Raw genomic sequence first — 55,086 nt, forward strand, 5'->3', positions numbered from 1 at the left:
GAATCGACCGGGAAGGGGGCTCGGCCGATCGTGCCGATCGCATAATTGACCGCCGCGGCCAGATCGCCGCTGGTGTCGAGCAGGGTGCCGTCGAGGTCGAAGCCGACAATGTCGAAGGATAAGCGTGCCATGGCATCGCCATGCCGCGTCGGCGGTGGCAATGGCAAGGCAAACATGGCAGAGAGCCGTGATATTCCAGACCACTTGAACGAAAAGGACGCGCTCGCCGTGACCGCACCTCGCCCCTTAGCTGTCGTCATCCTTGCCGCCGGGCAGGGCACCCGGATGAAGTCCGGCACGCACAAGGTGCTGCACCCGATCGCCGGGCGGCCGATGCTGCTGCATCTGCTTGCCAGCGTCGCGGACCTGCTGCCCGAACGGCAGGTGGTCGTGGTCGGCGCCGGCCGCGAGCAGGTCGAAAAGGCGGTCGAGGGCAGCGGCGTCGCGATCGCCGTGCAGGAACAGCAGCTTGGCACCGGTCATGCCGTGGCGCAGGCGCATGATGCGCTGGCGGGGTTCGCCGGCGACGTGCTGATCCTCTATGGCGACGTGCCGCTGGTCAGCAGCGCGACGATGAAGGCGATGCTCGATCGACTGAGCCGGGGTGACGAGCCGCGCGCGGTGGTGCTGGGCTTCCGCCCGGAGGACGCCGCTGCCTATGGCCGGATCATCGCTGATGGCCAGGGCATCATCGAGAAGATGGTCGAGTTTAAGGATGCGAGCGAGGCCGAGCGCGCCGTCACCCTGTGCAACAGTGGCCTGATGGCGGTGCGGGCGAGCGACCTGTTCGTGCTGCTCGACCAGATCGGCAACAACAATGCGGCCGGCGAATATTATCTGCCCGACATCATCATGCTGCCGGGCGCGAACAGCGCCGTGATCGAGACCGAAGCGTGGGAAGTGGCCGGCGTCAACAGCCGCGCCGAACTGGCTGGCGTCGAAGCCGTGTGGCAGGATCGCCGCCGGGCCGAGGCGATGCGCGAGGGCGTGACCCTGGTCGCGCCGCAGACCGTCTTCTTCTCGCACGACACGGTGCTGGGTCGGGACGTGACGGTCGAACCCAATGTCGTCTTCGGTCCGGGTGTCACCATCGCCGACAATGTCGTCATCCACGCCTTCTCCCATCTGGAAGGCGCGACCATCGCCAGCGGCGCCGACATCGGCCCCTATGCCCGGCTGCGCCCCGGCGCTGACATCGGTCTCAAGGCGAAGGTCGGCAATTTCGTCGAGATCAAGAAGGCGCGCCTCGACGAAGGGGCGAAGGTCAATCACTTGTCCTATATCGGCGACGCCAGCGTCGGCGCGGCGGCCAATATCGGCGCGGGCACGATCACCTGCAATTATGACGGCTTCTTCAAGTATAAGACGCAGATCGGTGCCGGTGCCTTCATCGGCTCCAACAGCGCGCTGGTCGCGCCGGCGACGATCGGCGATGGCGCGATCGTCGCGGCGGGCAGCGTCGTGACCAAGCCGGTTCCGGCCGACGCGCTGTGCCTCGTCCGCCCGCAGCAGGAAAGCAAGCCGGGCTGGGCAGCGGCGTTCCGCACCCGCATGCGCGAGCGGAAGGCGAAGGCTTGAATTTCATCCGGCGCAGGCCGTTTCTTTCCGCCCTGTTGTTCCTGTTGCTGGTCGCGGTAGCAGGGCCGCTCTGGCTGTTGATAAATGCGCGCGCCATGCCGGTCGTGCGACGCGCCGATGTCGTGCTGCCTTTCCCGGCAGGTACGTCGAAGCAGCCGATCAAGGTCGCGCTGCTGACGGACACCCATCTGTCCGGGCCGGACAACAGCCCGGCGCGGATGGCGCGGATCGTGGCCTGGATCAACGGCCTCAAGCCGGACATCATCCTGCTGGGCGGCGACTATATCGGCGACAATAAATGGGGCGCGACCTATGATGCGCGCCACGCGATCGCGCCCTTTGCCGGGCTGCGCGCGCCGATGGGCGTGGTCGCGGTGCTGGGCAATCATGACAGTCGCAGCAGGAAGAACCGGGTGGCGCTGAGCGCCGATGACTGGCAGCGCGCCTTTGCCGATCTGGGCATCACCCTGGTACAGGATGGCGCGGTGCGGCGCGGGCCGCTGGCGATCGGCGGGTTGAAAGACATCTATACCCGCAAACCCGACATACCCGATACGCTGAAGGCGATGGCGGACATTGGTGGCGCACCGGTCATCCTGTCGCACGGGCCGGACGTCTTCCCGTTGCTGCCCGATGCGCCGTCACTGACTTTGGTCGGCCATACCCATTGTGGACAGGTGGCACTGCCCTTTGCCGGGATCGTCTACGTGCCCTCCCGCTATGGCACCCGCTATGCCTGCGGCCGCTATCAGGATGGCAGGAAGGCGATGATCGTGTCCGGAGGCGTGGGCACCAGTGGCCTGCCTTTCCGCATGCTGGCGCAGCCCGACATCTGGCTGGTCACCATCCGGCCACGATGACATTCTTTTCATGGCTCAGCCATGGCGCTGTCGCCCGACCGGCATTAATGGCATGGCGACAAAGCTGTCCTATATGGACGCTATCTGACTAATCTGGTTCGGCGGGGCTTTCCACCATGTGCGGTATCATCGGAATTATTGGTAAGGATCAGGTCGCGGAGCGGCTGGTCGATGGCCTCAAGCGGCTGGAATATCGCGGCTATGACAGTGCCGGCGTCGCCACCGTGCATGATGGTCGGATCGATCGCCGCCGGGCCGAGGGCAAGCTCAACAATCTGGTCAAGGAACTTGGCCAGTCGCCGCTGGCCGGCACCACCGGCATCGCCCATACCCGCTGGGCGACCCATGGCGCGCCGACCACCAGCAACGCGCACCCCCATGCGACCGGCGAAGTGGCGCTGGTCCACAATGGCATTATCGAGAATTTCAAGCCGCTGCGCGACGAACTGATTGCCCGCGGCCGCACCTTCGACAGCCAGACCGACACCGAAGTGGTCGCCCATCTGGTGAGCGAACTGGTGGAGCAGGGCGTGGCGCCGAAGGAGGCCGTGGCCCAGGTGCTGCCGCGCCTGCACGGCGCATTCGCGCTCGCCATCCTGTTCAAGAGCCATCCCGACATGCTGATCGGCGCGCGCCTCGGCTCGCCGCTGGTCGTGGGCTATGGCGATGGCGAGACCTTCCTCGGCTCCGACGCGCTGGCACTGGCGCCGCTGACCCAGCGTATCGCCTATCTGGACGAAGGTGACTGGGTCGTCATCACCAAGGATGGCGCCGAGATTTTCGACAAGGACAACAACCCGGTCGAGCGTCCGGTCACCATTTCCGGCGTGTCCGGCGCGATGATCGACAAGGGCAATCATCGCCATTTCATGCAGAAGGAAATCTATGAGCAGCCGGTCGTCGTGGCCCAGACGCTCAAGGCCTATCTGCAGCGGATGGACGACCGCGTGTCGCTGCCGATCCCGGATTTCGACCTGTCGACCATCCGCCGCGTCACCATCGTCGCCTGCGGCACCAGCTTCTATGCCGGCATGGTCGCGCGCTACTGGTTCGAACAGTTCGCCCGCGTGCCGGTCGATTTGGATTTCGCCTCCGAGTTCCGCTACCGCGAGCCGGTGATGGAGGAGGGCGGCCTGGCCCTGTTCATCAGCCAGTCGGGCGAAACCGCCGACACGCTCGCCGCGCTACGCTATGCCCGTGCCCAGGGGCAGAAGATCGCTGTCGTCGTCAATGTGCCGACCAGCAGCATGGCGCGCGAGGCCGACCTGCTGCTGCCGACCCATGCCGGCCCGGAAATCGGCGTCGCCTCGACCAAGGCGTTCACCTGCCAGCTCGCCGTGCTCGCCGCCTTCGCCGCCAATCTGGCGCGGGCCAAGGGCAAGCTCAGCGCCAAGGATGAGAAGGAAATCGTTCGCCATCTCGCCGAAGCGCCCGCCGCGATCAACGGCGCGCTCGCCTATGACGAGGCGATCGAGGCGATGGCCCATCATATCGTGCCGGCCCGCGATGTCCTGTATCTCGGCCGCGGCACCGACTATCCGCTGGCGCTCGAAGGCGCGCTCAAGCTCAAGGAAATCAGCTATATCCATGCCGAGGGCTATGCCGCCGGCGAGATGAAGCATGGCCCGATCGCGCTGATCGACGAACTGGTGCCGGTGATCTGCATCGCGCCCAGTGGGCCCTTGTTCGAAAAGACCGTCAGCAACATGCAGGAGGTGCAGGCGCGCGGCGGCAAGGTGGTCCTGATCTCCGACTATGACGGGGTGCAGGCGGCAGGCGAGGGGTGCCTCGCCACCATCACCATGCCCAAGGTCCACCCGCTGATCGCACCGATGGTCTATGCCGTGCCGGTGCAACTGCTCGCCTATCATGTCGCCGTGCTGAAGGGCACCGACGTCGATCAGCCGCGCAATCTGGCAAAGAGCGTCACCGTCGAATAATCGGCAGCCACGCAGCGGCGGCCGATCCGAGGGATAGGGTCAGCCACCACCCGGTGAATTATGGCCACCGGCCGGCACCGGGCCGCCGCTTGGCGCGTGGCTGTGGTCGGGATTGCTGTCCCAATCGATATGATAGAGGTCGAAGCGGCGGTCGCGCAGGTTGCGGACCGTGCCTTCGGCGCGCGCCCAGCTGAGGTCGGCCAGATTCACGTCCGCCATGGTCAGCGTCTCGACATTCTCGCTTGCCTCGGCCGCGATGCCGTCGCGGGCGAAGGGCAGGTCGCACGGCGTCAGGATCGCGCTCTGGGCATATTGGATGTCCATATTGTCGACGTTCGGCAGATTGCCGACATTGCCCGACATCACGACATAGCATTGATTCTCGATCGCGCGGGCCTGCGCGCAATAGCGCACGCGCATATAACCCAGGCGCGAGTCGGTGCAGAAGGGGACGAAGATGATGCGCGCGCCCTGATCGACCAGGCGCCGGGCCAGTTCGGGAAATTCGCTGTCATAGCAGATCAGCACGCCGATCGGGCCGCAGTCGGTCTGGATCACGTCGAGCGCGTCGCCGCCCTTGATGTTCCACCAGAAGGCCTCGTTGGGGGTCGGGTGGATCTTCTCCTGGGTGTGGACCGATCCGTCGCGCAGCGCGACATAGGCGATATTCTGGATGTCGCCATCATCGGCGCGGGTCGGGTGCGATCCGCCGATGATGTTGATATTATATTCCAGCGCCATCCGCGTCAGTTCCTTGGTCAGGCGCGGGGTATAGCCGGTCAGCTTGTCGATCGCTTCGATCGGCGACAGTTTCTTGGTTTCGAAGGAGAGCAGGGGCAGGGTGAACAGCTCGGGGAAGACGATGAAGTCCGATCGGTAATCGGCCGCCACATCGACGAAATATTCGATGTTGCGGACGAACTCGTCGAAATCCTTCACCGCGCGCGCCTGAAGCTGACAGGTGGCGAGGCGGACGCTTTCGACGCCGCGCGGCACCCGCATTTCCGGCGCTTCGTCCGGGTCGACATAGGGGTTGCGCCAGACCAGATGCGCGGCATGTCCGTCCGACTGCTTGTCTTCGGGCAGGTAATTTTCGAGCACGCCCAGCGGCTCGAACTGGTTCTTCAACTGGAAGCTGATGACCTGGTCGCGCAGCTTGCCGCTGACCACCTTTTCCAGATAGTCGGCTGCGCTGCCGGCGCGGCGCTTGGCGCGGGCATAGCCGGGCATGCGGCCCGCAATGACGATGCCGTGCAGGTCGAGTTCCTCGGCCAGTTCCTTGCGTTCGTCATAGAGACGCTGGCCGATGCGCAGGCCGCGCAGCTTGGGATCGACCGCCATTTCATAGCCATAAAGCCATTCGCCCGCCGCGCTGTGGCGGGTGCCGAAACCGTTGGCGGTGATCTCCTCCCAGTCATGATGGGAAAAGGCCATCGCCTTGCTGACGCGCATGGTGGCGCAATAGCCCACGACCTTGCTGTCATAGAGGGCGACGAAGCAGCCATTGGGGAAATTGTTGATCTGGCCGCGGATGGTGGCCAGCGAATAATTGGGCATGCCGGGATAGGCGCGGGCGATCAGCCGCTGGATGCCGCGCACATCGCCGGGCACCGCCGCCCGGACTTCCAGGCGCTTCTTGGCTGTCGTGGTCATTCTTTGCTCCCGTCGCATCAATCCGAAAAGGAAAAGGCGGCGCCGGGATGCGGCGCCGCCTCGTTCCGTTTCCGTATTGAAAGCTTCAGGAAGCGATCAGTTCCGGTAAAAAGCCTTTATCAGGCCCACTTGGCCATTTCGGCTTCCAGATTGACGCGGATCGCCTCGAAGAACTGCTCCGTGGTCATCCAGGCCTGATCCGGGCCGATCAGCAGGGCCAGATCCTTGGTCATCGCGCCGCCTTCGACGGTCTTGATGCAGACCTGCTCCAGCGTCTCGGCGAACTTCACGACGTCCGGCGTGTCGTCGAACTTGCCGCGGAACGACAGGCCCTGGGTCCAGGCGAAGATCGAGGCGATCGGGTTGGTCGAGGTCGCCTTGCCCTGCTGGTGCTGGCGATAGTGACGGGTGACGGTGCCGTGCGCGGCTTCGGCTTCCACGGTCTTGCCGTCGGGCGACAGCAGGACGGAGGTCATCAGGCCGAGCGAGCCGAAGCCCTGGGCCACGGTGTCCGACTGGACGTCGCCGTCATAATTCTTGCAGGCCCAGACGAACTTGCCGCTCCACTTCAGCGCCGAAGCGACCATGTCGTCGATCAGGCGGTGTTCGTAGACGATGCCGGCCGCCTTGAACTTGTCGGCGAATTCGGCGTCGAACACTTCCTGGAACAGATCCTTGAAGCGGCCGTCATAGGCCTTGAGGATGGTGTTCTTGGTCGACAGATAGACGGGCCAGCCGCGGTTCAGGCCATAGTTGAAGCTGGCCTTGGCGAAATCGCGGATCGATTCGTCGAGATTGTACATGCCCATGGCAACGCCGGCGCTGGGGAATTCGAACACTTCATATTCGAGTTCCTCGCCATTGGTGCCGACCCACTTCATGGTCAGCGTGCCGGCGCCGGGCACCTTGAAATCGGTGGCCTTATACTGGTCGCCAAAGGCGTGACGGCCGACGACGATCGGGTCGGTCCAGCCCGGAACCAGGCGGGGGACATTCTTGATGACGATCGGTTCGCGGAACACGACGCCGCCCAGGATGTTGCGGATGGTGCCGTTGGGCGACTTCCACATCTTCTTGAGGCCGAATTCCTCGACGCGCGCTTCGTCCGGGGTGATGGTGGCGCACTTCACGCCGACGCCATATTCCTTGATCGCGTTGGCCGCGTCGATCGTGATCTGGTCGCTGGTCTCGTCGCGCTTCTCGACCGACAGGTCATAATATTTCAGGTCGACGTCGAGATAGGGGAGAATGAGGCGCTCACGGATCCATTCCCAGATGATGCGGGTCATTTCGTCGCCGTCGATTTCCACGACGGGGTTTTTCACCTTGATCTTCGCCATAGCGCCTATTCGCCTTCTTCTCTTGGGTGGAATTATGGGGACGCCCTACGGCCTGCGCCGCCAATGTTCAACCGTCCAGCGCCGGATTTCCGGCCGATCATGCGATGCATGCGCAAGACTGTTGTGCGATGCGCGTTCATGCCGGGAGCCAAGGACGGGGATCGTCGTTGTCAGGATCAATGTCTCCCCCTAAAGACATGCCCATGGAAAATGACGAGATCACGATTGCCGCAGGCGGCAATGTCAAATGGCGCTTCCCCTCGGTCCATCCCGAAGGGGTGAAGTTCGGCGCGATCGCGGCTGCGATCACCGGCCTGTTCTTCGTGATGGGCTGGGAAATCATCGGCTGGCTGATGCTGATGGTCACCATCTGGGTGCTGGCCTTCTTCCGCGATCCGATCCGCGCCGTGCCGCAGGATGAAGGCGCGATCATCGCCCCGGCGGATGGCCTGGTGACGCTGATCCAGCGCGTGCCGCCGCCGCGCGAGATGGCCGGGCCCGATGGTCTGGGCGATCAGCCGCTGATCCGCGTGTCGATCTTCATGAGCGTGTTCGACGTCCATATCAACCGCACCCCGATCGGCGGCACGGTGAAGGCCGTCACCTATATTTCCGGCAAGTTCCTCAACGCCGATCTCGACAAGGCGAGCGAGGATAATGAGCGCCAGCATATCCTGGTCGAGCGCCATGACGGCCTGCGCGTCGGCTTCACCCAGATTGCCGGCCTTGTCGCGCGCCGCATCGTACCCTTCGTCAAGCCGGGCGACATGGTCGCCGCCGGCCAGCGCATCGGCCTCATCCGCTTTGGCAGCCGGGTCGATGTCTATCTGCCCGCCGGCACCGCGCCGCGCGTGATCCTGGGCCAGCGCACCGTTGCGGGCGAGACTATCCTGGGCCAGATCGGCGATCGCCGCGTGATCGCGGGCATCCAGCAGTGAGGCAGCGTCGCGCCGTTCCGCGCGGGCTGCGGCGCGGCATCACGCTGCGCATGCTGGCACCCAATGCGGTGACGGCGATGGCGCTGTGCTTCGGCCTTACCGGCGTGCGCTACGGCATTTCGGGCGAGTGGGAGCGGGCGGTATTGTCCATCCTGTTCGCCGGCGTGCTCGACGGACTGGACGGCCGGATCGCCCGGATGCTGCGGGGCGAGAGCCGCTTTGGCGCCGAACTGGATTCGCTGTCCGATTCGATCGCCTTCGGTGTCGCCCCTGCGCTGATCCTCTATCTCTGGTCGCTGCATGCCATGCCGAAATTCGGCTGGATCTTCGCGCTGGCCCATGCGCTGTCCTGCGCACTGCGCCTGGCGCGCTTCAACGCCAATATCGATGTCGAGGAACAGCCGCACAAATCCGCCGGCTTCCTGACCGGCGTGCCGGCGCCGGCCGGCGCTGGCCTCACCTTCGTGCCGCTCTATCTGTGGATGGTGACGGGCGAGGAAATCTTCCGCGCCTGGTATGTGGTCGCGCCCTGGACCGCGTTCGTGGCCTTCCTGATGATCTCCAGCATCGCCACCTATAGCTGGTCGGCGCTGCGGTTGCGCAAACGCATCCGGCTGGAACTCATCGCCTTTGTCGGCCTGTTGGCGGCGGCGCTGGCGACCCAGCCCTGGCTTACCCTGCTGCTGATCTGCGGCGTCTATGTGCTGCTGATCCCGTTCGGCATCCTGTCCTACGCCAAGGTGCGCAAGCAGCCTGTTGGCTGAGCCTTATGCCCTGTTCAGGCAGCGAGGGCGCTGCCGGGCAGGGCGGGGGCGGACAGGGTCGCGGCGCGAGCCGGCTGGCGCACGCGGTTCCGCGTGATGCGGATATGATAGACCGGCGAGGTCTGGGGAATCGGCTCGAACAGCAGGGCTGCCGCCATCTTCTGATGATAGAGCGCAAACATCCAGGCAATGGTGCCGACCGCCAGCAGGAAGGCGGCGGAGAAAATGGTCGCTGCAACAATGGTGAACATGGCCGCTGACTTTCTATCTTGCCATTTGCACGCTTAGGCTCACTATGTCGGTGCAAACGGGCGTTTAGACTGTTTGTTCCATCTGTTCACTTTATGTTCTCATATTGAGAGCGAGTCAACCCCTTGCGCAACGGGGTTTTGGGCGTTAAAGGCGCGCCCATTCCACATGGGAATCGACATATCCGGTGCCGGACGGGTCTTTGAGACCATCCAAGGTTCCTGATTCCCAGAGGTAGCAACCGGAAGGAGAAATGATTATGGCGACCCCCGTCGTCACCATGCAGCAATTGATCGAGGCTGGCGCCCACTTCGGCCACCAGACCCACCGCTGGAACCCGCGGATGAAGCCGTACATCTTCGGCGACCGCAACGGCATCCACATCCTTGACCTGTCGCAGACCGTGCCGCTCTTCGCGCGCGCCCTCGACTTCGTGTCGGCCACCGTCGCCGGCGGCGGCAAGGTTCTGTTCGTCGGCACCAAGCGCCAGGCCCAGGATCCGATCGCCGAAGCCGCCCGCAAGTCGGGTCAGCACTTCGTCAACCACCGCTGGCTGGGCGGCATGCTCACCAACTGGAAGACCATTTCGGGCTCGATCAAGCGCCTGAAGACCCTCGAAGAGAAGCTGTCGGGCGATACCCACGGCTTCACCAAGAAGGAAGTCCTCCAGATGACCCGCGAGCGCGAGAAGCTGGAACTGTCGCTGGGCGGCATTCGCGACATGAACGGCATCCCCGATGTCATGTTCGTGATCGACGCCAACAAGGAAGAGCTGGCGATCAAGGAAGCCAACACCCTGGGTATCCCGGTTGTCGCCATCCTCGACTCGAACGTCTCGCCCGACGGCATCGCCTTCCCGGTTCCGGCGAACGATGACGCCAGCCGCGCCATCCGCCTCTACTGCGACGCCGTCGCCGCTGCCGCCACCAAGGGCAACCGTGGTGCGCAGCAGGCTTCGGGCATCGACCTGGGCGCTCTGGACGAGCCCGAGGCCGAAGAGGTCGTCGCGCAGGCCTGATCCGCGGTCTTCGAACTGCAAGAATGACAGGCTAGGGCGCGGTCCATTACGGAACGCGCCCTAGTGCTTATCTGATTAAACCCCTTTTGATTTAGGAGCCTCAACATGGCCGAGATTACCGCTGCCGCCGTCAAGGAACTGCGCGACCGTTCGGGCGCGGGCATGATGGATTGCAAGAAGGCCCTCACCGAAGCCAATGGCGACATCGAAGCGGCGACCGACTGGCTGCGCGCCAAGGGTCTGGCTGCTGCCCAGAAGAAGTCGAGCCGCACCGCTGCTGAAGGCCTGGTCGGCGTTGCCGTTGCCGGCACCAAGGGCGTTGCCGTCGAAGTGAACAGCGAAACCGACTTCGTTGCCAAGAACGACCAGTTCCAGGACTTCGTTCGCACCGTGTCGACCGTTGCGCTGGAATCGGGCGCGGCTGACGCCGAAGCCCTGTCGGCCCAGCCGCACCCCGCCGGCGGCACCATCGCCGAAAAGCTGGTCGCCAACATCGCGACCATCGGCGAAAACCAGAATCTGCGTCGCGTCGCCCATGTCGAAGTGACCGAAGGCGTCGTCGTGCCCTACGTCCACAACGCCGCTGCGCCGGGCCTCGGCAAGATCGGCGTGCTCGTCGCGCTCGAAGGCGATGCCCCCGCGGACGTTCTGGAGCCGCTGGGCAAGCAGCTGGCCATGCACATCGCCGCTGCCTTCCCGCTGGCCCTGTCGGCTGACGACATCGATCCGGCCCTGCTGGAGCGTGAGCGCGCGATCGCCGCTGAAAAGGCTGCCGAATCGGGCAAGCCCGCGGAAATCGTCGCCAAGATGGTCGACGGTGCGGTCGCCAAGTTCGCCAAGGAGCAGGCCCTGCTCTCGCAGCTGTTCGTGATGGACAACAAGACCCCGATCGCCGACGTCGTCGCCAAGGCGGCCAAGGATGCCGGCAAGTCGATCTCGCTCAAGTCCTATGTCCGCTTCCAGCTGGGTGAAGGCATCGAGAAGGAAGTCAGCGACTTCGCCGCCGAAGTGGCTGCTGCCGCCGGCGCCTGATCGCCGATCGAGCGACAAGCAAAGGGAAGGGGCGTCCTGCGGGGCGCCCTTTTTCTATGAGAGCATGGTGCGTTCGGCGGTCGGCGCCGGTCGGGCCGGGCGCCATTGGTGCCGCTTTCTCCATGAAGAGGCTGGAGCGCACGACAAACGCCCCTTGGCATCGCGCTTTACCGCCTCTAATGTCCCGGCCGCTTCCCCTGCCAACCATCAAGGATTCTTGCCCCACATGACCCGGCCAGCCTTCAAACGCATCCTGCTGAAATTGTCGGGCGAGGTGCTGATGGGGTCCGGCCAGTTCGGCATCGATCCCGAGACCGTCGATCGCGTCGCTGGCGAAATCGCCGCCGCGAAGGATGCGGGCTTCGAACTGTGCGTGGTCGTGGGTGGCGGCAACATCTTCCGCGGCCTTGCCGGCGCGGCCAAGGGCTTCGACCGCACCAGCGCCGACTATATGGGCATGCTGGCGACCGTGATGAACGCGCTGGCGGTGCAGAATGCGCTGGAAAAGATCGGCTGCGACACCCGCGTTCAGTCGGCCATTCCGATGGCGTCGGTGTGCGAACCCTATATCCGTCGCAAGGCCGTGCGCCACATGGAGAAGGGCCGGATCGTGATCTTCGCGGCGGGCACCGGCAATCCCTTCTTTACCACCGATACCACGGCGGCCCTGCGCGCAGCGGAAATGAACTGCGACGCGCTGTTCAAGGGCACCAGTGTCGATGGCATCTATGATGCCGATCCCAAGAAGGTGGCGGACGCCACCCGCTATGAGGCGATCAGCTTCGACCAGGTGCTGACCGACAATCTCAAGGTCATGGACGCCAGCGCGATCGCGCTGTGCCGTGAAAATCATATTCCCATCGTCGTCTTCAACATCCGCGAGGAAGGCAACCTGGCCAAGGTGCTGGCGGGTGAAGGCACCGCGACGATCGTGCAAAATCAGGAGCGCTAATAATGGCCCAGTATAACAAGTCCGACCTCGAACGCCGCATGGCCGGCGCAATCGAAGCGCTGAAGGGCGATCTCACCGGTCTGCGCACCGGCCGCGCCAATGTGCAGCTGCTCGATCCCGTCATGGTCACCGTCTATGGCGCCAACATGCCGCTGAACCAGGTCGCCACCGTGTCGGCGCCCGAGCCGCGCATGCTGTCGGTCCAGGTGTGGGACAAGGCCAATGTCGGCCCCTGCGACAAGGCGATCCGCTCGGCGGGCCTGGGCCTCAACCCGATCGTCGACGGCCAGACGCTGCGCCTGCCGATCCCGGACCTCACCGAGGAACGCCGCAAGGAACTGGCCAAGCTCGCCAGCAAATATGCCGAAGGCGCGCGCGTCGCCGTCCGCAACGTCCGTCGCGACGGCATGGACAGCCTGAAGACCGACGAGAAGAAGGGCGAGATCAGCGAAGACGAGCGCAAGCGCCTGGAAACCGAAGTCCAGAAGCTGACCGACGCCACCATCGTGGATATCGACGCGGCCGCTTCGGCCAAGGAAAAGGAAATCCTCGGCCAGTAAGCCGGGGCTTTTCTTTCGCGGCCAAAGCACGCATTCCTATCTGATGGCCACACAAGCCAAGCCCGATCTTACCAGCGCTGCGCCTGCCCATGGTGCGCGCCATGTCGCCATCATCATGGACGGCAATGGCCGCTGGGCGAAGAAGCGGCTGTTGCCGCGCATCGCCGGCCATCGCGCCGGGGTGGAGGCGGTGCGCCGCGTCGCCCGCGCGGCGCAGGATATGGGCCTTGAATGCCTGACGCTTTACGCTTTCTCTTCGGAGAACTGGAAGCGTCCGGCGACCGAAGTGTCCGACCTGATGGGGCTGCTGCGCCATTTCATCCAGTCGGATATCGACGAGTTCCATGCCAATGGCGTGCGGCTGCGGGTGATCGGCAACTACAAGGCGCTCGAGCCTGGCCTGGTCGAACTGATCGAAAGCGCGATGGCGCGCACCGCCGCCAACACTGGCCCGGTGATCGCGATCGCGCTCAACTATGGCGCGCAGGACGAGATGGTGCGCGCGGCGCAGCGTCTGGCGCAGCGGGTGGCGAGCGGTGAATTGTCGGCCGAGAATATCGGTATCGAGGCGATCGATGCCGAACTCTACACCGCGGACCTGCCGCCGCTCGACCTGCTGATCCGTACCTCGGGCGAACAGCGGCTCAGCAATTTCATGCTGTGGCAGGCGGCTTATGCCGAACTCTATTTTACCGATATGCTCTGGCCCGATTTCGATGGCCGGGCATTGGCGCAGGCGCTCGACGCCTTCCGCATGAGGGACCGCCGTTTCGGCGGACTGTGAGTAACATGTCGAGTGAATTGCGGACCCGCACGATCGTTGGCCTTGGCCTGATCGCCATGGCTGTGGGCGCGCTGGTCTTTGGCGGCTTCGTCTTCTGGATGCTGCTGTCGATCGCCGGTGTGCTGATGATGGGCGAATGGGGCATGCTGACCGGCGCCTCGTCCGATCAGCGCAAGATGGCGATGTATGCCGTTTCGGTGCCGCTGGCGATCCTCTGCCCGGTGGCGGCGGGCGTGTCCTGGCTCGGTTTCGGCCTGATGATGGCGTCCTTCTTCTTCGTGCTGATCACCAGCCGCGCGATCAAGCTGGCGCTCGGCATTCTCTATATCTGCCTGCCGGTGATGGCGCTGCTGTTCCTGCGCGGGCAGGCGCCCGACAGCCATGGCCTGCTGCTGGCCTTCTGGGCGCTCGGCCTGGTCTGGGCCACCGATATCGGCGCCTATTTTGCTGGCCGCTCGATCGGCGGGCCCAAGCTGGCGCCGCGGGTCAGCCCGTCCAAGACCTGGTCGGGGCTGGGTGGTGGCGTGCTGGCGGCCCTGCTCACCGGCTTCCTTCTCTATCGTTTTGCCGCCCTGCCGATCCAGCTGGCGGCGGCGAGCGGCCTGCTCGCCGTGGCGGCGCAGCTTGGCGATCTGCTCGAAAGCGCGATGAAGCGCCGCGCCGGCGTCAAGGACAGCAGCAATCTCCTGCCCGGCCATGGCGGGGTGATGGACCGGCTCGACGGCGTGGTGGCAGCCGCGCCGCTCGCCGCCTTGCTCTATCTGGTCCTGGCGGGCGCCTGATGCGCAGCGTTTCCGTCTTCGGCGCCACCGGATCAGTCGGCATGTCGACGCTGGACCTGATCCAGCGCGAACCCGATGCCTATGAAGTCATCGCCCTGACCGCCAATCGCGATGTCGCCGGCCTCGCCGCCGCCGCGCGCGCGGTCGGTGCGAAGATCGCCGTGGTCGCGGACGAAGCCCAATATGGCGCGCTCAAGGACGCGCTCGCCGGATCGGGTGTCGAGGCGGCGGCGGGCGAGGGCGCGCTGGTCGATGCCGCAGCGGCGGGTGCCGACTGGACCATGGCCGCGATCGTCGGCTGCGCGGGCCTCAAGCCCACCATCGCCGCACTGCAGGCCGGCGGCACGGTGGCGCTTGCCAACAAGGAGTCGCTGGTGTCGGCCGGCGCGCTGATGATGCAGGCGGCGACCGCATCGGGCGCGACGCTGCTGCCGGTGGACAGCGAGCATAATGCGATCTTCCAGTGCCTGGCCGGCAGCAGCCTGGACGATGTCGCCCGCATCATCCTGACGGCGAGCGGCGGACCGTTCCGCACGCTCGGCTATGAGGATATGCGCGCCATCACCCCGGCGCAGGCGGTGGCCCATCCCAACTGGTCGATGGGCGCGAAGATCAGCGTCGATAGCGCGACGATGATGAACAAGGGGCTGGAACTGATCGAGGCGGCCCATCTCTTTCCGGTCGGGCTCGACCGGATCGAGATATTGGTCCACCCGCAATCGGTCATCCATTCGATGATCGAATATCGCGACCGGTCCACTTTGGCACAGCTCGGCTCGCCCGACATGCGCATCCCGATCGCCCATGCGCTGGCCTGGCCGGCGCGGATCGCCACGCCCTGCCAGCCGCTCGATCTGGCCCGGATCGGCCGTCTGGACTTCGAAGCGCCCGACGACCGGCGTTTCCCCGCGCTGCGCCTGGCGCGCGCGGCGGCGCAGGCCGGCGACGCATCGGCCGCCATCCTCAACGCCGCCAACGAGGTCGCCGTGGCGGCCTTTCTGGCCGGCCGCATCGGCTTCCTTGATATCGCCATGATTGTGGAGGATGTTCTCAATCGCTATAGCGCGCCGATGCCTGCCTGCATGGACGACGTCCTGCACGCCGACGCAACGGCACGGGTTATGGCGGGTGATGTGATGGAAAGATTGACGGTTTGATCCACAATCCCGGTTTCCTGTTGACCATCTTGGCTTTCGTGGCGGTCATCGGGCCGCTCGTCTTCGTGCATGAACTGGGTCATTATCTGGTCGGACGCTGGTGCGGGGTGAAGGCGGAGGCCTTTTCGATCGGCTTCGGCCCGGAAATCGCCGCCTGGGTGGACAAGCGCGGCACCCGCTGGCGCCTCGCGGCGCTGCCGCTGGGCGGCTATGTCCGCTTCAAGGGGGACATGAACGCGGCCAGCCAGACCGATCCCAAATGGCTGGAAATGTCGGTGCAGGATCGTGCCGAAAGCTTCCCGGCCAAGCCGCTGTGGCAACGCGCGGCGATCGTCGCCGCCGGCCCGGCGATCAATTTCCTCTTCGCCATCCTGATCCTTGCTGCCTTCGCCTTCCTGCATGGCGAAAGCCGGACGCCGGCGGTCGCCGGCATGGTCCAGCCCGGCAGCGCCGCTGCCATGGCCGGTATCCAGCCCGGCGATCGCATCGTCTCGCTCAATGGCCGGGCGATGAGCACCTTCGACGATATCCGCCTTTATGCCCAGATCCGTCCCGGTGAGCCGGTGACGATCCTGCTCGACCGCAAGGGGCAGGTGATCGAGAAGCAGGGCCATGTCGGCGCGGTCAGCGAAGATGACGGTTTCGGCAACAAGTTCCGCATCGGACGTCTGGGCATCGCGCCGGGCGAACCGGTGATCGAACCGGTCAGCCTGCTGCGCGCGCCCGTGGTGGCGATCGAGCGCACCGGCCAGATCATCCGCACCATGGTGGAGACGCTGGGGCAGGTGATCGGCGGCGATCGATCGGTCAAGGAACTGGGCGGCCCGCTCAAGATCGCGCAGGTATCGGGGCAGGCGGCGACGCTGGGGCTGGAGAGCTTCATCTTCTTCATCGCCCTCATCTCGATTAACTTGGGGTTCATCAACCTCTTGCCAATTCCCATGCTGGATGGCGGTCATCTGCTTTTCTATGGGGTGGAGGCAGTGCAGCGGCGGCCGGTGAGCCCGCAGGTGCAGGATTGGGCCTATCGGTCGGGTCTGGCGCTGCTGATGACGGTCATGTTGCTGGTGACCTTCAACGATTTGTCGTCTTTCGGATTGTGGGAGCGGCTGTCCGGCTTGATCGGCTGAGCCGCATCGGGCAGGGAAGGCGCGGTTCGGCGCCGTCTATTTCTGGCGAAACAGTTTTTTACTTTTTTGAGGTGAGCGGGTGACAGCGATGAACAGCAGCAAGGGCCAGCGTCCGATCATCGCGGCCCTGTTGGCCACGACGATGATTGCGGGCCTGTCGGCCGTGCCGGCGATGGCCCAGAATGCGGCCCCGGCAGCACCGGCGGCTGCGCCGATCGCGGCGTCCACGGCCAATACGCCCGAAGGCACGATCCGCAGCATCACCGTGACCGGCACCCAGCGTCTGGAGCAGGACACGGTCATGTCCTACACCAAGCTGCGCGTGGGCCAGGCCTTCAGCCAGGAATCGCTCGATCAGGCGCTGCGCGACCTGTATGAGACCGAACTCTTCGCCGACGTCCAGATCCGCAATGATGGCGGTGCGCTGACCGTCGAGGTGAAGGAAAACCCCGTCATCAACCGTATCGTCCTTGAAGGTAATAAGCGCCTGAAGGACGACAAGATCCGTCCCGAAATAAAACTGGCGCCGCGCCAGATCTATACCCGCTCCAAGGTCCGCGCCGACGTCGCCCGCATCGTCGAGCTGTATCGCCGCCAGGGCCGCTTCGCCGCGACGATCGAGCCCAAGATGGTCCAGCTGGACCAGAACCGCGTCGACATCGTGTTCGAAATCTCGGAAGGGCCCAAGTCCAAGGTCCGCCAGATCAACATCATCGGCAACGAGAAGTTCAAGGACGGCGAACTGCGCGGCCAGATGGTGACCAAGCAGTCGCGCTGGTTCCGCATCTTCTCCTCGGGCACCAGCTATGACCCGGATCGCCTGGCCTATGACCAGCAGAAGCTGCGCCAATTCTACCTGACCGAAGGCTATGCCGATTTCCGCGTGATCTCGGCCGTCGCGGAACTGACGCCTGACAAGCAGGACTTCATCATCACTTATGTGGTCGAGGAAGGGGATCGCTACAAGTTCGGCGACGTGAAGGTCGAATCCGATATTCGCGACCTGTCGGGCGATGCGCTGACCCGCCGTCTGCCGATGAAGAAGGGCGACTGGTACAACGCCAAGCAGGTCGAGGACACGGTCGACACGCTGAGCGAAACCGCCGGCCTGTTCGGCTATGCTTTTGCCCAGGTCGAACCCGACTTCAACCGGTCGAAGGACGACCTGACGATGGGGATCAACTTCCGCATCGCCAACGCCCCGCGCGTCTATGTCGAGCGCGTCGACATCAACGGAAACACGCTGACCCAGGACAAGGTCGTTCGCCGCGAGTTCCGCCTGGCCGAAGGCGACGCCTTCAACAGCTTCCTCGTCAAGCGCTCGAAGGACCGCATCAACTCGCTCGGCTTCTTCCAGGAGAAGCTTGACATCGAGCAGAAGCCCGGTTCCGCGCCCGACCGCATCGTGCTGGAAACCAACGTTCAGGAAAAGTCGACCGGCGAACTCTCGCTCTCGGCCGGCTATTCCTCGCTCGAACGCTTCATCATCTCGGCGTCGATCACCCAGCGCAACTTCCGCGGCAAGGGCCAGGAACTGCGCACCTCGGTCAATTATTCGGCTTATTCCAAGTCGGTCGAAGTGGGCTTCACCGAGCCCTATTTCATGGACAAGAATATCGCGCTGGGCGGCGACATCTATCGCCGCGACCTCAACAGCTTCCGTTATCTCAGCAATAACGACCGCGACACCACCTATGAACAGACCACGACCGGCTTCCAGCTGCGCGCCGGCGTGCCGATCACCGAATATGTGTCGCTGGCGCTGCGCTACACGCTGAACTTCGACGACGTGACGCTGGACAAGGACACCTATTATACCGACGGTGCCTGCGACCCGCTGATTGCAGGCCGTTATCTCTGCGACGCGATCGGCAAGCGGACCACATCTTCCGTCGGCTATTCGCTGATCTATGATACCCGCGACAACCGCATCCGTCCGACCCGTGGGCAGACCGTCACGCTCAGCCAGGACTTTGCCGGCCTGGGCGGCGACGTCCGCTACATCCGCACCCGCGCCAATGCCGCCAAATATTGGGGCCTGGGCGCCGGCTTCATCTTCTCGCTGTCGGCGGAAGGCGGCTATATCCACAGTCTCCAGGGCACCCGCTATGACGCCAGCGGTGCCGAAGTCGATCCGATCCGCCTGACCGACCGATTCTTCCTGGGTGAGCCCCAGATTCGCGGCTTCGACATCCGCGGCGTCGGCCCGCGCATCAAGCGCTACTATCTGACGTCGTCCACTGACGATGATGGCAACACCACTTATGTTCGCCAGTCGGGCAACAACAATGTGTCGGATGACGCCCTGGGTGGCCGCGTCTATTATATGGCGCGCGCCGAAATGGAGATCCCGCTGGGTTCCGGTGCCCGTGAGATGGGCCTCCGCCCGTCGATTTTCGCTGATGTCGGCGCCGTTGCTGGCCTCAAGAATCCGGGGCTGGTGAATGGCAATGGCAGCTTCGCCGGCTATTGCTCGGACTCGACGGGAACTCTGTCCACGGTCAGGGCAACCGGTTCGGCCACCAGTCCGGTCTGCCCGGTGGGCTATGACACCAAGAGTGGCATGTTCGAAGAAGAATATCTGGGCAACACGCTGAAACCGCGTCTGTCCGTGGGCTTCGGTGTCAACTGGAACTCGCCCTTCGGGCCGTTCCGCATCGACATCGCCAAGGCCCTGCTCAAGGAACCAGGGGACGACAACAAACTCATCACCTTCAACGTAGGGACTCAATTCTGATGAAGACGTTTATCAAGGCTCTGGCGCTCGGTATCGCGCCTGTCACCGCCATCGCTCTGACCGCTGCGCCCGCCGCTGCCCAGTCGAAGCAGGGCATCGCCGTCGTCGATCTGCAGCGCGCGGTTGCCACTAGCGCGGCCTATTCGACCGCCCGCACCCAGATCCAGACCACCTACAAGGCGCAGATCGACAGCTTCACCGCGCGCAAGACCGCGATCGACACCGATCTCAAGACCAAGGGCGACGCCCTGCAGGCCGCGCTGAAGGCGGCCGGCGGCAAGCCGACCCCGGCGATCGAAACCCAGTATCAGCAGTTCCAGCAGTCGCAGCAGACCGCGCAGGCCGAACTGCAGCGCCTGGGCCAGCCGATCGCGCTCGCCAACGCCTATGTCGAGGAACAGATCACCGCCAAGCTGTCGGACGCGCTGAAGGCCGCCATGACCAAGGCGAAGGTCGACCTGGTCCTGTCGCCCGACGCGACCGTGTCCTATCAGCCGACCGTCGACATCACGGCCGCGGTCGTGACCGAACTCAACACGCTGGTGCCCAGCGTCGGCATCACCCCGCCCGCCGGCTGGCAGCCGGGCGGTCGTCAGGGCCAGGCTGCGGCTCCGGCCGCTGCCGCTCCGGCCCCCGCCAACCCGGCGCAGGCGCCCAAGTCGCGCTGATAAGATGACCGGAGAGGTTGATAACAAGGAAGCCCGTGGCCCGATGGATATCCGTCGGGTCATGGCTGCCCTGCCGCATCGCTACCCGATGCTGCTGGTTGACCGCGTGGCGTCGCTGGTGCCGAGCCAGTCGATCCACGCGATCAAGGCGGTGTCGATGAACGAGCCCTTCTTCCAGGGGCATTTCCCCGGCCGGCCGATCATGCCGGGCGTGCTGATCGTCGAGGCCATGGCCCAGGCGGCCGGCGTGCTGGTGGTCGATTCGCTGGGGCTCGCGGATTCGGGCAAGCTCGTCTATTTCATGAGCATCGACGGCGCGAAGTTCCGCACTCCGGTGGAGCCGGGCTGCCTGCTCGACCTGCATGTCGAAGTGACGCAGATGCGCGGCGCGGTCTGCAAGTTCGCCGGCCGTGCGCTGATCGAGGGCAAGCTGGCGGCGGAAGCCAATTTCGTCGCGATGATCGCCGATCCGCCCAAGGACTGAGCGAAGGCACATCCTTTTCCTTGCTTTGGCGCGCCGAAAACGCTAACGGCGCGCCTTCGCATTTTATCGCATCCATAGCCGGTCGGAACCGGCACACACACGGAGCAAGACGCCATGAAGGCCGATACCCACCCCGATTACCACTTCATCACCGTCCAGATGACCGACGGCACCACCTTCCAGACCCGCTCGACCTGGGGCAAGGAAGGCGACACGATGGCGCTCGACATCGATCCCAAGTCGCACCCGGCCTGGACCGGTGGCAACCGCCAGCTGGACACCGGCGGCCAGGTTGCGCGCTTCAACAAGCGCTTTGGCGGCCTGACGCTGAAGAAGTAATCGGCCTTTCACAGGCACGATATCGAAAGGGCGCCCCACCGGGCGCCCTTTTTTTATTCCTCCCCGCTGACGGGGAGGGGGGCATGCGCAGCATGGTGGAGGGGGCTGGGCCGATAGGCAAAAAAAGGGCCTCCAGCTAAAAGCTGGAGGCCGAGGTTCAGGGGAGGATCAGCGGCGACAGAGGGGGATCTGCAAGGGGATGCCGCTGACAAGGACTGGTCTAGCCCGCAAATGCTGCGGGCGAATGTCCCGATTATTACCGAGGCCGATCGGTGCTGAAATGTCGGGACAAGGCTATATTTCTCCCCTCCCTGGGAGGGAGGGGCGGTAATTGCCTGCTGTGTAATAGGCCCTGGTCAGGCGCCGGCGCGATCCGCGTCGAGGAACGCCGCCACATCGTCCAGCACCACATCCTTCGACAGGAAGGTCTGGCCGATGCCGCGCGCCAGCAGGAAGGGCAGGGTGCCCGCCGCCATCTTCTTGTCGTGCAGCATATGTGCCACCAGCGCCGCGCCGTCGGCCGTCACATGGGCGCTGGCCAGGTCATGGGGCAGGCCGATCGCCTTCAGATGCGCGGTGACCCGTTCCGCGTCCGATGCGCTGCACAGGCCAAGCCGCGCCGAATAGCGGAAGGCGAGCGCCATGCCGGCGGCCACGCCCTCGCCATGGAGCAGCGTGTCGGAAAAGCCGGTATCGGCCTCCAGCGCATGGCCGAAAGTGTGGCCAAGGTTCAGCAGTGCCCGGCGGCCGGTCGTCTCGCGCTCATCATCGGCAACGATCGCCGCCTTGGCGCGCACGCTCCGCTCGATCGCATAGGTGCGGGCTTCCGCGTCGCCGGCCAGCAGCCGGTCGGCATTGGCCTCGCACCAGGCAAAGAAGTCGGGATCGTCGATCAGGCCATATTTGACCACCTCGGCATAGCCGGCGCGGGTTTCGCGCAGCGGCAGGCTGTCGAGCACCGACGGGTCGATCAGCACCAGGCTGGGCTGGTAGAAGCTGCCGATCAGATTCTTGCCGGCGCGCGCGTTGATCGCGGTCTTGCCGCCGACCGAGCTGTCGACCTGTGCCAGCAGGGTGGTGGGCAACTGCACGAAATGGCAGCCGCGCTTCAGGATGGACGACGCAAAGCCGACCAGGTCGCCGATCACGCCGCCGCCCAGCGCGATGACATGGTCGCCGCGCTCGATCTCCAGCGCCAGCAGCGCGTCGAGCAGTTCCTCCAGATGGCGCCAGCTCTTGGTCTGTTCGCCCGCCGGCAGGATGATCGGTTCGATGACGATATTGGCCCGGCGCAGGCTGGCGTCGAGCCGGGGCAGTTGCGCCGCCGCGACATGGGTGTCGGTGACGACGACCAGCCGCCCGCCACGGGCGTAGCGCGCCAGATGGTCGGCCGCACGGTCGAGCGCGCCCTGTTCGATGACGATGTCATAGCTGCGCGCGCCCAGCGCGACGGGGACTAGTGCCATGCGGATAGCTGCTCCAGGATGCGGTCGACGGCGACCTCGTGCGGCGCGGCGATGCTCTTCACATGGATTGGCGCCAGCGCGTAGATGGGGTTGCGGACCGCCGCCAGCTCGGTCAGCACGATGCGCGGGTCGCGATCCTTCAGCAGCGGGCGCCCTTCGCGGCGGGACACGCGATCGACCAGCACCTCGATATCGGCATCCAGCCAGATGGTGGTGGCATGGTCCAGGATCAGCGCGCGGGTCTCGTCCTGCATGAAGGCGCCGCCCCCGGTCGCGATCACCTTGGGCACGCCGTCCATCAGCCGGGCGATCACCCGGCGCTCGCCATCGCGGAAATGGGCCTCGCCATAGCGGGCGAAAATCTCGCTCACGCTCATGCCGGCGGCCCGCTCAATCTCTTCATCGGCATCGACGAAGCTCAGGCCCAGGCGCGCGGCAAGGCGCCGGCCGACGGTGGATTTGCCCACGCCCATCATGCCGATCAGCACGATCGGGCCGCGCTTGGCTTTGCTCTCCGGGAATTTGCTGTTTCGCTGCATGGCGAGGGGGGCTATACAGCCAGCCGTCGCTGAGGCAAACGCAACTTTCCCCTGTCGTCCGGCAAACATCGCCGGGCCAGCCGCAGAAGAGACCATGAAGAATAATCGTTCCCTGAGCAGTTTCGAAGGCGGTTCGCGCCGTCGCACCCGTCTGCCGATCCTTCCGATCGCGGCGGTGTTGGTTCTTGTCCTGCTGATCGGCGTGCTCTGGTCGCGCGGTGGCGAACAGCCGCAACAGCCCGTCGAGAAGGTCATCCCGGCCGAGAAACTGGGTCAGTAAGCCGCATGAGCCGCCTGCGGGGGAATGCGAAATGGGCGCTGGGCAGCTTTGCGCTCGCCCTGGCGCTGCCGGTCGTCGCGCAGCAGGCGCCCGAATCGCTGCTGCCGCCCGGCTTTGGTGATCCGGCCCCGGCGCCGACCCCCACGCCCGCGCAGCCGGCCCGTCCGGCATCGCCCGCACCGGTCGTCCCGACCGTGCCGGTCACGCCGTCGCCGTCGGGCGAAATCGTCCAGCCGCTCGACCTGTCGGTCGCCAATGCGGTGGAGAATGCCGCCGAGGCGATGAGCGCGGACGAACTGGCCGCCGAAAAGGCCAAATATGACCTGCCGCAGAGCGCGCGCCGCTCACTCGACCGCATCGGCCCGCTGACGCCGGCCACGCGCGGCATGGAACCCGACGCCTTCGGCGCGGAATATGGCCCCTATCTCGCCACGCTAATGAAGCAGACCCATGCGCCGATCCTGTCGCGCTGGGCCTCCATCCTGCTGCGGCGCGCGCTGCTCAGCGCGACCGACACGCCGCGCGGCATCAATGGCGCCGACTGGGCGGCCGAGCGCGCCTGGCTGCTGCTGCGCATGGGCGAGGCGGACAGCGCCCGCCTGCTGGTGCAGAGCGTCGACCCCGACAAATATACGCCGCGCCTCTACGCGATCGCGATGCAGACCTATCTGGCGACCGCCGATCCGGCGGGCCTGTGCCCGCTGTCGGCGGGCGCGCTGCGCACCAGCAAGGAACCGGGCTGGGACATGACGCGGGCGATCTGCCCGGCGCTGTCGGGCGATCAGGGTTCCGCCAGCGCCGCACTCAACCAGGCCCAGCGCAAGGGCGTGGTGCGCGGCATCGATTATCGCCTGGCCGAAAAGATGGTCGGCGCCGGCTTCAACGCGCGCCGTTCGGTCAAGATCGAATGGGACGGCGTCGATGGCCTTACCGCATGGCGCTATGGCCTGGCGACGGCGCTCCACGCGCCGATCCCCGACGACATGTTCGGCAGCGTCGGCCCGCATGTCCGCGCCTGGGAAGCCCGCGCGCCGGCCCTGACCGCCGTGCGCCGCCTGCCGGGCAGCGAAGTCGCCGCACGATTGGGCGTCTTTTCCAGCGAGGCGCTGGTCAATTTCTATGCCGAGCTGGGTAGCGAAGGCGATCTTGCGTCCGATCTGGCCGATCGCGTCGATGCGCTGCGCAATGCCTATTCCGGCCCCACCTCTGGTGCCCGCATCCAGGCGATGCAGACGTTGTGGCGCGACAATGGCGCGCCCGATTATGTCGGCCTGATCGCCACGGCCCGCGCCGCCGCTGCGCTGCCGGTGTCGCAGGCCGATGCGCGCGATGCCGCCAATCTGGTCGCGGCGATGCTGACCGCCGGCTATGATCGCAATGCGGCCCGCTGGGCGCAGGCGATCGGCCAGATCGATGGCGATGGCGCACAGGATTTCTGGGCCTTGCTCGCGGTTGGCGCGCCCAGCACGGTCGTCGACAGCGGCAGCAGCCGCATCTCCAGCTATGTCGGCGATGCCGGCCCCGAAAAGGGACGGATGCTGATCGCCGCACTGGCGGGCCTGTCGCGCCTGTCGGCCAATGATGCGGCCGCGCTGGCGCAGGATAATGGCTTCACCCTGGCCGCCAACAGCCGCTGGGCGCGGGCGATCGACGCCGCGTCGCAGCGGGGCGAGAAGGCGACCGTGGCGTTGCTCGCTGCCGTTGGCATGCAGGGGCGCGACTGGCATCGCCTGCCGGCCGGCCATCTCTATCATGTGGTGGCGGCGCTGCATCGCGTCGGGCTGGACCCGGAGGCGCGGATGATCGCGGCCGAGGCCCTGACCCGCCTGTCCTGACCCGGTCCGGGGCGATGAATGACGACGCCGTCCTGATCGACCGCTTCCTCGAAATGATGGCGGCGGAACGCGGCGCGTCGCGCAACACGCTGCTCGCCTATCGCACCGACCTTCAGGGCGCCGGGGAGATTGTCGGCGGGCTTGCCGCCGCCAGCCAGGACATGCTCGGCCGTCTTGCTGGCGAATGGGCGCCGCTCGCCGCCTCCACCGTGGCGCGCAAGGCGTCCGCGCTGCGCGCCTTCTACGCTTTTCTGGAGGAAGAGGGGCTGCGCGCCGACAATCCCGGCGCGGCATTGCCCCGGCCGGTCACGCGCCGGCCGCTGCCCAAGATCTTGTCGTCGCAGGAGGTCGATTCGCTCTTTGCCCTGATCGCGCAGCGGGTGGAGACGGACCATCCCGCGCCGCTCGATCTGCGGCTCTCGGCGCTGATCGAACTTCTCTATGGCTCGGGCCTGCGCGCGACCGAACTGGTCTCGCTGCCGCGCAAGGCGCTGGCGGTCGATCGCCCCTTCCTCATCATCAAGGGCAAGGGCGCGCGAGAACGGCTTGTGCCGATCTCCGACCGCGCCCGTGCCGCCGTCGCGACCTGGCTCACCCATGTGCCGGCGGACAGCCCATGGCTTTTCCCCTCGGGCAAGAGTCATGTCAGCCGCATCCGCCTCTATCAGCTGGTCAAGCAACTGGCTGCGGCGGCCGGCATCGCGCCCGAACGGGTCAGCCCCCATGTGCTGCGCCACGCCTTTGCCACCCATTTGCTGGAGGGCGGGGCGGACCTGCGCGCGCTGCAATCCATGCTGGGCCATGCCGATATCGGCACGACGCAAATCTACACCCATGTCGACAGCCGCCGGCTGGTCGAACTGGTCAACAGCCGGCACCCGCTGGCCGGCATGCAAGCCAGGATCGCGCATCCCCGCGTTGACGGCGACGCGTCCGCGCCTTAACGCCATCCGCCATGGTAAGCTTTCTCGAATTTGAAAAGCCGGTCGCAGAGCTGGAAGCCCGCATCATCGAACTGCGCCAGACGGCCTCCGTCGGCGACATCGACATTAGTGGCGAGATCAACACGCTGGAACAGCGTGCCGACAAGATGCTGTCGGACATCTATGCCAAGCTGACGCCCTGGCAGAAGACGCAGGTGGCCCGCCACCCCGAACGCCCGCACTTCAAGGATTATGTCGCGGGCATGTTCGACAATTTCATGCCGCTGGCCGGCGACCGCGCCTTTGCCGACGATCAGGCGATCATCGGCGGCTTCGCGACGCTGGGCGAACGCAAGGTCATGGTCATCGGCCATGAAAAGGGCGACGACACTGCCAGCCGCGTCCGTCACAATTTCGGCATGGCCAAGCCCGAAGGCTATCGCAAGGCGATCCGCCTGATGGAACTGGCCGACCGGTTCGGCCTGCCGGTCGTCACGCTGGTCGATACCTCGGGCGCCTTCCCTGGCGTCCAGGCCGAAGAACGTGGCCAGGCCGAAGCCATTGCCCGTTCGACCGAAGCCTGTCTGGCGCTCGGCGTCCCCATGGTCGCGGCCGTGGTGGGTGAGGGCGGCTCGGGCGGCGCGGTGGCGCTGGCTGCGGCCAATCGCGTGCTGATGTTCGAACATGCCGTCTATTCGGTGATCTCGCCCGAAGGCTGCGCCTCGATCCTGTGGCGCACCGCCGAAAAGGCCAGCGACGCGGCGACCGCGATGCAGGTCACGGCGCAGCATTTGAAGGGCCTGGGCGTGATCGACCGTATCGTCGTAGAGCCCGTGGGCGGCGCCCATCGCGAGCCGGTGCAGGCGATCGCCAATCTGGGTGCAGCCATTGGCGAGGAACTGGACGCGCTGTCCGGCCTCGAACCGCAGGCGCTGCGCACCGATCGCGCCGACAAGTTCCTGGCCATCGGTATCTGACATCAATTTCCCGGAACAGCATCCTGTCCTCGCTCGTTACGGCACGGTAACAGGGGCAGGGTGTCAAGGATGGGAATGGAATGAATCGGACATGGTTGTCGGCCGGCCTTGGCGTCGGCCTGATCGTCGCGGGCGTGGCGCCGGCGGTGCTGGGGCAGCAGCGGGCGATTCGCACCGTCTCCTCGATCAGCGCGCAGGACAAGGCATCGGGTGCCAAGCAGCATCCCGAACTGCTCAAGGAATTTGGCGGCGCCTATGTCGGGCCGCAGGCGCGCTATGTGGAAACGGTCGGACGCCGCATCGCGGTCCAGTCGGGCCTCTCCAATGCGCAGGGCGATTTCACCGTCACCCTGCTCAACTCCCCGGTCAACAACGCCTTCGCCATCCCCGGCGGCTATGTCTATGTCACGCGTCAGTTGATGGCGCTGATGAATGACGAGGCGCAGCTGGCCGGCGTGCTGGGCCATGAAGTCGGCCATGTCGCCGCCCAGCATGGTCAGCGGCGCCAGCAGGCGGCGCAGCGCAACGCGATCGGCGGCGCGCTGCTGCAGGTGCTGACCGGCGCCTTGCTGGGCGATTCGGCGCTGGGCGGCGTGCTGCAGCAGGGGATCGGCACCGGCAGCCAGCTTCTGACCCTCAAATTCTCGCGCAGCCAGGAATATGAGGCGGACGATCTGGGCATCCGCTACCTCGCCTCGGCCGGCTATGATCCCCGTGCGCTGTCGGACATGCTCGCCTCGCTCGCGGCGCAGACCAGTCTGGACCAGCGTGTGTCGGGCGACGCGCGCTCCATGCCCGAATGGGCCAGCACCCATCCCGATCCGGGCGAACGCGTCGATCGGGCGGCGCAGATGGCCTCGCGCACCGGCGCGACCAGCACGCTGCGCAACCGCGATGCCTTCCTGACGGCGCTCAATGGCGTCCTCTATGGCGATGATCCCAAGCAGGGCGTGATCGACGGCAGCCGCTTCCGCCATCCCGACCTGCGCCTGTCCTTCACCGCGCCCTCGGGCTTCGGCATGGAAAATGGCGCGGACGCGGTCAGCATCACCGGTTCGGGCGGTCAGGCGCAGTTCGGCGGCATGGCCTATAATGGCAATTTGTCGACCTATATCGATTCGGTGCTCAAGCGACTCGCGGGTAATGCTGGCGCGCCGCCGGCGGGTGAGGTGCAGCGCACAACGATCAACGGCCTGCCGGCCGCCTGGCGCACGGTGCGCGCCAGCACCAAGTCGGGTCAGATCGACGCCACCGTCTTCGCTTATGATTTCGGCGGCGGAAAGGCCTATCATTTCCTGCTGCTGACCCCGGCGGGCAAGGACATTGGCCCGTTCGACTCGATGGTCCGTTCGGTCCAGCGCCTGTCGGCGCAGGAGGCGGCGGCGATCAAGCCGCGCCGGGTCAATCTGGTGACCGTCAAGGCGGGCGACACCGTCCAGTCGCTCGGCCGCCGCATGGCCTATAGCGATTATCCGCTGGAGCGCTTCCTGGTACTGAACGCGCTCAACGAACGCTCCGTGCTGAAGCCGGGCGATCGGGTGAAGATCGTCACCTGGTAAGATTCGGCAGACTCCAGGCAAAGAAAAAGGGCGGCGGAATTGCTTCCGCCGCCCTTTTCTAACATCGGTTTCGAGCTTACTTCAGGTTGCCCGAAACGTTGTTGAAGGTGCTGCCCAGCTTCGAGCCCAGGCTGGTCATGGCGCCGATGGCGGCCACGGCGATCAGAGCGGCGATCAGGCCGTATTCGATGGCGGTCGCGCCCTTTTCGTTCTTCAGCATCTTGCGAATGAACTGCATGTGATGTCTCCTTGACAAACGTTACGTTAAACTACCCGGCCGCCCCGCTATGAATTAGGTCAGCGAAGACCTCTCTAGATTGGCTCGGTTGAGAAAAGTTTAATGCGAAACCGGGGGTGTCAGAATTTCGTGGTTAATATTTGGTCACTTCGCCGGCGACATTGTTCCACATGCCGGTCGTGCGCGTCGCGACGTTGTTCAGCGCCGCGATCATGGCCAGCACGACCATCGCGATGATCAGGCCATATTCGACCGCGGTTGCCCCCCGCTCACATCGCGAAAGCGCGGATTTCGTGACGAATTCGATGATCGCGCGCATATGACCCCGCTTGGCTACAGACACTCCACGATCAGTGTGTAAAGCAGCCACGGTTAACAAAGCCCTTGCAAGGGAGCGTTATGCAGAGTTTTACCCCGTTTCTGGTCGTCGCCGTCGCCCTGATCGATGCCGATGGCCGCGTTTTGGTGCAGCAACGGCCGCCCGGAAAGCCGATGGCGGACCTGTGGGAATTTCCCGGTGGCAAGGTGGAGCCGGGTGAAACGCCCGAGGCGGCACTGGTGCGCGAACTGGAGGAGGAACTGGGGATCCGCACCCATGAAAGCTGCCTGGCTCCCGCAACCTTCGCCAGCGCGCCGCTGGAGAACAAGCATCTGCTGCTGTTGCTCTATGTCTGCCGCAAATGGGAAGGGATGCCCGAAGCGCGCCATGCCACCGCGCTGCAATGGGTGCGGCCCGCGCAAATGTATGCGCTCGACATGCCACCAGCCGACCTGCCGCTGATCGGCATTCTCGACGCACTTATCTGACGGGAAATCCAGCTCTGCACCGATGGTGCAAGGTTAGGCCATAAAGGGCAGGGGAAGGGCGGTCCGCGCCTTCCCCTGCAGCCTGTAAACGGGGCCAACCGCCGGACAGCCGGCCCCGCGCGTCAGTCTCAGTCTTCCTTGGCCTTGCTCTGCAGCTGGACATAATTCTGGATGCCCATGCGTTCGATCATCTCGAACTGGGTTTCCAGCGTGTCGACATGCTCTTCCTCGCTTTCGAGGATATACTGGAACAGATCGCGGCTGACGAAGTCCTTGATCGACTCGCAATAGGCGATGGCGTCGCGCAGCACCGGCAGCGCCTCATATTCCAGCTCCAGATCCGCCTTGAGGATTTCCTCGACGGTTTCGCCGATCTTCAGGCGGCCGAGCAGCTGGAAATTGGGCAGGCCGTCGAGGAACAGGATGCGCTCCGCCACCTTGTCGGCGTGCTTCATCTCGTCGATCGATTCCTCATATTCGAACTTGGCGAGCTTCTCGATGCCCCAGTGATTGAGGATGCGATAGTGGAGGAAATATTGGTTGATCGCGGTCAACTCGTTCTTGAGGACCTCGTTCAGATAATCGATAACCTTCTGGTCGCCCTTCATGGCGCTATGCTCCGGCTGTTATTGGGAATGCCGGACATATAAAGGTTTCGCATCCGGTTGTTAAGCCGGAAAGGCGCAGAAAACCGCCATTTTTCAGGCAGCTATTGCGTGGTGTTCGCGATTGTCAGGGGCCTTTTACTGCGCCTGCTTCGCAATCTATTCAGGCCGTCGCGCGCTCCGCCGCGATGATCGTGCGGGCATAGCCGACGCACTGGCCGCACTTGGGGCGGCGGCCGAAACGGGCATAGGCACTACAGGGGGTATCGGCACCATCGCGCGCCGCTTCCCGCAGATCCTTTTCGCGAATGGCATTGCAAACACAGACGACCATTGGATTCTCCTGACCCGTGAAATAGGTCAGATGCTAATGGATCGCAATAGAAGATCATGCGCTCCTGCGAATCTTTTGCAGTTTTCCCTGTTGCAGGCTGCGCCACACCCATTCGGCCGGCCCCATCGCGAATCGGTCGAGCCAGGGCTTGGACCACAGCAGCATCACCGCCCAGGCGGCGATAAGGAAGAGCGGAAAGGCCGCTGGGCGCACCTGTCCGAACAGCCCCAGCCCCCAGCCATAGAAGATCGCCGTCATGATGAGGCTGGTGCCCAGATAATTGCTGAGCGCCATGCGCCCGGTCGCGGCGATCCGACCGACCAGCCAGTGATCGCGATGCCGCGCCAGCAGCCACAGGATCAGCGCCGCCCAGCCGACCGCCAGCGGGATGCGGAAGGGGAAGGACCAGAGCAGCGCGGTGGAAAAGGCGGTCAGCGGCGCAAAGCCGCTCGCCACCACCCAGATGGTCAGACCGATCATCGGCACCAGTCCGATCAGGAAGCAATGGCGCGCGGTCTGCCTATATTGCTCGGCGGGCCAGCGGCCGATCAGGAAGCCGCCCTTCAGCATCGCCATGCCCAGCAGCATGAAGCCCAGCGTGTCGAGCCCTGTGAAGAGAAAGGTCCACAGCCAGTCGCCGACAAAGCCGGTCAGATGATGGCGCACGATCCCGCCGAAGCTGCCGGTGTAGATGGCGATATCCTGCTGGATGATCGGGCTGTTGGGGTCGGACAGGCCAGCGAGGAAGCTGTCCAGTCCCTCGCGCGTCGCGGCGGCCGCACCGGCGGCGGCGGCGGCATGGGCCAAGCCATAGAGGCTGGCGATGAAGGCGCCACAGATCAGGAAATGAATGAGGAAGGCGAGGAAGGCCCATTTGACCAGCGCCAGCGGCTCCTTCTGGGCAAAGAGCAGGGCGATGGTGCCGACCACCGCATAGGTCACCAATATGTCGCCCCACCACAGCAATATGTGATGCAGCAGGCCGATCGCCAGCAGCCAGAAGCCGCGCACCAGTTGTGTCCGCGTGCCATCGCGCCCGGCCATTTCCTCCCGGTCGATCAGCAGCAGCATCGACGCCCCGAACAGCAGCGAGAACAGCCCCCGCATCTTGCCGTCGACCAGGATCAGGCTGCTCGCCCAGAAGGCGATGTCGCCAGCCGACATCGGCCCGGCCGCGACCGGATTGAAATAGGCATTCTGCGGCAGGGCGAAGGCGGTGATGTTCATCCACAATATGCCCATCACCGCGCAGCCGCGCAGCACGTCCATGGCGGGGATACGGGGTGATGCGGCGGTCATGCGGGCAATCCTTGAAGATGCTGGCCATCGGGGCATTGGTCTGCCATGCGGCTGGTGGATTGATTTTGACATTTGCGCGCCCTTGGCTTGTCGGCGGGATGCAAATGTCAAAATCGAAAAATCCACCAGAATCGAAATTTCTAGTGGTCCAATAGATTCTGACATTTGGTCACAATCTAGTGGGCAGCGCAGCCAAATGTCAGAATCGGACCACTACCCATGAATGATGGCCGCAAGCAACGGATAAGCGACTCCTTCGGCGCGGCGGCAGACCGTTATGACGACCATGCCGGGCCGCAGCGAACGGCCGCAGCTTTGGTCGCAGACATTGCCCAGCGGCAGAGTCCGGACGGCGTCGCGCGCATCCTGGAAATCGGTTGCGGCACCGGCCTGCTCACGCGCGACATCCAAGTCCGCTGGCCCGGCGCGGAACTGGTCGCCACGGACATCTCGCCAAAGATGCTGGACCGGGCGGCATCGGCCGGGCTGGTCGCCGGCACCTTCCTCGCAATGGATGGGGAGGCACCCTTGTTCGAAGGCGAATGGTTCGACCTCATCCTCTCCAGCCTTGCCTTCCAATGGTTTGACGACCTGCCCGCCGCGATCGCGCGGCTGGTGGCGCTGCTGCGCCCCGGTGGCAGCCTCATTTTCTCGACCATGGGGCAGGGCAGCTTTGCCAATTGGCGCGCTGCCCATGCCACCTGCCATCTGACGCCCGGCGTCCCCGCCTATCCCTCGCTCGACGCGCTGCGCGCGATGCTGGCGGCCTATGGCGACGCCTTCGCCTTTGACGAGACCGTCCTGCTGGACGGGCAGGGCGCCCGTGCGCTGATCGGCCATCTCAAAGGCATCGGCGCGGTGGTGCCGGACGAGGGGCGCCGGCCGCTCTCCCCCGCCGCGCTGCGCCGGGTCATGGCCGCCTATGACGAGGCGGGCGGCCGCGACGTCTATCAGTTGCTGATCGGCCGGGTGACGCGCGCGGCCCAGGCATAGGGGCCGACCACCGTGCCGACGAAGCCGCCAGCCTCATGGGTGCTGAGGAAGCGGATATCGACATCGCGCGCCAGCACTGTCTCCCGCCCGTCGACGCCATAGGCGAAGCGCGCCGTGCCGCCATTAAGGGCGACGATCAGGCGGACGGGCTTGGCCGGATCGATCGGCGCGGCAGCGACCAGCCTGTCACGATCGCTGTCCTCGCGCAGCATCAGGGCGATCTGCGGTTTCCCGTCCTTCTGCGTCACGCCGAAGAATAAAAAGGAGCGATCGGACTGCACGGCCGCCAGCCCCGCCAGATCCCCCTCCGTCTCCGGCCGATAGGTCAGGTCCGTGCTGATGGTCGCGACATGATGCTGCTGGCGCCGCCCGACAAAGGCCGGGGCGCCGCTGAGGTCACCCAGCGCGGTCGTGCCGTCCAGCACCAGCGCGCCCGCCTCCAGTCGGTAAAGCGGTGCCTTGGGCGTCCGCAGGCCGATCCAGTCCATGCTAAGGCGCGGTCCGTCGAACCCGTCGCGATAGGCAAAATCGCCGCTGGTCGGCGGCGCATCGGTATCGCGCACGGGCAGGGCCGGGCGCTTCGCCGCATAGGGAATGGCTTTGCCGGCCTCCAATATATGCGGCCAGCCATCGCGCCATGCGACCGGCAGCAGGAAGGTTTCGCGCCCGATATTGTAGAGGTCCGGGCCATAGGGGCGGGTGGCGAGGAAGGTCGCCCACCAGTCGCCCGCCTGCGTCTGCACCAGCTTGGCATGGCCGGCCGACGTCACCGGATGGGGACGGGCCGGGTCCAGGCTGCGCTGGCTCAGGATCGGATTGCCGGCATAGGGGGTGAAGGGGCCGCGCAGGTCGCGGGCGCGGAACACCACTTCGCTATGCTGGTCGCCGGTGCCGCCCTCGGCCGCGATCAGATAATAATATCCCTCGCGCTTCAGCAGATGCGGTCCCTCGATCCAGGAGGGCTTCTGGCTGATGTCGACGCCGCCATTGACGATCTGCGTCGCCGTGCCGCTCATCTTGAGCGCGTGCCAGTCAAATTCCTGCACCCAGATCGCCCGATGTCCCTCATAGCGGGGCGGTTCGGCCGGCGCGCGATTATTGACGATGAAGGCGCGCTCGCCTTCCCAGTAGATCGACGGATCAATCCCCTCGAACGGCAGCCAGTGCGGTTTCGACCACGACCCGGCCGCATCCTTCGCCGTCATCACGAAATTGCCGCCGCAATCGACGCAGGTGCCGACCAGGTAGAAGAGCCCGTCATGGAAGGAGATGTCGGGCGCGAACATGCCGCGCGAACTGCGCAGGCCGCTGAAATCAAACTGGTCGGGCCGGTCGATCGCGTTGCCGATCTGGCGCCAATGCACCATGTCGCTCGACCGGAAGACCGGTAGCCCCGGATAATGGGCGAAGGAGGAGTTGACGAGATAATAGGTATCGCCGACCCGCGTGATCGATGGGTCGGGATAATAGTCCGACAGGATCGGGTTGCGATAGTCGTCCGGGCCGGGCGTCACCTGTTCCTGGGCGCGACCGTCATAGCGGAAATCGCTGAAGCGGGCGGGGCCTGCCAGGGCCGGGCCGGCAATGGCGGCCAGCAACAGCAAGGCGGCACGACGGGTCTTGCGCATATCCTCTCCTCCCATTTTTGCCGAGCATAGGAGAGAGTTTTTGATAGCGCTATCAAAAATCCGAAGGCGCGTTAGCGCGCGGACTTGCGGATCATCAGCTTCAGTCCCGACCAGACCGTATCGACCGCGCAAACCTTGACATCGACCAGGTCGGTCGCGGGCAGGATGACCGCGCGAATGGCATCCTCGGTAATGTCGGTCGGCACCTTCGACGCCTTCTTGGGCCAGCTTACCCACAGGAAGCCGGCCGGCGCGAGAAGAGGCCTCAGATATGTCAATTTCGCTGTCATCGTCGCGCGATCGGTGACGAAGATATGGGCCGCATCGATCGGCGCTTCCGGCGCGGCAAGCCGGATCACGCCGCTCGCGCCAATCTCCGCCGCGACGCTGTCGGGCATGCCGTCCCACCAGGCGCGTAGGCCAGGTTTCAGGCTCAGCTTCTTGGCCAGCGGTGTGCCCGAATAGCCGGCGCTCATCGTCGGCGCCCTGCCGCGATGAAGGCGATCGGCAGGCCGACCAGGATGCAGTGGGAGAAGAGCTGGTTGCCGATGTTCCAGGCGATCCGGCCGATTGGCAGTGCGGCATAGGCGGCGGGCAGCCACATGGCGGGCCAGCGCCACGGCCGCACGATCCAGTACATGATCGCCCAGAGCAGCAGGCCATAGAGCAGGCCGGCGACGACGGGATGGCGGCGCAGGGCAGGGCGCCGCTGCGCGATCAGCATATAGGCGGCCGCCATGCAGGCCATGATCGCGAAATGGACGGCCAGGCCGGCAATCGCCCATAGCCAGGCGGGGTCTCCCCGCGCGCGATCGCCCAGCGGGCCGCTCGCGACAAATTGCAGCACCGCATGCGGCGCCGTGCCTGCCATGCCGGCAAAGACAAAGGCGGAAAATATGTCGAGTGTGCCGGCGACCAAGGTTGCCCGGATGATCCTCTTGCGCATGGTGCGCTCCCCATTTTCTCGGGGCGGATCATGACAGATTGGGATGAATTTGTCCCGCCGGATGCGCTGCACCCGGCGGGACGGAAAGATTAGAGTTCGCTGTCCATCAGCGCGGGGAAGAAGCCCTCATGCGCGGTGCGCAGCGCGTCGATCGACACGCCCGCCACGCTGTCGCCGCCAACGGTGCCGATCTTGACCGCGCCTGCGATCTCGACGCCGGCCGGTGCCGTGACGACATAGCGGCTCTGGTCTTCACCGAACGCCGAAGCGGTGGTCAGGGCGATGTCCAGCGTCGCGCCGATCTTGCCGGCCAGCGCCATTTCCGCGATCGTGACGATCAGGCCGCCATCGGAAATGTCATGCACGGCATTGACCGTGCCCGCGACGACCAGTGCGCGGACAGCGTCGCCATTGGCGCGCTCGACCGCCAGGTCGACCTTGGGCGCGTCACCCGCTTCGCGGCCGGCAATCTCGCGCAGCCAGATCGACTGGCCCAGATGCGTGCCTTCGCCGCCGACCAGCCAGATCGCGTCGCCTTCATTCTTGAACGCCACGGTCGCCATCACGTCGATATCGGCCAGCAGGCCGATGCCGCCGATCGCCGGGGTCGGCAGGATCGCCGAGCCACCGCCGGTCGCCTTGGATTCATTGTAGAGGCTGACATTGCCCGACACGATCGGGAAGTCGAACGCGCGGCAGGCGTCGCCCATGCCCTCCAGACAGCCGGTCAGCTGCGCCATGATCTCGGGGCGCTGCGGATTGGCGAAGTTGAGGCAGTTGGTAACGGCCAGCGGGGTCGATCCGACCGCGCTCAGGTTGCGATAGCATTCCGCGATCGCCTGCTTGCCGCCTTCATAGGGGTCGGCATAGCAATAGCGCGGGGTGCAGTCGGTGCTGATGGCAATGCCCTTGCGGCTGCCATGGACGCGGACCACGGCGGCGTCGCCGCCGGGGCGCTGCACCGTGTCGGCGCCGACCATATGGTCATATTGTTCCCAGATCCAGCGACGGCTGGCGATATCGGGGCTGCCCATCAGCATGACGAGGTCCGCGCCGATGTCGGCGCTCTCGGCGATCTCGCCCAGCGGCTCGACCTTCGACCAGATCTTATATTCGTCCTTCGGCATCGAGGGACGGTCGTAGAGCGGCGCATCGTCGGCCAGCGGCGCGAGCGGAATGTCGCACACGATCTCGCCCTTATGCTCCAGCACCATGCGGCCGGTGTCGGTGACATGGCCGATGACGGCGAAGTCGAGTTCCCACTTCTTGAAGATCGCCTCGGCAAAGGCTTCGCGGCCGGGCTTGAGCACCATGAGCATGCGCTCCTGGCTTTCCGACAGCATCATCTCATAGGTGGTCATGCCGGTTTCGCGCTGCGGCACGTCATCCATCTTGAGGTGCAGGCCGACGCCGCCCTTCGACGCCATTTCGACCGAGGAAGAGGTGAGGCCGGCGGCGCCCATGTCCTGGATCGCGACGATCGCGTCCGATGCCATCAGTTCCAGGCACGCCTCGATCAGCAGCTTTTCGGTGAAGGGGTCGCCGACCTGGACGGTGGGGCGCTTCTCTTCGCTATCCTCGCCGAAATCGGCCGAGGCCATGGTCGCGCCATGGATGCCGTCGCGGCCGGTCTTGGAACCGACATAGACGATCGGGTTGCCCACGCCGCTGGCGGCCGAATAAAAGATCTTGTCGGTGTCGGCGATGCCCACGGTCATCGCATTGACCAGGATATTGCCGTCATAGGCCGGGTGGAAATTCACCTCGCCGCCGACGGTCGGCACGCCGACGCAATTGCCATAGCCGCCAATGCCATGGACCACGCCGCTGATGAGATGCTTCATCTTGGGGTGGTCGGGGCGGCCGAAGCGCAGCGCGTTCATGTTGGCCACCGGGCGGGCGCCCATGGTGAACACGTCGCGCAGGATGCCGCCGACGCCGGTCGCGGCGCCCTGATAGGGTTCGATGTAGCTGGGGTGGTTATGGCTTTCCATCTTGAAGATGGCGGCCTGGCCGTCACCGATATCGACCACGCCGGCATTTTCGCCGGGGCCACAGATCACCTGCGGACCCTTGGTGGGCAGCTTCATCAGGTGGATCTTGGAGGATTTGTACGAGCAGTGCTCCGACCACATGACCGAAAAGATCCCGAGTTCCGTCAGGTTCGGCTCGCGGCCGATCGCCTTCAGGACGCGATCATATTCTTCGGGGGACAGACCGTGCTCGGCAATGATCTGCGGGGTGATCTGGGGGGCGCTGCTGGACATGAGCGCGCCTTTAGACGCGTGGCGCGGGATTCACAATGGGGAGGCGGCGGCCAAGTCATGGCCACCGCCCTTAAGTCGCTTAGCAGCTGCTGTTGCGGTCGATCGCGCGGCCGGCCAGGGCGCCGGCGCCGGCGCCGACGACGGTGCCGGTGGTGCGATCGCCGCGGGTGTCGACCGCGCGGCCCAGCAGGGCACCGGCAACGCCGCCCAGCAGCAGGCCGGTGGTGCCGCCCGACTTGCGGCAGCGATAGTCACCGCGATAGCCGCGACGGTCGGAATAGCGACCATGGTCATAATGGCGGTCGCCACGGTGCCAGCCACGATCATGGCCGCGGGCGAAGGAGGTCGCCGGAACGGCGGTGGCGACGGTTGCGGTCGCCAGGGCCATGGCGATCAGGCTTTTCTTGAAGTTCATGGGTCATCTCCTCGACCTGTTTATTTCTGGTACGAGGCTGTTCTGCCACCGGCTGGCTGGCAACATCCTGAACCGGCACGTTATCTGTCGTTCAGGAAAGGCACCGGGCATGAAAAAAGGGCCGGTTCCTAGGGAAGAACCGGCCCCTGTCAGAAAAAAGACTCAGGCGATGCTGCGATCAGACGTGGCAGGCCTGCGCCGACTTGCCGGGGACGGTGATCGTCACGTCGTTGCCCGACCCCTTGACCTCATAACCACCCTCGGCGGTGAAGGGCTGGCCGGCTTCGGCCGCCTTCAGCATGGTGGGCGCGCCATTCTTTTCGGTGCGCAGGATCGCGCTCTTGTCGTCGCTCATATAGTCGACGAAGAACAGGCTGTTGTCCTTGCAGCGGAACTGCTTGTTGGCCTTGACCGACGGCGGCAGCTCGACCGGCGCGGCGTTGGCAAGCTGGGCAGCCATCGGATCGGCGGGGCCGCCGACGACTTCGGGTTCGTCACTCTTGTTGCAGGCCGACAGCATGGTCAGGCCGGCAACGGCGATGAGGGGGAGATAATATTTCATAGCGATCCTTTTATGTGCGCTTGCAACATTGTGCGTCAACGCAAAACTGCCCGAATTCCGCCACGCCTGTGCAGCGACGTCATGACGTTTGCGTGACAGCGGCGGGATTGGCCCACTATTGAGCGGCCTTAGGTCTGCTGCCATGTCATCCGCGCTTGACCCCGTGGACAGGGGCGGTCAATGCAGGCGCATGGCTGAGGAAAATACCCCGCAAAAGGATCTGTCCCAATTGTCGTTCGAGGATGCGCTGCGCGCACTCGAATCGATCGTCCGCCGGCTGGAAAGCGGCGATGTCCCGCTCGATGAGTCGATCTCGCTCTATGCCCAGGGCGAAGAACTGCGCAAGCGCTGCACCGAGCGGCTGCAGGCGGCAGAGGCGCGCATCAGCAAGCTGACCGTCGATGCCGGCGGCGCCATCACCGGCGCCCAGCCGTTCGGCGCGGATTGACCCACTGCATGGAACGGAGCGCGGCAGGTGCGCTGGTCGCCGCCCGTGCGGCAACGGTCGCGGCCGATATCGACCGGGCGTTCGAGGCGCTGCTGGCGATCCCCGACGATCCGCGCCATCGCCTCTATGAAGCGATGCGCCATGCCGCGATCGGGGGTGGCAAGCGGCTGCGGCCGCTGCTGGTGCAGGCGACCTGCGACCTGTTCAACATTTCCCGCGAATCCGCGCTGCGCGTTGGCCTCGCGATCGAATGCATCCATGTCTATTCGCTGGTGCATGACGATCTGCCGGCGATGGACGATGACGATATGCGGCGCGGCAAGCCGACCGTCCACAAGTCGTTCGATGAAGCAACCGCGATCCTGGCCGGCGATTGCCTCCATGATCTCGCCTTCGAAATCCTCGCCGACGAACAGACCCATCCCGATGCCTTCGTCCGCATCGACCTCGTAAAGGCACTCGCCGTCGCCAGCGGCCCGGCCGGCATGGCGGGCGGGCAGATGATGGACCTGGAGGCGGAAAAGACCCGCTTCGATCTCGCCACCGTCACCCGGCTGCAAAATCTCAAGACCGGCGCGCTGATCGGCTTCTGCGTCGATGCCGCCGCCATCATGGCGCGCATCCCGGTCGAAGCGCGCACCGGCCTGCACGGCTATGCCCGCGACATCGGCCTTGCCTTCCAGATTGCCGACGACCTGCTCGATGTGGAGGGCGACGCGGCCCTCGCCGGCAAGGCGCTGGGCAAGGATGCCGCCGCCGGCAAGGAAACCTTCGTCTCGCTCCTGGGGGTAGACCGGGCGCGGGAACAGGGGCGCCTGCTCGTTGAACAGGCCAAGGCGCACCTGCACGGTCATGGCGCGGAGGCGGACCTGCTGCGCGCCATTGCCGACTATATTGTGGAGAGGGACCGCTAGATCATGAGCAAGTCGCGTATCGGTGTCTATCCCGGCACCTTCGATCCCATCACTCTTGGCCATATGGACATCATCCGCCGCGGCGCGAAGCTGGTCGACAAGCTGGTGATCGGCGTCACCACAAACATCAGCAAGTCGCCGATGTTTTCCGACGAGGAGCGGCTGGACATGGTTCGCCGCGAATGTGCGGACATCGACACCGAAATCGTCGTCACCGGCTTCAACTCGCTGTTGATGGACTTTGCCGAATCGCAGGGCGCCAGCGTCATTATCCGGGGCCTGCGCGCCGTCGCCGACTTCGAATATGAATATCAGATGGCGGGCATGAACCAGCAGATCAACAGCCGGGTCGAAACCGTCTTCCTGATGGCCGACGTCTCGTTGCAGCCGATCGCGTCGCGCCTGGTCAAGGAAATAGCCCTCTATGGCGGGCCGATCCACAAGTTCGTCAGCCCCGCCGTGCGCGAGGAGGTGGAGGCGCGGGTTGCCGCGCTCGGCCTCAAGGGGCAGGGTTAGGAACGGGTTGCCTTCATTGTTGCCGTCTCGTTTCAGCCCGCGTTCAGTTGCCAATCCCGATCAGGGCGCTATCAGGACGGCTTGACCTTCCCGGGCAAGATCTAAGGAAAGCTTATTCGCATGCGTTTCACTTCCGCGCTCAAGACCGTGGCGATCGGTTTCGCCCTCACCGCGTCCAGCGTGGCCTTCGCCCAGGGTGGCGGCGGTGGCGGCGGCGGTGCCGAGGAAATGAAGAAGGCGGAGACCGCTGCGAAGGCGGAGCAGAATGCCAAGTCGCTGGGCGCGCAGCTGACGCCGCAGCTGCCGCCGGCGACCATCCCGGCCGACCCGCAGAATATCTGGGATCTTGATCTGTCGAGCGGCGGCCGCGTGCGCATTCAGCTGCGCCCCGACATCGCCCCCAACCATGTCGAGCGGATCAAGGAACTGACCCGCCAGGGCTTCTACAATGGCCTGAAGTTCCATCGCGTCATCCCCGGCTTCATGGCCCAGGGCGGCGATCCCAAGGGCGACGGCACCGGCGGTTCGACGCTGCCTGACCTCAAGGCCGAGTTCAACCCGATGCCGCATCTGCGCGGTACCCTGTCCATGGCCCGCGCCCAGAGCGAGGACAGCGCCAACAGCCAGTTCTTCATCGTGCTGCTGCCGCGCATGCAGCTCGACAAGAAATATACCGTTTTCGGCCGCGTGATCGAAGGCATGCAATATGTCGACGCGATCCATGAGGGCGAACCGCCGGCCGACCCGACCGTGATCCTGCAGGCCTCGATCGAGAGCGACGGCAAGCCGCCGGTGCTGGCACCGCCGCCCCCGCCGCCGGCGCCCGAACCCGCAGCGCTGCCGTCGAAGAAGCCGGCTGCCCCTGCCAAGAAGCCGGCCCCCAAGAAGAAGTGAGTTTGCGCCCGGAAGGGCCATCGCCATGCGTGTAGACCTGTTCGATTTCGATCTGCCGGCGGAGAATATCGCGCTCCGTCCGGCCAACCCGCGCGATTCGGCGCGCCTTCTGCTTGTGCCCGGCGACGGCGCGATGGAGGATCGCATCGTGTGCGACCTGCCATCGCTGCTGCGCGCGGGCGATGTGCTGGTCTTCAACGACACTCGCGTCATTCCCGCCCAGTTGGAAGGGATGCGGGGCGAGGCACGGATCGGCGCGACCCTGCACAAGCGGCTGGGCTTGCGCCAGTGGCAGGCCTTTCTGCGCAATGCTAAGCGGGTGCGGGATGGCGACCGGATCGATTTCGGCGCCGGCGTCACTGCGATCGCCGGCCCGCGCGACGACGATGGCGGCGTCACCCTCGATTTCGAGGGCGAGGAACCGGTCGAGATCCTGCTGGAGCGGGCCGGGCGCATGCCGCTACCGCCCTATATCGCCAGCAAGCGCGCCACCGACGAGCGTGACCGCAGCGATTACCAGACCATGTTCGCGCGCGAGGATGGCGCGGTCGCCGCCCCCACCGCCGCGCTGCACTTCACGCCCGACCTCACCGCCGCACTGGCGCAGGCCGGCGTGCTGACCGAAACGCTGACCCTGCATGTCGGCGCGGGCACCTTCCTGCCGGTCAAGGCGGACGATACCGACGACCATCGCATGCATGCCGAATGGGGCCGGATCGATCAGGACACGGCCGATCGCCTGAACGCCGCGCGCGCGGCCGGCGGCCGGATCATCGCGGTCGGCACTACCTCGCTGCGCCTGCTCGAAAGCGCGACCGGTGAGGATGGCGTGATCCGCCCCTTCGCCGACGAAACCCGCATCTTCATCACGCCCGGCTATCGCTTCCGCGCGATCGACGGGCTGATGACCAATTTTCACCTGCCCAAATCGACCCTGTTCATGCTGGTAAGCGCCTTGATGGGCACGGAAAAAATGCAATCCGTGTACAGCCACGCAATCGAGGAAGGCTACCGCTTCTACAGCTATGGGGATTCCTCGCTGCTGCTGCCGCAGGGCTGAACCTGGCGGCTAGAACGCCTCCGCAATCCCGACATAGACGGCATGATCGTCCTTTCCCGCCGCAAGGTCGACGCGCAACTGCACGTCATTGCTGCGGAAAGGACGATAGCGCAGGCCTATGCCGCCGGCCGGCAGCAGCTTGCCCTTGTCGATGATCGTGCCGGCCGATGGCGCGATGCCGCCCAGCCCGACAAAGGCGGTTGCGCCCCAGCGGCCGCTGACATGCTGGCGCCATTCGGCCTGCGTCGCCCAACTGGCCTTGTCGCGATAGCGACCGGTGACATAGCCGCGCAGATCGTTGTTCGCGCCGAACAGGCACAGATCATAATAAGGGGCGTTGCCCCCGGCGGCACATAGCGCGCCCCGCAGTGCGATCACCGTGCCGGCGCCGATCGGCAGATAGCTGTTGGCGGCCATCTGCAACTTGTCATGGCTATAGCTGTCGCCCAGGGCGCGCAGGCCGAACAGCCAGTTGGCGCTCAACATCACGCCGCGATGCGGTTGGGTCGCGCTGTCGCGCGTATCATAGGCAAAGCTGGGGCCGATCGCGGACAGATTGCTGTTCATGGCGTCGGGCGGCGGCGCCGGCAAGGATTCGACCTCCGCCTCTTTCAGCCGCGCGTCGGTGGTGCGCAGGCGGTAGCGGATGCCGGCATAGCCGCGCGGGAAGACGCGCATCAACGCCTGGAGGTCGATGTTGAACTGCTTGCTGTCGATCTCGCGATGGATGCCGTCATCGCCCGCAGCCGCGCCGATCCCATAATAGTCGTTGCGATCGTCGATATAGGAGAGGCTGGCGCTGAAGCGCAGCCGATCCTTGTCGAACGACATGGAATGAAAGGCGCCGACGCCCCTGGTCCCGCGCGAGGTATAGATGATGCCGCCAGCGCTGATCCACTGCTGGGGCGCGGCATTGGGATTGTAGAAGGCGATGGCACCGGCGGCGAGGCCGGTGCCGGTTGCCGGATTGGACAGCGGCACGGGCGCGAAGAGGATCTGGGGCTTGCGGGTGGGGGAGGCTGCAGCCCTGTCTTCGGCGGGCAGGGCGCGTGACAGGCTGTTCGCGTCGGTCTCGCTCTGGGCCGTCGCCATGCCCGATGACAGGCAGGGGAAGGATGCGAGCGCCAGCCACCCGAGACGATGGCGCCGGATCATGCGTGGGCCAGCAAAAAGGGCGGGGCGGATGGCCATATTCTCTCCATCCCCCATCGGTGACGGGCGAACCATCGGGACAAACACTGAAGCGTGGCGGGCGCCCCTGCGCGGCTCGATGGCGCAGCCGTCCAATTGCGCCATGATGTTCGGGGGACTATGCCCGGTCGGGCTGCGGAGCAGGGCATGCGCAAGCGGCTGAAATGGCGACGCCCCTGCGCATGGGGTGCCTTGCTCTCGCGTCGGGCTATCGTCATGGAAGCCCGGCGCCGACCGGTCACCACTAGGGATAATCCCTGAGCCATGCCGGTGTTTCGCCCGATGGCTCCCGGCCCCCGAAACGGGACATGCTGCCCCCGATAGACTGAGGGGGTCATATGGCCAATCTGGCGGAATTTCTGGACAAGCTGCCCATCCTGCTGGTCGGGCTGCTGATGCTGGCAACCATGATGCTGACGGCGGCGGCCGGCTATGTCCTGCGGCGGCGCGTGCGGTTGCTGCTGACGCACAAGGGCGCCAAGGAAGAAGGCGGGGCGGAGGGCTATATCGTCTCCGCCGTGATCGGCCTGGTTGCGCTGCTGCTGGGCTTCACCTTCGCGCTGGCGGTCGGCCGGTTCGAAACGCGCCGGGCGCTGGTGCTGCAGGAAGCCAATGCCATCGGCACCAGCTATCTGCGCGTCCAGGGCCTGCCCGAACCGCATCGCACGCGCCTGTCGCAAATATTGGTCAACTACACCAATAACCGCGTCGAACTGGGCACGGCCAGCCCGGACAAGATGGCGCCGCTGGTCGTCGCCAGCGATAGGTTGCTGGTCGAGCTATGGGCCGGCACGCTGGCGGCGACCGACACGATCGGCAATTCCGCGCTGGCCTCCTCTCTCCATTCGACCGTCAACGAGGTGATCGACATGGACAGCGCGCGCAAGGCGGCGCGCAAGGTCCGGGTGCCGGGCGAGGTGTTCCTGGCGCTGTGGCTCTATATCGCGGTGACCGCGGGGATGCTGGGCTATGCTCGGTCGGAAACACAGGGGCGGATGCTGGCGGGTATATTGTTCCTGCTCTTCACCATGTCCTACATGTTGATTATCGATATTGACCGGCCGGCGGGCGGCAATATCGTCGAAAGCCAGGGACCGATGATCGAACTGCGCGAGACGCTGAAGCAGCAGCCGCCCGGCACCTTCGACATCTGGCGCAAGCCGGTCGCGGCGCCGGCGATCTAGAGTCTGTTTGAGAATGCGCCATCCGGCCCATTCCGGCACCAGCCCGCTCCCCCACCCGATCACCTAACGGCAGTATTCTATGGGTGGCCGGGTGGGGGAGCGGGCTGGTGCCGTATCGGAAATCGCTCTTTCGCGATTTCTCAACCACTCTCTTAGAATTTGCCGAACGCCACCGCCAATGCGCGCAGCATCGGCGGTGGCGTCTCGCGCAGGGGAATGGCGCGCGGACCATGAAGCAGGCCGATCATTCGCCGTTCGCCAAAGTCGCGCAGCGCCGCGCGCGCCATGCCGGGCCATTCATAACGCAGCGGCATCACCGTGACGCCCAGGCCGGCCGCCACCATCTGCATCACCCGCTCGTCATTGGTCGATCGATAGGCAAAATGCGGGCGGATGCCGCGATCGACGAAATAGCGGCTGGTCGCCGACAGCGCCTCGCAATGGCGGCGCACGATCATCGTCTCGCCCGCCAATTCCTCCGCCGCGATCGTCTCGCGCTCGGCGAGGCGATGGTCGACGGGCAGGGCCAGGCCATAGGCTTCCTCTGCCAATATCTGCGCTGCATAGCGGTCCTCCGCGCCCGGCCGCACCAGGGTCAGCGCTACGTCGATCCGCTCGGCATCCAGTCGCCCGAGCAGTTCGCGCTCCGATCCTGGAATAAACTCCACCCGCCCGCGGGCCTCGGCCGGGCAGGCGGCGACCGCGGCCGCCACCGGCGCGCCGGCGATGCTGGTCAGCAGGCCGATGCGCAGCGTCTGGATTTCGGTCGTCTGCGCGCCCGCCTGTTCGGCCAGGTTGAACTCGCGCTCGATCCGCCGCGCGTGGCTCAGCAGGCGACTGCCGGCCTCGGTCAGTTCGACCCGCTGGTTGCTGCGCAGGAACAAGGGCGCGCCGACCGCCTGTTCCAGCTTGGCGATGCCGACCGACAGGGTCGGCTGCGACACCAGGCAATGCGCCGCCGCACGGGAGAAATTGCCCTGGTCCACGACCGCCAGGAAATAGCGCAGCAGATAACGTTCGATCATAGATGGAAACTATACACTCCTGCCCGTGGTTTCAATTTTTCCCTTGCTGCGTTCAGGACTAGGGTGCGGCGCAGGAGAGATGCCAATGACCGACTTCGATTTCGCCCTGGGCGAACATGCGGACATGATCCGCGAAAGCACCGCCCGTTTTGCCGCCGATCATATCGCCCCTCTGGCGGCGGAGATCGACGCCAGGGACTGGTTCCCCCGCGACCTGTGGCCCGCCATGGGCGCACTTGGCCTGCACGGCATCACCGTGGACGAGGCGGATGGCGGCCTGGGCCTGGGCTATCTGGAGCATGTGGTGGCGCAGGAGGAAGTGGCGCGGGCCTCCGCCTCCATAGGTCTCAGCTATGGCGCGCACTCCAATCTCTGCGTCAACCAGATCCGCCGCTGGGGCAATGAGGCGCAGAAGGCGCGCTATCTGCCCAAGCTGATTTCCGGTGAACATGTCGGCAGCCTCGCCATGTCGGAGGCCGGCGCCGGTTCCGATGTCGTGTCGATGAAGCTGAAGGCCGAGAAGAAGGGCGATCGCTACGTCCTCAACGGCACCAAATTCTGGATCACCAACGCGACCGAGGCGGACACTTTGGTCGTCTATGCCAAGACCGGTGAGGGCTCCAAGGGCATCACCACCTTCCTGATCGAGAAGGGCTTTGCCGGCTTCTCGATCGGCCAGAAGATCGACAAGGTCGGCATGCGCGGCAGTCCGACCGCCGAACTGGTGTTCGACGATTGCGAAGTGCCCGAGGAGAACATCATGGGGCCGCTGAATGGCGGCGCGGGCGTGCTGATGTCGGGCCTCGACTATGAGCGCACCGTGCTCGCCGGCATCCAGCTCGGCATCATGCAGGCCTGCCTCGACACGGTGCTGCCCTATGTTCGCGAGCGCAGGCAATTCGGCAAGCCGATCGGCGCGTTCCAGCTGATGCAGGCCAAGGTCGCCGACATGTATGTCGCGCTCAACAGCGCGCGCGCCTATGTCTATGCCGTGGCGCGCGCCTGCGACGCGGGCAAGACCACGCGCTTCGACGCGGCCGGCGCCATCCTGCTCGCCAGCGAAAATGCGATGAAGGTCGCGCTGGAGGCGGTGCAGGCGCTGGGCGGCGCGGGCTATACCAGGGACTGGCCGGTCGAGCGCTATATGCGCGACGCCAAGCTGCTCGACATTGGGGCCGGCACCAACGAGATCCGCCGGATGCTGATCGGTCGCGAACTGATCGGCGCGTGAGGAGTCTGTTTGCAAATGCGCGAAAGAGCGCATTTGGCCGCACCGGCCCGCACCCCCACCCGGCCACCCAATCAGGATACTGTCGTGGGCGGCCGGGTGGGCGTGCAGGCTGGCACTATTCTTCCTTGATTCAGCTCCGCCCGACGAACAGGAAGCCGACCGCCGCCATGATGCAGGCAAAGGCCGCTGCGTGGCGCCAGTGGAGCGGTTCGCCCAGCACCGTCACCATGAAGATGCCGAAGATCACGAGGGCGATGGCTTCCTGCGCGATCTTGAGTTGTCCGGCGGACCAGCCATGGGCAAAGCCGATGCGGTTGGCGGGCACCGCCAGGCAATATTCGACGAAGGCGATCGCCCAGCTGATCAGGATGACCAGCATCAGCGGTTTGTTCATGCCGCCCTTGAGGTGCCAGTACCAGGCGGTGGTCATGAACAGGTTGGAGAGGATGAGGAGGATGATGGTGGGCATATCTGCTCTGTGGCACGCGGACGCCGGGAAGGCGAGGGCATGAGCGCACCCGTATTGGACAGCAAGCTGTCGCCCGATGGCGAAGGCTTCCGCGCCAATGCCGCGCATAATCGCGCGCTGGCGGAAGAATTGCGTACCAAGGTTGCCGACGCGGCGCTGGGCGGATCGCCGGCCGCACGCGACAAGCACACCGGGCGCGGCAAGCTGCTGCCGCGTGATCGCGTCGAACGGCTGCTCGATCCCGGCTCGCCCTTTCTGGAGATCGGCCAGCTCGCCGCCAATGGCCAATATGGCGACGAGGTGCCGGGCGCCGGCATGATCGCCGGTATCGGCCGGGTGTCCGGGCGACAGGTGATGATCGCCTGCAACGACGCCACGGTGAAGGGCGGCACTTACTATCCGGTCACGGTGAAGAAGCATCTGCGCGCGCAGGAAATCGCGCTCGAAAACCGGCTGCCCTGCATCTATCTGGTCGACAGCGGCGGCGCGAACCTGCCCAACCAGGCGGAGGTCTTTCCCGACCGCGACCATTTCGGCCGCATCTTCTACAATCAGGCGAACCTGTCGGCGCGCGGCATCCCGCAGATCGCCTGCGTCATGGGTAGCTGCACTGCCGGTGGCGCCTATGTCCCGGCGATGTCGGACGAGACGGTGATCGTCCGCAACCAGGGCACCATCTTCCTCGCCGGCCCGCCGCTGGTGCAGGCGGCGACCGGCGAGGTCATCAGTGCCGAGGATCTGGGCGGCGGCGACCTGCATGGCCGCAAGTCGGGCGTGGTCGATCATGTCGCGGACAATGACGAGCATGCGCTGTCGATCGTGCGCGACATCGTCTCGACCCTGCAGCCCGATCGCCAGAGCGACCTCAACCTGCGCGACCCGCGTCCGCCCAAGTTCGATCCGGCCGATCTCTATGGCATCATCCCCCAGGATGTGCGGGCGCCCTATGATGTGCGCGAAGTGATTGCGCGGATCGTCGACGGCAGCGAATTTCACGAGTTCAAGCCGCTCTACGGCACCACGCTCGTCTGCGGCTTCGCCCATATCTGGGGCATGCCGGTGGCGATCCTTGCGAACAACGGCGTGCTGTTCAGCGAAAGCGCGCAGAAGGGCGCTCATTTCATCGAACTGGCCTGCCAGCGGCGCGTGCCCCTGCTCTTCCTCCAGAATATTTCCGGCTTCATGGTCGGCGGCAAATATGAGGCGGAGGGGATCGCCAAGCATGGCGCCAAGCTGGTGACGGCGGTGGCCACGGCCCAGGTGCCCAAGGTGACGGTGCTGATCGGCGGCAGCTTCGGCGCGGGCAATTACGGCATGTGCGGCCGCGCCTATCAGCCGCGCTTCCTCTTCACCTGGCCCAATAGCCGCATCAGCGTGATGGGCGGCGAGCAGGCGGCGAGCGTGCTGGCGACCGTCCACCGCGACGCCGCCAAATGGACGCCGGAAGAGGCGGAGGCCTTCAAGGCGCCGGTGCGCCAGAAATATGAGGATGAAGGCAATCCCTATTTCGCGACCTCGCGCTTGTGGGACGATGGCGTGATCGATCCGGCCCAGACTCGGGATGTGCTCGGGCTGGCCTTTGCCGCCGCGCTCAATGCACCGGTGGACGATCGTGCGCAATTTGGCGTGTTCCGGATGTGATCGGGATGGAGGCGATGTCGCCCCTCTCATTCCTCCCCGAGCTTGTCTCGGGGAGGGCGCGCGTCTTTAGGCCCTATCGTCATGCTGAACTTGTTTCAGCATCCATCGGGGGGCAAGGCTGGAAGCCCGATGGAGGGTGCAAGGTCGGCCCAATGCGGATTGTCGCTCTCGATCAGGTTGATCTTCCATTGCCGGTGCCAGCGCTTGAGTTGCTTCTCGCGCAGAATGGCGGCCTCCATGCTGCCGAACATCTCGAACCGGACGAGGCGATGGACGGCGTGGCGCCTGGTGAAACCGGCAATGCTATCGGTGCGATGCTGGTAAAGTCTGCCGACAAGGTCGGACGTTACGCCGATGTAGAGCGTGCCATAGGGCTTGCTGCTCAAAATATAGACGCAAGGCTGTCTTTCCATCGCAATGCCCAGCCTGCGGCGAAATGGATGCTGAAACAAGTTCAGCATGACGAATTGGGAGACTGTGGTGCTTGAATCCCTCCTCATCGCCAATCGTGGCGAGATTGCCTGTCGCATCATCCGCACCGCGCGGCGGCTGGGTATCCGCACGATCGCCATCTATTCCGATGCCGACGCCGATGCGCTGCATGTGCGCGAGGCGGACGAGGCGGTGCATATCGGCCCGTCGCCGGTGCGCGAATCCTACCTGGTCGGTGACCGGATCATCGCGACAGCGAAAGCGACAGGGGCGCAGGCGATCCACCCAGGTTATGGTTTCCTGTCGGAAAATGCCGAATTTGCCCAGGCGGTGATCGATGCAGGCCTGATCTGGGTCGGCCCCAACCCGTCCTCCATCACCGCCATGGGCCTCAAGGACGCGGCCAAGACACTGATGCAGGATGCGGGCGTGCCGACTACGCCGGGCTATCTGGGCGAGGACCAGTCGCCCGAACGGCTGGCGGCCGAGGCGGCCGCGATCGGCTATCCGGTCCTCATCAAGGCGGTCGCCGGCGGCGGCGGCAAGGGCATGCGCAAGGTCGATGCCGCGGTCGACTTCGCCGACGCCTTGCTGTCCTGCCGGCGCGAGGCGGCGTCCAGCTTCGGCAATGACCAGGTGTTGCTGGAAAAATGGATCACCAATCCGCGCCATATCGAGGTGCAGGTGTTCGGCGACAAGCATGGCCATGTGGTCCATCTGTTCGAGCGCGACTGTTCGCTCCAGCGCCGCCACCAGAAGGTGATCGAGGAAGCGCCGGCGCCGGGCATGGATGAAGCGACCCGCGCGGCCGTGTGCCAGGCGGCGGTCAATGCGGCGAAGGCGGTCGACTATGTCGGCGCCGGCACGATCGAGTTCATCGCCGACGGATCGGACGGGCTACGCGCCGATCGCATCTGGTTCATGGAAATGAACACCCGGCTTCAGGTCGAACATCCCGTAACCGAGGAGATTACCGGCCAGGATCTGGTCGAATGGCAGTTGCGGGTCGCGTCGGGCGAGCCGCTGCCGCGCACGCAGGATCAGCTGTCGATCAATGGCTGGGCGATGGAAGCGCGCCTCTATGCCGAGGATCCGGCCAAGGGCTTCCTGCCCTCGATCGGTACGCTCGACACGTTCGAACTGGGCGGCGGTGCGCGCATCGATACCGGCGTCGAGGAAGGGGCGGCCATTTCGCCCTATTATGATCCGATGATCGCCAAGGTCATCGCCCATGGCGACACGCGCGACGCGGCGCGGCTGCGGCTGGCGGCGGCGCTCGACGATACGGTGATCTGGCCGCTGCGCACCAATGCGGGCTTTCTGGTCAAGGCGCTGGAGAATGCGGATTTCGCGGCGACCCGGCTCGACACCGGCCTGATCGCGCGGGAGGGCGATGCGCTGTTGCCGCCGGCCGATCCGTCCGACGCCGCAATGGCCGATGCGGCAGCGGCGCTGACGCCGGGCGGGGCGCTGGCCGGCTTCCGTCTCAATGCGCCGGTCCGGGCGGAAGCGAATTTCCTGCTGAACGGTCATCCCCATGCCGTGCGCTATGATCCGCGTCTGGGCGACGCCCGGCCGCTGGAGGATGTGCTGATTGCCGAGGGCGGGCAGGTCTGGGAAATGACGCCCTGGCGTGTTGCCGGTGGCGCGGGCGGTGCGGCGTCGGACGGCGCGATCCTGTCGCCCATGCCCGGCCGCATCATTGCGGTGGCGGTGACGGCCGGGCAGGCAGTGACCAAGGGGCAGAAGCTGCTGACGCTGGAAGCGATGAAGATGGAGCATAGCCTGGTCGCGCCGTTCGACGGCGTGGTAGCCGAGCTGAACGCGGCCGAGGGCGGGCAGGTGAGCGAGGGCGTATTGCTGGCCCGGATCGATCATAGCGAAGGTTGAGCCGATCCGGCTGCATGGAATGATAATTGCACTATCGTGCATATTTATATAGAGGGCGATACATGGCGGGCAGGCATTTTGATGAATGGCAGGTGGGCGACCGGATCGCGCATGAATTGCGCCGCACGGTGACCGAGACCGACAATCTGCTGTTCACCACCATGACCCATAATCCCCAGCCGCTGCATCTGGATGCCGAGGCGGCGAAGGCCTCGGAATTCGGCCAGATCCTGGTCAACGGCACCTTCAGCTTCGCGCTGATGATCGGCCTGTCGGTGGGCGATACCACCATGGGCACGCTGGTCGCGAACCTGGGCTATGACAGGCTGGTCATGCCCAAGCCGGTGTTCATCGGCGATACGCTGCGCTGCGAGACCGAGGTCACGGACCTCAAGGAAAGCCGCTCGCGCCCCGAAGCGGGCATCGTCACCTTCACCCATCGCCTGCTCAACCAGCGGGACGAGATTGTCTGCCAGTGCCTGCGCATGGCGTTGCTCAAGAAGAGGTCTGCATGAAACTCCGCTCGCTGCTCTTTGTCCCGGGCGATCGTCCCGAACGGTTCGACAAGGCGGCGGCGAGCGGTGCGGACGCGATCATCCTCGACCTGGAGGATTCGGTCGCCCCCGAGCGCAAGGGCTATGCCCGTGATGCGATCGCCGGCTGGCTGGCGGGCACCCGCGATTGCACCGCCTTCGTCCGGGTCAATCCGCTGGAGGGCGGCCAGACCGCCGACGATCTGGCCATCATCCTGCCGGCCGCGCCCGACGGCATCATGCTGCCCAAGGCGGAAGGGGCGGCCAGCATATTGGCGCTGGAGGAACTGGCCGGGGCAGGGCGTCTGCCGCCGATCCTGCCCATCGCCACGGAAACGCCCGCCGCCCTGTTCGAGCTTGGCAGCTATCGCAGCGTTCGTGATCGGCTTGCCGGCCTGACCTGGGGCGCGGAGGATCTGCCCGCCTCGGTCGGCGCCACCAGCGCGCGCGAGGAAGATGGCCGCTATACCGCGCCGATCGAGATGGCGCGCAGCCTGACCCTGTTCGCGGCCCACGCTAGCGGCGTCGCGGCGATCGACACGGTCTTCCCCCGGATCGACGCGATGGACGATCTGGCCGCCTATGTCGGCCGGGCGCGGCGTGACGGCTTTACCGGCATGATGGCGATCCACCCCGCTCAGGTGGCGGTGATCAATGCCGGTTTCACCCCAACCCAGGCGGAGGTCGATCATGCCCGCGCGGTGGTCGATGCCTTTGCCGCCAATCCGGGCGCCGGGGTGCTGAAGCTGGACGGCAAGATGATCGATCGCCCGCATCTGATGCAGGCGCAGCGGGTGCTGGCCGCGCTCTGAAAAAAAAGCCCGGCATCGTGGCCGGGCCTTTCCATGTAGTTGCCTTTGTTCGGACTTTTTCTCGAAATGCGCGAAAGAGCGCATTTCGGACGCGGCACCGGCCCACACCCCCACCCGACCTCCCACAGAGTGTATCCTGAATGGGAGGTCGGGTGGGGGTGTGGGCCGGTGCGGATGCGCCAAAGGCGCATGTCAAAACAGACTCTTAGCGGTAACGGCTCTTTTCATAATTGGTCGACGATCCGGCGCCATAGGTGCCGCGGGTGTCATCGCGATCGCCGAACAGCGCCTGCTGTTCCCGCTCGATGCGCCAGGCGTGCTGGGCCTCATCCGCGCTCTTCTCCAGCGTCACCTTGGTTGCGTCCACCGACTTGATCCAGGAGGAGGGGATGGAGTGGTGGACACCGCCCGCATCGCTGTCGCTCTTGGTCAGGATGATGCGGTCGCCGCGCAGCTTGTCGACGGTGCCGACATGCTCGCCATCGCTGCCGACCACTTCCATATGCTCGCGCACCTGCGTCACCGCCTGGCGCTGTTCGCCGCGACGGGTGCGCCATGTGCCGAACTCGCTGTTGAAGCGATCGCGATGTTCGCGCTGATATTCGGCATAGTCGCGGTCCAGCTCGTCGATCCGCTGCTGGCGCCAGCTATGATAGTTGCTGTCATGATGCGCGCCATAGTCCTGCTGCGGGCCGAAGGCGCGGTTGCGATAGCCATGGTCCTCGCTGCCATAGCCGCTGCGTTCGCCGGTATAAGGGGCAAAGCCACGGCCGGGCAGATAGTCGCTGCGCGCGGCCGAGGCATAGCCAAGCCGGCTCGACTGGTCGCGCGGGTCGCCATAGGGGCGGTTATAATATTCGTCATATTCGCGGCGGCGTTCCGCCTCGTCATCGCCAAACCAGCTGCGAATCTCGTCGCCCGCCCGGTCGAAGAAGCCGCGTTCGTCGGGATCGTAGCCCTGGGGGTAGGGGCGGGCACCCGGCCCGCTGAATTGGCCGCGCATGCCGTATCGATAGGCGCGCTCGTCGCGCGATGCCCTGTACCGATCATTATAACGGTCGTTGCCGCGATCCCAGTCGGTCGAATAGCGATCATCGCCGCCATAGCGGCGTCCGCCTTGATAACCCATGGTCCGTCTCCTTGTGCTTGTCGGAGGATCGCGCCCTCCGGTGGTGCGTGCGTGTTGCACCGACAGGCCATCAATGGGTGGCGCGGCCCATCGTTCCGGGCGTTACGGGCGGGTAACGTCGCGCCTTTCAACCGCCCTGTCGAAGGCGGAAAGGGCCGATTTCCGGGGCTCTTGATCGAGATCAGGAAAGGCGGCGATTTTTTGCGCAAAAGACCGTTGCAAGGCGAAAATCCCTCGCCTATAGGCAGCCCACCTTTGGGGCCTTAGCTCAGCTGGGAGAGCGCGTCGTTCGCAATGACGAGGTCAGGGGTTCGATCCCCCTAGGCTCCACCATTTCCCTTCGAAATGAACGAACTGTTCCGTGTGGCATTGGCTGTGCGGACCGGACGCCACCGGTCGGCGCACCCCATGATCATCGGACAGCATGGCAAGATCGCGATCTCGCACGGGCGGATCAGGGCAGTCTTTCCCCCATTGACGCTTCGAGTACCGCATACCATTCGCCGCGGGTCCATTCGACCTTGAAGGCATCGATGCTGCGGGCAATGCGGGCAGCGGACTGGCTGCCGACAATGGGAATCGGGCGCGCGGGATGCGCCATGATCCAGGACAGGGCGGCGGCGGTGATATCGACGCCATAGCGTTCGCCCTGATCTGCAAGCGTCACAGCGGCCGGGTGCAGCGCCTTGGCGAGGCGACCGCCACCCAGCGGCGACCAGGCCAGAACCGCCATGTCGCGCGCCATCGCCTGATCGAGCGTGCCGTCATGGAGCGGCGCCGTGCGCAGCGCGGAAAATTCAGGCTGGGTGCTGACGATCGGCAGGTCGAGAAAGCTCTGGAGCGCATCGAGTTCGTGAATCGCATAGTTGGACACGCCGATCGCGCGCACCTTGCCGGCTTCGACCATGCGGGTCAGGCTGGCGGCGACTTCCTGCGGATGGGTCAGGAAATCGCGGCGATGGATCTGGTAGAGATCGACCCGGTCGATGCCCATTCGCGTCAAGGACGCATCGATGGCCTCGGCCAGATAGTCTGCGCCGCTATTATAGGGGATGCCCGGCCGGATGCCGCCCTTGGTG

57 protein-coding genes, 1 tRNA gene and 1 pseudogene (1 of these 59 only partly in view) are annotated in these 55,086 nt (G+C 65.2%); 36 read left to right on the forward strand and 23 right to left on the reverse strand.

Annotated elements, in window-relative coordinates; genetic code table 11:
- Positions 1-176 (reverse strand): annotated as a pseudogene (locus CG471_RS31135) (phosphoglycolate phosphatase); the annotation flags it as partial.
- Between the two features lie 109 nt (positions 177-285).
- On the opposite strand from CG471_RS31135, the gene glmU reads away from it, so the two are divergent.
- The 3 genes from glmU to glmS all read left to right on the forward strand — a co-directional run bounded on the left by glmU (position 286) and on the right by glmS (position 4,378).
- The gene (gene glmU / locus CG471_RS04470) at positions 286-1,578 is read left to right on the forward strand and encodes a bifunctional UDP-N-acetylglucosamine diphosphorylase/glucosamine-1-phosphate N-acetyltransferase GlmU (protein WP_257211423.1); all 1,293 of its coding nucleotides are present in this window, start codon (positions 286-288) and stop codon (positions 1,576-1,578) included.
- Entirely contained in the window at positions 1,575-2,438 is an 864-nt protein-coding gene (locus CG471_RS04475; protein ID WP_099230833.1) for a metallophosphoesterase, read from the forward strand. The genes glmU and CG471_RS04475 overlap by 4 nt, the downstream gene beginning before the upstream one ends.
- Before the next feature lie 116 nt (positions 2,439-2,554).
- Positions 2,555-4,378, forward strand: a complete 1,824-nt coding sequence (gene glmS / locus CG471_RS04480; protein WP_004211165.1) for a glutamine--fructose-6-phosphate transaminase (isomerizing) — start codon at positions 2,555-2,557, stop codon at positions 4,376-4,378.
- A 39-nt stretch (positions 4,379-4,417) separates the two neighbouring features.
- Here the strand turns inward: glmS and CG471_RS04485 are convergent, their stop codons facing one another.
- Together CG471_RS04485 and CG471_RS04490 are read right to left on the reverse strand one after the other, a co-directional pair.
- On the reverse strand, positions 4,418-6,031 hold the full coding sequence (locus CG471_RS04485) for a bifunctional GNAT family N-acetyltransferase/carbon-nitrogen hydrolase family protein (RefSeq protein WP_017501588.1): 1,614 nt from the start codon (positions 6,029-6,031) through the stop codon (positions 4,418-4,420).
- A gap of 119 nt (positions 6,032-6,150) precedes the next feature.
- The gene (locus CG471_RS04490) at positions 6,151-7,371 is read right to left on the reverse strand and encodes an NADP-dependent isocitrate dehydrogenase (RefSeq protein WP_004211167.1); all 1,221 of its coding nucleotides are present in this window, start codon (positions 7,369-7,371) and stop codon (positions 6,151-6,153) included.
- 203 nt (positions 7,372-7,574) lie between these two features.
- Here CG471_RS04490 and CG471_RS04495 point away from each other — a divergent pair, with 203 nt between their 5' ends.
- Together CG471_RS04495 and CG471_RS04500 are read left to right on the forward strand one after the other, a co-directional pair.
- Complete coding sequence (locus CG471_RS04495) at positions 7,575-8,309, forward strand: phosphatidylserine decarboxylase (RefSeq protein ID WP_029547694.1); 735 nt, start codon at positions 7,575-7,577, stop codon at positions 8,307-8,309.
- Between the two features lie 50 nt (positions 8,310-8,359).
- Positions 8,360-9,073 carry a phosphatidylcholine/phosphatidylserine synthase gene (locus tag CG471_RS04500; RefSeq protein ID WP_051156968.1) on the forward strand — a complete coding sequence of 238 codons (714 nt, stop codon included), beginning with the start codon at positions 8,360-8,362 and terminating at the stop codon, positions 9,071-9,073.
- 14 nt (positions 9,074-9,087) lie between these two features.
- On the opposite strand, the gene CG471_RS04505 is transcribed toward CG471_RS04500, so the two are convergent.
- Positions 9,088-9,324, reverse strand: coding sequence for a hypothetical protein (locus CG471_RS04505; protein ID WP_099230835.1), 237 nt, complete (start codon positions 9,322-9,324; stop codon positions 9,088-9,090).
- A 257-nt stretch (positions 9,325-9,581) separates the two neighbouring features.
- Between CG471_RS04505 and rpsB the strand changes: the two genes are divergently transcribed.
- The 12 genes from rpsB to rpmE all read left to right on the forward strand — a co-directional run bounded on the left by rpsB (position 9,582) and on the right by rpmE (position 20,965).
- Positions 9,582-10,340 carry a 30S ribosomal protein S2 gene (rpsB, locus tag CG471_RS04510; protein ID WP_010337471.1) on the forward strand — a complete coding sequence of 253 codons (759 nt, stop codon included), beginning with the start codon at positions 9,582-9,584 and terminating at the stop codon, positions 10,338-10,340.
- 105 nt (positions 10,341-10,445) lie between these two features.
- On the forward strand, positions 10,446-11,372 hold the full coding sequence (gene tsf / locus CG471_RS04515) for a translation elongation factor Ts (protein WP_010337470.1): 927 nt from the start codon (positions 10,446-10,448) through the stop codon (positions 11,370-11,372).
- 226 nt (positions 11,373-11,598) lie between these two features.
- Positions 11,599-12,324, forward strand: coding sequence for a UMP kinase (gene pyrH, locus CG471_RS04520; protein ID WP_004211175.1), 726 nt, complete (start codon positions 11,599-11,601; stop codon positions 12,322-12,324).
- Positions 12,325-12,326: 2 nt separating this feature from the next.
- A complete protein-coding gene (gene frr / locus CG471_RS04525) occupies positions 12,327-12,884 on the forward strand; it encodes a ribosome recycling factor (protein WP_004211176.1) in 558 nt (185 codons plus the stop codon).
- Between the two features lie 43 nt (positions 12,885-12,927).
- Positions 12,928-13,668, forward strand: coding sequence for an isoprenyl transferase (locus CG471_RS04530; RefSeq protein ID WP_010337468.1), 741 nt, complete (start codon positions 12,928-12,930; stop codon positions 13,666-13,668).
- Between the two features lie 5 nt (positions 13,669-13,673).
- The gene (locus CG471_RS04535; RefSeq protein WP_099230837.1) at positions 13,674-14,450 is read left to right on the forward strand and encodes a phosphatidate cytidylyltransferase; all 777 of its coding nucleotides are present in this window, start codon (positions 13,674-13,676) and stop codon (positions 14,448-14,450) included.
- Entirely contained in the window at positions 14,450-15,607 is a 1,158-nt protein-coding gene (locus tag CG471_RS04540) for a 1-deoxy-D-xylulose-5-phosphate reductoisomerase (RefSeq protein WP_099230839.1), read from the forward strand. The genes CG471_RS04535 and CG471_RS04540 overlap by 1 nt, the downstream gene beginning before the upstream one ends.
- On the forward strand, positions 15,604-16,737 hold the full coding sequence (rseP, locus tag CG471_RS04545; RefSeq protein WP_099230841.1) for an RIP metalloprotease RseP: 1,134 nt from the start codon (positions 15,604-15,606) through the stop codon (positions 16,735-16,737). Before CG471_RS04540 ends, rseP begins: the two co-directional genes overlap by 4 nt.
- 88 nt (positions 16,738-16,825) lie before the next feature.
- A complete protein-coding gene (bamA, locus tag CG471_RS04550) occupies positions 16,826-19,474 on the forward strand; it encodes an outer membrane protein assembly factor BamA (protein ID WP_099230843.1) in 2,649 nt (882 codons plus the stop codon).
- Positions 19,474-20,142: an OmpH family outer membrane protein gene (locus CG471_RS04555; RefSeq protein WP_004211184.1), complete on the forward strand. Its 669-nt coding sequence runs from the start codon at positions 19,474-19,476 to the stop codon at positions 20,140-20,142. Before bamA ends, CG471_RS04555 begins: the two co-directional genes overlap by 1 nt.
- A gap of 4 nt (positions 20,143-20,146) precedes the next feature.
- Positions 20,147-20,626 (forward strand): 3-hydroxyacyl-ACP dehydratase FabZ, encoded by a 480-nt coding sequence (gene fabZ, locus CG471_RS04560; protein WP_037518190.1) that lies wholly within the window; start codon positions 20,147-20,149, stop codon positions 20,624-20,626.
- A gap of 114 nt (positions 20,627-20,740) precedes the next feature.
- A complete protein-coding gene (rpmE, locus tag CG471_RS04565) occupies positions 20,741-20,965 on the forward strand; it encodes a 50S ribosomal protein L31 (protein ID WP_004211187.1) in 225 nt (74 codons plus the stop codon).
- A gap of 356 nt (positions 20,966-21,321) precedes the next feature.
- On the opposite strand, the gene aroB is transcribed toward rpmE, so the two are convergent.
- Both aroB and CG471_RS04575 read right to left on the reverse strand, forming a co-directional pair.
- Entirely contained in the window at positions 21,322-22,431 is a 1,110-nt protein-coding gene (gene aroB / locus CG471_RS04570; protein WP_099230845.1) for a 3-dehydroquinate synthase, read from the reverse strand.
- The gene (locus tag CG471_RS04575; protein WP_004211191.1) at positions 22,422-22,970 is read right to left on the reverse strand and encodes a shikimate kinase; all 549 of its coding nucleotides are present in this window, start codon (positions 22,968-22,970) and stop codon (positions 22,422-22,424) included. Before CG471_RS04575 ends, aroB begins: the two co-directional genes overlap by 10 nt.
- Positions 22,971-23,064: 94 nt before the next feature.
- Between CG471_RS04575 and CG471_RS04580 the strand changes: the two genes are divergently transcribed.
- The 5 genes from CG471_RS04580 (at position 23,065) to CG471_RS04600 (ending at position 28,544) form a co-directional block, all read left to right on the forward strand.
- Entirely contained in the window at positions 23,065-23,250 is a 186-nt protein-coding gene (locus CG471_RS04580; protein WP_004211192.1) for a hypothetical protein, read from the forward strand.
- 5 nt (positions 23,251-23,255) lie between these two features.
- Positions 23,256-25,085 carry a hypothetical protein gene (locus CG471_RS04585; protein WP_099230847.1) on the forward strand — a complete coding sequence of 610 codons (1,830 nt, stop codon included), beginning with the start codon at positions 23,256-23,258 and terminating at the stop codon, positions 25,083-25,085.
- A gap of 14 nt (positions 25,086-25,099) precedes the next feature.
- A complete protein-coding gene (locus CG471_RS04590; protein ID WP_099230849.1) occupies positions 25,100-26,029 on the forward strand; it encodes a tyrosine recombinase in 930 nt (309 codons plus the stop codon).
- A gap of 11 nt (positions 26,030-26,040) precedes the next feature.
- Complete coding sequence (locus CG471_RS04595) at positions 26,041-26,985, forward strand: acetyl-CoA carboxylase carboxyltransferase subunit alpha (RefSeq protein WP_099230851.1); 945 nt, start codon at positions 26,041-26,043, stop codon at positions 26,983-26,985.
- Positions 26,986-27,065: 80 nt separating this feature from the next.
- The gene (locus CG471_RS04600) at positions 27,066-28,544 is read left to right on the forward strand and encodes a M48 family metalloprotease (protein WP_099230853.1); all 1,479 of its coding nucleotides are present in this window, start codon (positions 27,066-27,068) and stop codon (positions 28,542-28,544) included.
- 76 nt (positions 28,545-28,620) lie between these two features.
- On the opposite strand, the gene CG471_RS04605 is transcribed toward CG471_RS04600, so the two are convergent.
- Both CG471_RS04605 and CG471_RS04610 read right to left on the reverse strand, forming a co-directional pair.
- Positions 28,621-28,782: a Flp family type IVb pilin gene (locus CG471_RS04605; protein WP_004211201.1), complete on the reverse strand. Its 162-nt coding sequence runs from the start codon at positions 28,780-28,782 to the stop codon at positions 28,621-28,623.
- 133 nt (positions 28,783-28,915) lie between these two features.
- Positions 28,916-29,101, reverse strand: coding sequence for a Flp family type IVb pilin (locus tag CG471_RS04610; protein ID WP_004211202.1), 186 nt, complete (start codon positions 29,099-29,101; stop codon positions 28,916-28,918).
- A gap of 80 nt (positions 29,102-29,181) precedes the next feature.
- Here CG471_RS04610 and CG471_RS04615 point away from each other — a divergent pair, with 80 nt between their 5' ends.
- Positions 29,182-29,589: a (deoxy)nucleoside triphosphate pyrophosphohydrolase gene (locus tag CG471_RS04615; RefSeq protein WP_099230855.1), complete on the forward strand. Its 408-nt coding sequence runs from the start codon at positions 29,182-29,184 to the stop codon at positions 29,587-29,589.
- A 128-nt stretch (positions 29,590-29,717) separates the two neighbouring features.
- Here the strand turns inward: CG471_RS04615 and bfr are convergent, their stop codons facing one another.
- From bfr to CG471_RS04630, 3 genes are all read right to left on the reverse strand, one after another.
- Positions 29,718-30,197 (reverse strand): bacterioferritin, encoded by a 480-nt coding sequence (bfr, locus tag CG471_RS04620; RefSeq protein ID WP_004211204.1) that lies wholly within the window; start codon positions 30,195-30,197, stop codon positions 29,718-29,720.
- Between the two features lie 160 nt (positions 30,198-30,357).
- Complete coding sequence (locus CG471_RS04625; protein WP_004211205.1) at positions 30,358-30,528, reverse strand: bacterioferritin-associated ferredoxin; 171 nt, start codon at positions 30,526-30,528, stop codon at positions 30,358-30,360.
- Between the two features lie 54 nt (positions 30,529-30,582).
- Entirely contained in the window at positions 30,583-31,827 is a 1,245-nt protein-coding gene (locus CG471_RS04630) for a DUF418 domain-containing protein (protein WP_099230857.1), read from the reverse strand.
- A 219-nt stretch (positions 31,828-32,046) separates the two neighbouring features.
- On the opposite strand from CG471_RS04630, the gene CG471_RS04635 reads away from it, so the two are divergent.
- Positions 32,047-32,820, forward strand: coding sequence for a methyltransferase domain-containing protein (locus CG471_RS04635; RefSeq protein WP_099230859.1), 774 nt, complete (start codon positions 32,047-32,049; stop codon positions 32,818-32,820).
- Here CG471_RS04635 and CG471_RS04640 read toward each other — a convergent pair.
- From CG471_RS04640 to CG471_RS04665, 6 genes are all read right to left on the reverse strand, one after another.
- A complete protein-coding gene (locus CG471_RS04640) occupies positions 32,778-34,448 on the reverse strand; it encodes a glycoside hydrolase family 43 protein (protein WP_099230861.1) in 1,671 nt (556 codons plus the stop codon). The two genes, CG471_RS04635 and CG471_RS04640, sit on opposite strands and share 43 nt — an antisense overlap.
- A 71-nt stretch (positions 34,449-34,519) precedes the next feature.
- Positions 34,520-34,924, reverse strand: a complete 405-nt coding sequence (locus tag CG471_RS04645; protein ID WP_099230863.1) for a hypothetical protein — start codon at positions 34,922-34,924, stop codon at positions 34,520-34,522.
- On the reverse strand, positions 34,921-35,394 hold the full coding sequence (locus CG471_RS04650; RefSeq protein ID WP_099230865.1) for a hypothetical protein: 474 nt from the start codon (positions 35,392-35,394) through the stop codon (positions 34,921-34,923). The genes CG471_RS04645 and CG471_RS04650 overlap by 4 nt, the downstream gene beginning before the upstream one ends.
- Before the next feature lie 89 nt (positions 35,395-35,483).
- Positions 35,484-37,661 (reverse strand): phosphoribosylformylglycinamidine synthase subunit PurL, encoded by a 2,178-nt coding sequence (purL, locus tag CG471_RS04655; RefSeq protein WP_099230867.1) that lies wholly within the window; start codon positions 37,659-37,661, stop codon positions 35,484-35,486.
- Between the two features lie 79 nt (positions 37,662-37,740).
- Complete coding sequence (locus CG471_RS04660) at positions 37,741-38,076, reverse strand: glycine zipper 2TM domain-containing protein (protein ID WP_004211212.1); 336 nt, start codon at positions 38,074-38,076, stop codon at positions 37,741-37,743.
- 178 nt (positions 38,077-38,254) lie between these two features.
- Positions 38,255-38,638: a hypothetical protein gene (locus CG471_RS04665; protein ID WP_004211213.1), complete on the reverse strand. Its 384-nt coding sequence runs from the start codon at positions 38,636-38,638 to the stop codon at positions 38,255-38,257.
- Positions 38,639-38,828: 190 nt separating this feature from the next.
- On the opposite strand from CG471_RS04665, the gene CG471_RS04670 reads away from it, so the two are divergent.
- From CG471_RS04670 to queA, 5 genes are all read left to right on the forward strand, one after another.
- On the forward strand, positions 38,829-39,086 hold the full coding sequence (locus CG471_RS04670) for an exodeoxyribonuclease VII small subunit (protein WP_004211214.1): 258 nt from the start codon (positions 38,829-38,831) through the stop codon (positions 39,084-39,086).
- 8 nt (positions 39,087-39,094) lie between these two features.
- Positions 39,095-40,000 carry a polyprenyl synthetase family protein gene (locus CG471_RS04675; RefSeq protein WP_099230869.1) on the forward strand — a complete coding sequence of 302 codons (906 nt, stop codon included), beginning with the start codon at positions 39,095-39,097 and terminating at the stop codon, positions 39,998-40,000.
- A gap of 3 nt (positions 40,001-40,003) precedes the next feature.
- Positions 40,004-40,516: a pantetheine-phosphate adenylyltransferase gene (gene coaD, locus CG471_RS04680; protein WP_010337450.1), complete on the forward strand. Its 513-nt coding sequence runs from the start codon at positions 40,004-40,006 to the stop codon at positions 40,514-40,516.
- Positions 40,517-40,636: 120 nt separating this feature from the next.
- Positions 40,637-41,410 (forward strand): peptidylprolyl isomerase, encoded by a 774-nt coding sequence (locus CG471_RS04685; protein ID WP_004211219.1) that lies wholly within the window; start codon positions 40,637-40,639, stop codon positions 41,408-41,410.
- Positions 41,411-41,435: 25 nt separating this feature from the next.
- Positions 41,436-42,470, forward strand: coding sequence for a tRNA preQ1(34) S-adenosylmethionine ribosyltransferase-isomerase QueA (gene queA, locus CG471_RS04690; protein WP_099230871.1), 1,035 nt, complete (start codon positions 41,436-41,438; stop codon positions 42,468-42,470).
- Between the two features lie 9 nt (positions 42,471-42,479).
- Here the strand turns inward: queA and CG471_RS04695 are convergent, their stop codons facing one another.
- Entirely contained in the window at positions 42,480-43,661 is a 1,182-nt protein-coding gene (locus tag CG471_RS04695; protein WP_257211420.1) for an outer membrane protein assembly factor, read from the reverse strand.
- Positions 43,662-43,999: 338 nt separating this feature from the next.
- On the opposite strand from CG471_RS04695, the gene CG471_RS04700 reads away from it, so the two are divergent.
- On the forward strand, positions 44,000-44,845 hold the full coding sequence (locus CG471_RS04700; RefSeq protein ID WP_099230873.1) for a DUF4239 domain-containing protein: 846 nt from the start codon (positions 44,000-44,002) through the stop codon (positions 44,843-44,845).
- A gap of 152 nt (positions 44,846-44,997) precedes the next feature.
- Here CG471_RS04700 and CG471_RS04705 read toward each other — a convergent pair whose 3' ends face one another.
- A complete protein-coding gene (locus tag CG471_RS04705; RefSeq protein WP_099230875.1) occupies positions 44,998-45,870 on the reverse strand; it encodes a LysR substrate-binding domain-containing protein in 873 nt (290 codons plus the stop codon).
- Between the two features lie 85 nt (positions 45,871-45,955).
- On the opposite strand from CG471_RS04705, the gene CG471_RS04710 reads away from it, so the two are divergent.
- On the forward strand, positions 45,956-47,101 hold the full coding sequence (locus CG471_RS04710) for an isovaleryl-CoA dehydrogenase (protein ID WP_099230877.1): 1,146 nt from the start codon (positions 45,956-45,958) through the stop codon (positions 47,099-47,101).
- 130 nt (positions 47,102-47,231) lie between these two features.
- Here CG471_RS04710 and CG471_RS04715 read toward each other — a convergent pair whose 3' ends face one another.
- Positions 47,232-47,570, reverse strand: coding sequence for a DMT family protein (locus tag CG471_RS04715; protein WP_004211232.1), 339 nt, complete (start codon positions 47,568-47,570; stop codon positions 47,232-47,234).
- A gap of 39 nt (positions 47,571-47,609) precedes the next feature.
- Between CG471_RS04715 and CG471_RS04720 the strand changes: the two genes are divergently transcribed.
- Positions 47,610-49,211 carry a carboxyl transferase domain-containing protein gene (locus CG471_RS04720; protein ID WP_099230879.1) on the forward strand — a complete coding sequence of 534 codons (1,602 nt, stop codon included), beginning with the start codon at positions 47,610-47,612 and terminating at the stop codon, positions 49,209-49,211.
- A gap of 95 nt (positions 49,212-49,306) precedes the next feature.
- Here the strand turns inward: CG471_RS04720 and CG471_RS04725 are convergent, their stop codons facing one another.
- Complete coding sequence (locus CG471_RS04725) at positions 49,307-49,624, reverse strand: GIY-YIG nuclease family protein (RefSeq protein ID WP_099230955.1); 318 nt, start codon at positions 49,622-49,624, stop codon at positions 49,307-49,309.
- A 67-nt stretch (positions 49,625-49,691) separates the two neighbouring features.
- Here CG471_RS04725 and CG471_RS04730 point away from each other — a divergent pair, with 67 nt between their 5' ends.
- The 3 genes from CG471_RS04730 (at position 49,692) to CG471_RS04740 (ending at position 52,878) form a co-directional block, all read left to right on the forward strand.
- Complete coding sequence (locus CG471_RS04730; RefSeq protein ID WP_099230957.1) at positions 49,692-51,533, forward strand: acetyl/propionyl/methylcrotonyl-CoA carboxylase subunit alpha; 1,842 nt, start codon at positions 49,692-49,694, stop codon at positions 51,531-51,533.
- Positions 51,534-51,595: 62 nt separating this feature from the next.
- The gene (locus CG471_RS04735) at positions 51,596-52,048 is read left to right on the forward strand and encodes a MaoC family dehydratase (protein ID WP_099230881.1); all 453 of its coding nucleotides are present in this window, start codon (positions 51,596-51,598) and stop codon (positions 52,046-52,048) included.
- Positions 52,045-52,878 carry a CoA ester lyase gene (locus tag CG471_RS04740; protein WP_099230883.1) on the forward strand — a complete coding sequence of 278 codons (834 nt, stop codon included), beginning with the start codon at positions 52,045-52,047 and terminating at the stop codon, positions 52,876-52,878. The genes CG471_RS04735 and CG471_RS04740 overlap by 4 nt, the downstream gene beginning before the upstream one ends.
- Before the next feature lie 205 nt (positions 52,879-53,083).
- On the opposite strand, the gene CG471_RS04745 is transcribed toward CG471_RS04740, so the two are convergent.
- Positions 53,084-54,007 (reverse strand): DUF2171 domain-containing protein, encoded by a 924-nt coding sequence (locus CG471_RS04745; protein ID WP_099230885.1) that lies wholly within the window; start codon positions 54,005-54,007, stop codon positions 53,084-53,086.
- A gap of 257 nt (positions 54,008-54,264) precedes the next feature.
- On the opposite strand from CG471_RS04745, the gene CG471_RS04750 reads away from it, so the two are divergent.
- Positions 54,265-54,340 (forward strand) — tRNA-Ala (locus CG471_RS04750).
- Positions 54,341-54,461: 121 nt separating this feature from the next.
- On the opposite strand, the gene CG471_RS04755 is transcribed toward CG471_RS04750, so the two are convergent.
- Positions 54,462-55,086: the 3' portion of an aldo/keto reductase family oxidoreductase gene (locus CG471_RS04755; protein ID WP_099230887.1), read on the reverse strand. It continues 272 nt past the right edge of the window; the window shows 625 of its 897 coding nt (coding positions 273-897); the start codon falls outside the window, past its right edge; it ends in the stop codon at positions 54,462-54,464.

This window comes from Sphingobium sp. IP1 (assembly GCF_002708645.1).
GTDB classification, from domain to species: domain Bacteria; phylum Pseudomonadota; class Alphaproteobacteria; order Sphingomonadales; family Sphingomonadaceae; genus Sphingobium; species Sphingobium yanoikuyae.

Bases quoted from the DNA above. Each gene is read 5' to 3' on its own strand.
- CG471_RS04720 (WP_099230879.1), top strand. From the start codon at position 47,610: ATGAGCGCACCCGTATTGGACAGCAAGCTGTCGCCCGATGGCGAAGGC.
- frr (WP_004211176.1), top strand. From the start codon at position 12,327: ATGGCCCAGTATAACAAGTCCGACCTCGAACGCCGCATGGCCGGCGCA.
- CG471_RS04650 (WP_099230865.1), bottom strand. From the start codon at position 35,394: ATGCGCAAGAGGATCATCCGGGCAACCTTGGTCGCCGGCACACTCGAC.
- tsf (WP_010337470.1), top strand. From the start codon at position 10,446: ATGGCCGAGATTACCGCTGCCGCCGTCAAGGAACTGCGCGACCGTTCG.
- CG471_RS04660 (WP_004211212.1), bottom strand. From the start codon at position 38,076: ATGAACTTCAAGAAAAGCCTGATCGCCATGGCCCTGGCGACCGCAACC.
- CG471_RS04705 (WP_099230875.1), bottom strand. From the start codon at position 45,870: ATGATCGAACGTTATCTGCTGCGCTATTTCCTGGCGGTCGTGGACCAG.
- rpmE (WP_004211187.1), top strand. From the start codon at position 20,741: ATGAAGGCCGATACCCACCCCGATTACCACTTCATCACCGTCCAGATG.
- CG471_RS04555 (WP_004211184.1), top strand. From the start codon at position 19,474: ATGAAGACGTTTATCAAGGCTCTGGCGCTCGGTATCGCGCCTGTCACC.
- CG471_RS04670 (WP_004211214.1), top strand. From the start codon at position 38,829: ATGGCTGAGGAAAATACCCCGCAAAAGGATCTGTCCCAATTGTCGTTC.
- CG471_RS04745 (WP_099230885.1), bottom strand. From the start codon at position 54,007: ATGGGTTATCAAGGCGGACGCCGCTATGGCGGCGATGATCGCTATTCG.
- CG471_RS04495 (WP_029547694.1), top strand. From the start codon at position 7,575: ATGGAAAATGACGAGATCACGATTGCCGCAGGCGGCAATGTCAAATGG.
- CG471_RS04615 (WP_099230855.1), top strand. From the start codon at position 29,182: ATGCAGAGTTTTACCCCGTTTCTGGTCGTCGCCGTCGCCCTGATCGAT.
- CG471_RS04640 (WP_099230861.1), bottom strand. From the start codon at position 34,448: ATGCGCAAGACCCGTCGTGCCGCCTTGCTGTTGCTGGCCGCCATTGCC.
- CG471_RS04695 (WP_257211420.1), bottom strand. From the start codon at position 43,661: ATGGCCATCCGCCCCGCCCTTTTTGCTGGCCCACGCATGATCCGGCGC.
- CG471_RS04665 (WP_004211213.1), bottom strand. From the start codon at position 38,638: ATGAAATATTATCTCCCCCTCATCGCCGTTGCCGGCCTGACCATGCTG.
- glmU (WP_257211423.1), top strand. From the start codon at position 286: ATGAAGTCCGGCACGCACAAGGTGCTGCACCCGATCGCCGGGCGGCCG.
- CG471_RS04535 (WP_099230837.1), top strand. From the start codon at position 13,674: ATGTCGAGTGAATTGCGGACCCGCACGATCGTTGGCCTTGGCCTGATC.
- CG471_RS04530 (WP_010337468.1), top strand. From the start codon at position 12,928: ATGGCCACACAAGCCAAGCCCGATCTTACCAGCGCTGCGCCTGCCCAT.
- aroB (WP_099230845.1), bottom strand. From the start codon at position 22,431: ATGGCACTAGTCCCCGTCGCGCTGGGCGCGCGCAGCTATGACATCGTC.
- CG471_RS04645 (WP_099230863.1), bottom strand. From the start codon at position 34,924: ATGAGCGCCGGCTATTCGGGCACACCGCTGGCCAAGAAGCTGAGCCTG.
- CG471_RS04490 (WP_004211167.1), bottom strand. From the start codon at position 7,371: ATGGCGAAGATCAAGGTGAAAAACCCCGTCGTGGAAATCGACGGCGAC.
- CG471_RS04635 (WP_099230859.1), top strand. From the start codon at position 32,047: ATGAATGATGGCCGCAAGCAACGGATAAGCGACTCCTTCGGCGCGGCG.
- CG471_RS04740 (WP_099230883.1), top strand. From the start codon at position 52,045: ATGAAACTCCGCTCGCTGCTCTTTGTCCCGGGCGATCGTCCCGAACGG.
- CG471_RS04575 (WP_004211191.1), bottom strand. From the start codon at position 22,970: ATGCAGCGAAACAGCAAATTCCCGGAGAGCAAAGCCAAGCGCGGCCCG.
- queA (WP_099230871.1), top strand. From the start codon at position 41,436: ATGCGTGTAGACCTGTTCGATTTCGATCTGCCGGCGGAGAATATCGCG.
- pyrH (WP_004211175.1), top strand. From the start codon at position 11,599: ATGACCCGGCCAGCCTTCAAACGCATCCTGCTGAAATTGTCGGGCGAG.
- fabZ (WP_037518190.1), top strand. From the start codon at position 20,147: ATGACCGGAGAGGTTGATAACAAGGAAGCCCGTGGCCCGATGGATATC.
- rpsB (WP_010337471.1), top strand. From the start codon at position 9,582: ATGGCGACCCCCGTCGTCACCATGCAGCAATTGATCGAGGCTGGCGCC.
- CG471_RS04735 (WP_099230881.1), top strand. From the start codon at position 51,596: ATGGCGGGCAGGCATTTTGATGAATGGCAGGTGGGCGACCGGATCGCG.
- CG471_RS04500 (WP_051156968.1), top strand. From the start codon at position 8,360: ATGCTGGCACCCAATGCGGTGACGGCGATGGCGCTGTGCTTCGGCCTT.
- CG471_RS04710 (WP_099230877.1), top strand. From the start codon at position 45,956: ATGACCGACTTCGATTTCGCCCTGGGCGAACATGCGGACATGATCCGC.
- purL (WP_099230867.1), bottom strand. From the start codon at position 37,661: ATGTCCAGCAGCGCCCCCCAGATCACCCCGCAGATCATTGCCGAGCAC.
- CG471_RS04630 (WP_099230857.1), bottom strand. From the start codon at position 31,827: ATGACCGCCGCATCACCCCGTATCCCCGCCATGGACGTGCTGCGCGGC.
- CG471_RS04600 (WP_099230853.1), top strand. From the start codon at position 27,066: ATGAATCGGACATGGTTGTCGGCCGGCCTTGGCGTCGGCCTGATCGTC.
- CG471_RS04700 (WP_099230873.1), top strand. From the start codon at position 44,000: ATGGCCAATCTGGCGGAATTTCTGGACAAGCTGCCCATCCTGCTGGTC.
- CG471_RS04540 (WP_099230839.1), top strand. From the start codon at position 14,450: ATGCGCAGCGTTTCCGTCTTCGGCGCCACCGGATCAGTCGGCATGTCG.
- CG471_RS04725 (WP_099230955.1), bottom strand. From the start codon at position 49,624: ATGGAAAGACAGCCTTGCGTCTATATTTTGAGCAGCAAGCCCTATGGC.
- CG471_RS04585 (WP_099230847.1), top strand. From the start codon at position 23,256: ATGAGCCGCCTGCGGGGGAATGCGAAATGGGCGCTGGGCAGCTTTGCG.
- bfr (WP_004211204.1), bottom strand. From the start codon at position 30,197: ATGAAGGGCGACCAGAAGGTTATCGATTATCTGAACGAGGTCCTCAAG.
- CG471_RS04675 (WP_099230869.1), top strand. From the start codon at position 39,095: ATGGAACGGAGCGCGGCAGGTGCGCTGGTCGCCGCCCGTGCGGCAACG.
- CG471_RS04625 (WP_004211205.1), bottom strand. From the start codon at position 30,528: ATGGTCGTCTGTGTTTGCAATGCCATTCGCGAAAAGGATCTGCGGGAA.
- CG471_RS04605 (WP_004211201.1), bottom strand. From the start codon at position 28,782: ATGCAGTTCATTCGCAAGATGCTGAAGAACGAAAAGGGCGCGACCGCC.
- CG471_RS04580 (WP_004211192.1), top strand. From the start codon at position 23,065: ATGAAGAATAATCGTTCCCTGAGCAGTTTCGAAGGCGGTTCGCGCCGT.
- CG471_RS04505 (WP_099230835.1), bottom strand. From the start codon at position 9,324: ATGTTCACCATTGTTGCAGCGACCATTTTCTCCGCCGCCTTCCTGCTG.
- glmS (WP_004211165.1), top strand. From the start codon at position 2,555: ATGTGCGGTATCATCGGAATTATTGGTAAGGATCAGGTCGCGGAGCGG.
- coaD (WP_010337450.1), top strand. From the start codon at position 40,004: ATGAGCAAGTCGCGTATCGGTGTCTATCCCGGCACCTTCGATCCCATC.
- CG471_RS04715 (WP_004211232.1), bottom strand. From the start codon at position 47,570: ATGCCCACCATCATCCTCCTCATCCTCTCCAACCTGTTCATGACCACC.
- CG471_RS04610 (WP_004211202.1), bottom strand. From the start codon at position 29,101: ATGCGCGCGATCATCGAATTCGTCACGAAATCCGCGCTTTCGCGATGT.
- CG471_RS04485 (WP_017501588.1), bottom strand. From the start codon at position 6,031: ATGACCACGACAGCCAAGAAGCGCCTGGAAGTCCGGGCGGCGGTGCCC.
- CG471_RS04685 (WP_004211219.1), top strand. From the start codon at position 40,637: ATGCGTTTCACTTCCGCGCTCAAGACCGTGGCGATCGGTTTCGCCCTC.
- bamA (WP_099230843.1), top strand. From the start codon at position 16,826: ATGAACAGCAGCAAGGGCCAGCGTCCGATCATCGCGGCCCTGTTGGCC.
- CG471_RS04590 (WP_099230849.1), top strand. From the start codon at position 25,100: ATGAATGACGACGCCGTCCTGATCGACCGCTTCCTCGAAATGATGGCG.
- CG471_RS04595 (WP_099230851.1), top strand. From the start codon at position 26,041: ATGGTAAGCTTTCTCGAATTTGAAAAGCCGGTCGCAGAGCTGGAAGCC.